Source organism: Acinetobacter sp. H1(2024) (assembly GCF_046557555.1).
Lineage (GTDB): Bacteria > Pseudomonadota > Gammaproteobacteria > Pseudomonadales > Moraxellaceae > Acinetobacter > Acinetobacter seifertii.
The window spans coordinates 173,015-218,491 of record NZ_JBKGFO010000006.1; the positions used below are offsets into that span (position 1 = coordinate 173,015).

Consider the following 45,477-nt stretch of genomic DNA (forward strand, 5'->3'; position numbering starts at 1 on the left):
GGTAAGTTACACCGTCCTAAACGTTTACCTTCAGGTTTATATCAGTTCCGTGCTGACACTCAAATTGACCGTGTTGTACTTGACTGTGTATCTAGCCTTCAAAATGGTGCTGACCTTCTTTGGATCGAAACTGCGACTCCAAACGTAGAAGAAATCGCACACATGGTTAACCGTGTTAAAGAAGTTGTTCCAAATGCTAAGCTTGTTTATAACAACAGCCCATCATTTAACTGGACTTTAAACTTCCGTCAACAAGCTTACGACCGTTGGGTTGCTGAAGGTAAAGATGTTTCTGCATATGACCGCGCTAAATTAATGAGCGCTGAATATGACAATACTGAATTAGCTGCTGATGCTGATGACAAGATCCGTACATTCCAAGCAGATGCTTCTCGTGAAGCAGGTGTGTTCCATCACTTGATCACACTTCCGACTTACCACACTGCTGCTCTTTCTACTCATGAGCTTGCACAAGGTTACTTCGGTTCTGAAGGTATGTTGGCTTATGTTGCTGGCGTACAACGTAAAGAAATCCGTGGTGGTATCGCTTGTGTGAAACACCAAGCAATGGCGGGTTCTGACATCGGTGATGATCACAAAGAAATCTTCTCTGGTGATAACGCTCTTAAAGCACATGACGATGCTAAAAACACAATGAACCAATTCGCAGCTAACTAAGAATTGATTCCATAAAAAACCCGCTCAAATGAGCGGGTTTTTTATATTAAAACTTTATTAATCTTCTTTTTTCAACACATAGTGCTCTGCCAAAGAACCTTCAATTTTTTTACCTTCCATATCTAAAGCAGTTGCAGTATTTTCGCCAATAAAGAATTTACGATTTTCAGCTTTATTATCTAAGGTAATGATAGAAGTGTTGTCTTTATCGAAAGCAAACTTACCATGAGTTTCAAATGGTTTTGTATCACCTTTGCCTAAGTAAGTTTCAGTCAATTCATAAGTTTTATCATCTTTTAATTTTAGTTCTGTTTTGATGCCTTCACAGTCTGCACATGGAAGGGTACCTGTATATTTACCATTCCAATCTAAAGAATTTTCTGCTGTGTGCTCAGTATCTACAGCAACAGCACTACTTGCTTCACTAGTTTGTACAGGGGTAGAAGCATCAGAAGTTGCTTCTGTTTTATTTTCATGTTTGTTACATGCGACAAGAAGAGTACTCATAAGTGCAATTGCTAATAATGATTTTTTCATGATGAAGAAAACCTCAAAAATAAAAATAAAAAGTCTTTAAAGCCTAGAAAAAGATCATAAAAAATAAAAGCGTTTGTATGTAGTCAAAATTTAACAAAAGGTAAAGTGTATATTTTTTTGTTCATTTAAACGATTTTTATTGAAATATATAACGAGTAAAAAAAGTATCCACTAACTGAGTTAATGGATACATCTAAAAAATTATGGATGAGCAGAAACTCCACCTAGAGAATCACACGCTGATTTATAGAGTTCATATTGTTTTTTTACTACCTCGTCTAAAGGCATTGCAAATAATTCCTCGCCATCTTTATAGCTTTCTACATAAGAGGTCGCTTTTTCTTTACTTACTGCTAAAGTTTGTTGGTAATAAGAATTAATAGAGCTATTTGAAATCTCCCTGGTTTCTACGTTTTTACATTGGAAATTATTTAGAAGTTTTTCTGCGCGTTTGACCTCACTAGATTGGCCAAAAATACACCCAGTTAAAAATACAAAAGGTACTAACACGAAAAAGATTTTCATGGAAAAAAATTTATAAGAGCGAGGATGGGCGCTATTGTATAAATAATTCCATACTTTACTGTGGTTTTATGTTAGACATTGATGATTTTTTAACTCATTAAAATAAAAAAATTGTTTCCAAGTTTGTAATGACCTCTTTTTGTATATGGTGCATATTTTGCTTATTAAATAAAGCCATTAATAAAAATGAGCCAAAATGAATCGGATTCAACAATTTTCTCATACTTCTTTAGCACCATTTTGGTATGCGCAATTAGAACTTGGTTTTTGTTTTAAAGAAAGTCGCACCATAATGAATCACAGAAAACATTATGGCCCTGTTCGGGTGCAAAAAATGCTCTGGCCTGAAAAAACTGGAGTTTGTCACGCTATTATTGTTCATCCACCAGCCGGCATTGCAGGAGGCGATCATCTTACTTTTCAAATTGAAACAGCTGAACAGGCGCATGCCGTTATTACCACGCCTGGGGCTGGAAAATGGTATAGAACAAATGGTAAACAGGCTTTTCAACATATTTATTTGACTGTAAAAAACGATTCTATTCTAGAGTGGATGCCTCAAGAAACGATGTTGTTTGATGGTGCTGTAGCGCACTCAGAAACACATATTCACCTTGAACAAACAGCAAGTTTCATTGGTTGGGATATGCTGGTATTGGGACGGCAAGCTCGAGCTGAAAATTTTGTTCAGGGCAGTTATCACAACCAGTTTAAGTTATGGCGTGAAAATAAATTATTAGTTGCCGATACATTACATTTTGAGGGAGGAGATCGCTGGTTAAGCTCATGTTTAGGAATGAATAATCAGGCTGTAATGGCAAGTTTCTGGGCTGTACCGCCTGAAAAATTTCGCTCTTCATTTTATTTAGAACAACATATTGAACTTGTCCGTGAGTTAATCATGCGTATGGATGCCCCGGTTACTTTGACTTCATTGGAAGATGTGCTTTGTGCACGTTTTTTAGGGAATGATGTACGGCATTGTCATGATGCATTTGCGGCCATACGCGCAAGATTAAGACGTTATTGGTTTGATTTAGATGAAGAATTTCCAAGAATTTGGAAAACCTAACTTACGTTAAATTGCGTATTTTAAAAACGATTAGAACAAGTATGCTGCTTTTGAGCACGCATTTTGCTTAAAGAAAACTAGATGCTATTAGGAAAGAGATATGGAACTCAATCCAACAGAGAAAGATAAGTTACTCATTTTTACCGCAGGCTTGGTGGCTGAGCGTCGTAAAGCACGAGGTTTAAAGCTGAATTATCCGGAAGCAGTTGCCTTTATTTCAGCCGCCTTACTTGAAGGTGCACGAGATGGAATGACAGTGAGTGAACTCATGCACTTTGGAACGACTTTGTTAAAGCGTGAAGATGTTATGGATGGTGTAGCGGAAATGATTGCTGAGGTTCAGGTCGAAGCAACTTTTCCAGATGGTTCGAAATTAGTCACTGTTCATCAGCCAATCGTATAAAAGGAGCAGTTATGATCCCCGGCGAAATCATTACTCCAGAGACTGACATTGAGCTAAATGTTGGGCGTGAAACTTTAAAAGTTATGGTGGCTAATGTTGGTGATCGACCTATTCAGGTAGGTTCGCATTTTCATTTTTATGAAGCCAATGATGCACTACAGTTCGACCGTGAAGCTGCAAAAGGTTTTCGCTTAAATATTGCGGCGGGTACAGCAATCCGTTTTGAACCGGGACAAAGCCGAGAAGTGGAACTTGTCGCTTTAGCTGGTAAGCGAGAAGTATATGGTTTTGCAGGCCGGGTCATGGGTAAGTTGGATTAAACATAACAACCATAATGAAAGATATGAGTAAAAAATTATGAAAATGTCACGTCGTGCATATGCTGAGATGTTTGGTCCAACGGTCGGAGATCGTATTCGTCTAGCTGATACAGAGCTCTTTATTGAAGTTGAGCAAGATTTAACGACTTATGGTGAAGAAGTTAAGTTCGGTGGTGGTAAAGTCATTCGTGATGGCATGGGACAATCTCAACTTTTAGCTGATGAAGTTGCTGACACGGTCATTACCAATGCTTTAATTGTAGATTGGTGGGGAATTGTAAAAGCTGATGTTGGCTTAAAAAATGGCCGAATCTGGAAAATAGGAAAAGCCGGCAACCCCGATATTCAACCTGACATTACCATTCCTCTAGGTGCAGCAACAGAAGTGATTGCGGGTGAGGGGCAAATTTTAACAGCAGGTGGTATTGATACCCACATTCACTGGATTTGTCCTCAGCAAGTTGAAACCGCGCTTATGTCGGGTACAACAACAATGGTCGGTGGCGGTACAGGACCAGCAGCAGGAACTTCGGCAACCACAGTGACTCCAGGTCCTTGGCATATTGCGACCATGTTGCAGGCGATTGATGATTTACCTATGAATATTGGTCTGTTAGGTAAAGGTAACCTGAGTTTACCAGACCCAATTCGTGAGCAAATTAAGGCTGGGGTAATTGGGCTAAAACTGCATGAAGACTGGGGTTCAACACCAGCAGCGATTGATAACTGTTTGAGTGTGGCAGATGAGTTTGATGTTCAGGTCGCTATTCATACGGATACATTAAATGAGGGTGGCTTTTTAGAAGAAACACTGGCCGCATTTAAAGACCGTACCATTCATACGTACCATACAGAAGGTGCGGGTGGTGGACATGCTCCAGACATTTTAAAAGCAATTGGACAAAGTAACGTGTTGCCATCTTCAACGAATCCAACGCGACCTTATACCATTAATACTATTGATGAGCATTTAGATATGCTCATGGTATGTCACCATTTAGACCCTGCAATTGCTGAAGATATTGCTTTTGCAGAAAGTCGTATTCGCCGTGAAACCATTGCTGCCGAAGATATTCTGCAAGACCTAGGTGCAATTGCCATGATGTCTTCTGACTCTCAGGCGATGGGGCGCGTGGGTGAGGTGATTTTACGAACTTGGCAAACTGCACACAAAATGAAAATTCAACGTGGCCCTCTAGAGGGTGACAACGAATTTCATGATAACAATCGCGTTAAACGTTACATTGCTAAATATACAATTAACCCAGCCATTACCCATGGTTTAAGTCATGAAATTGGTTCGATTGAGGTCGGAAAACTTGCTGATCTGGTGTTATGGAAGCCGGCCTTTTTTGGTGTGAAGCCTTCCATGATTATTAAAGGCGGCATGATCGCGGCGGCGCCGATGGGTGACATTAATGCCTCCATTCCGACACCTCAACCAGTTCATTATCGTCCAATGTTTGGCGCCTATCCGCGTGGTGTGCATAACACTTGTATTACCTTTTTATCTCAAGCAGCCATTGATGAAAAAGTTGCTGAAAAGTTAGATCTTAAAAAGCTAATTAGCCCCTGTAAAAATACGCGTGAAATTACTAAAGCGGATATGAAACATAATACATATTGTCCAGTTATGCATGTGCATCCAGAAACTTATGAAGTAAGAGCAGATGGTGAACTATTAACTTGTGAACCTGCTGACGTATTACCAATGGCTCAGCGTTATTTCTTGTTTTGATAAGTTTTATTGAGATGATTTTGTTTTATGAATTTATATATATGAACTGAATAAAGGAGAGAAAAATTAAATGAAAATCTATACCCAACGTCTTGAAGATATTTCTCCTGATCAGGCATTTGAAACAGTTGAACTAACTTTTGATACCCGTCAAAAATCACGTTTTCGAGCGGCCTTGGCAAGTGGCGTAGATATTGGAGCTGATTTGCCGCGTACTGGAATTTTGCGTAGTGGTTCGTATATTGCAACCCAAGAGGGTGATGTATTACGTGTTGACGCAAAACCTGAACGTTTAATGCAAGTTAGTGCTAAAACCGATTTTGATTTACTTAAAGCTGCCTATCACTTAGGTAATAGACATGTACCATTAATGCTCACACCTACAGCTTTGTATTTTGAGCCTGATCATGTGCTTGCAGAAATGGTAGAAGGATTGGGGCTTACAGTGACAGAAACAGATCATCCTTTTGAACCTGAAAGCGGTGCCTATGCTCAACATAGTCATGACCATCGCTTAAGCCCAATCAAAGCTTTACACCATGTCCATTCATAATGCTGCGCAATTACTGCAATTGCTGACACTGTCTTCAACGGCACTGCCAGTTGGAGCGTATTGTTATTCACAAGGTGTGGAAACAGCCATCGATATTGGCTTAATACACGATGAAAGCTCGGCAATTGCTTACTTTGAAGAAGTTCTTGAAATGCTGTTAGTGAGGTTTGAGCTACCAGTACTCAAACGTCTTATGCAACATTATGATGAACCAGACGAGTTCCTGATTTGGGCAAATTTATATAAGGCGAGTCGAGAAAGTAAAGAACTTTTGGCTGAATCGCAGCAGTTGGCATTTTCTTTAAATGCATGGATTAAAGATGTTTTAAAAAAAACGGTTGAGGTTAAAAAGCAGTTTGGTTTTGTGCCTGTCTATGCGCAGCTTTGTGGGCGTTTAGAGCTTAAAGAAGAGGATGTGCTTACCGCTTATACTTTTACTGTTTTAGAAAATCAGGTTTTGGCAGCAGTAAAAACGGTTCCATTGGGACAAATGGCTGGGCAAAGAATTTTATGGCACTTGCATGGTTTAGTACCAGAGGCAGTACAGAAAGCTTTGAAACTTAATGATGAACAATTAAGCAGCGCTTTACCTCGTTATGCCATGCTGAGCATGAAACACGAAACACAATATTCACGGTTATTCAGATCTTAAGTTTAGGAAAAAAGGATAAAAATCATGACAGAACGTAGTCCGTTAAGAGTCGGAATTGGTGGACCAGTAGGTTCGGGTAAAACAGCACTTACGCTTAACTTATGCCGTGCCTTGCGTGATAAATACAATATGGCTGTAGTGACAAACGATATTTATACCAAAGAAGACTCAAACTTTTTAACCCGTAATGAAGCGATGTCGCCAGATCGTATTGTGGGTGTGGAAACAGGTGGTTGCCCACACACAGCAATTCGTGAAGATGCCTCAATTAACTTGGCGGCGATTGATGATCTATGTGAAAAATTTGATGGCTTAGAGCTTATTATTATTGAAAGTGGTGGTGATAATTTAGCCGCGACATTTAGCCCAGAGCTCTCTGATTTAACTTTGTATGTTATTGATGTGGCAGGTGGAGAAAAAATCCCTCGTAAAGGCGGGCCGGGTATTACCAAGTCAGATTTACTGATTATTAATAAAACTGACCTTGCACCAATGGTCGGTGCAAACCTTGATGTCATGGACCAAGATGCGAAACGCATGCGCGGTGAAAAGCCATTTTTATTTTCAAACATGAAAACACAAGATGGTCTTGAACAAATTATTCAATTTATTGAGAAACAAGGGCTGTTTAAGGCTTAAGGAGTAACTATGAACTTCATTAAGAAATGGGGCACTGGGCTCCTTAGCATGTTACCAGCATTAGCCATGGCACATCCGGGACATGATCATGCACATTCAGGGTTTATGGCAGGTTTTATTCATCCTTTTACGGGGCTAGATCATTTAGTGATGGCTTTAGGTTTTGGTATCTTGTTATGGTCAGCCGCTAAACAATGGAAAATTGCTGGTGTCATTACACTAAGCATTACTTTGATTGTAGGCTTTTTAATAGGTGCTGAAGGTTCGGTGCCAGCCAGTATTGCTGAATACGGCATTATTGCTTCTTTGATTGTTACAGCGATTGCATTATGGACAAAATCAAATCGGATTTTGCCTATTGCTGCTGCATTACTCGCAAGCTTTCATGGTATAGCGCATGGTGTTGAACTCGCACATGCAGGGCATATTGTTGCATTAGTAATGGGTATGGTTACTGGTATGGCACTTATCTATTGCTGTGGCTTAGCACTAGGTGCATTGTTTACGCGATATGTACCTTATGGCAAAAAAATTATGGGTACTTGTGCAGCAATTGTTGCAGTCATTGGTTTAAGTTAATTAAAACCTTGCAATAAAAGGTAGCTTTAAGCTACCTTTTTGGATTTGCAAAATAAAATGTGTGTGCATAAAAATATTTATATTGTTTTTACAGCGCTGATTATCTTTTACAGTGGATATGTTCAGGCCTATGATTTTTTTCAACCAGAAAGTGATTCTACTTTACTAGATACAGAGCAGTTATTAGATCAATCAGATTTAAACTTGGAACAAAGGCGGTTAGCCATTGAGCATGACGATGAAGTTAATAACTATAATGTGCTCAAAAACGAGTTTTATTCAAATGAGCGTTGGGTAATTTATAATTATACGGCCTATGATACTGGGCAACTTCAGAACAAAAACAGCAATGGTTTAACGAATCATTTTAATATTCAAGATTTATCCATTTCAGTTGGGTATGGAGTTAATTATAGTGTTAATCCAAGACTGAAAATTGGTTATGAATATATTTCGAGTTTTCCTTATGATCGAGGTCAACTCATTCGATTTTTTACGATCTATTTATTCTGAAATAAAAAATTAAAATAATCTAATTCAAATAAATAGATCAGGTAAATTAATTCTTTATAAAATCCTACATTTTTAAATTTTCTGGTAAAGCCCTGCGTGGACAGTACCTGCTTTAGTGGTTTTCACTTGTTGCCATGATGCAGGAAGGTGAAGCTGAGATAAATCTCGGTCAGCTTCAACATAAATGTATCCATTATTTTTGATATGTGAATCTGCCAATTGAGCGAGCTCTTGCCATAGATCGAGACTATAAGGCGGATCTAAAAAAACGACATCAAATTGTTCTTTTAAGCGCGGTAATGCTTGCTGAGCAGTTGCATTGACTAAATGACAATTCTGCGCTTTTAAAAGCTGGATATTCTCTTTTAAAAATCGTGCTTGAGTCTTATCAGGTTCAATCATATAAACAGATGCGGCACCGCGTGAAAGTGCTTCAAAGCCTAATGCACCAGAACCTGTACAGATGTCGAGAACCTGAGCATTTTGAATGTCCCACATGAGCCAATTAAATAACGTTTCACGAACACGATCTGGGGTGGGTCTTAAACCTTCAATACTTGCGAATGGTAAAACTCGTCTTTTCCATTCGCCCCCAATAATGCGTAATTGATTTTTCATTATTCATCGATCTCATTTGTAGCAGGGCGAGCAGGAGTAGCTTGTGGAGCAGATGCTGCTGCGGTAGTTGTAGCAGGTGCAGGCGTAGAGCTAGCAGTTTCGCCGCCACTTGGAAGCTCACCCGGTTTAATTCCTGCTGTCATAAGGCCACCATTAACTTGATGGTTGGCTGGACGAATCGGATTTTTATTGCGGGTTAATAACCAGTAATCAAATATCGGCTTAGCAAGTTGAGCTGCGGAACCACCATGACGACCATTTTCCCAAATGACCGCAATAGCAATTTCAGGTTTGTCAGCAGGTGCAAACCCAACGAATAAACCATGGTCAAGTTGGCGTTCACTAAGCGCAGCTTCGTTATAACGTTTACCCTGTGCAATACTTTTAACCTGTGCTGTACCTGTTTTTCCGGCAATTTGATAAAGCGATGTACGGATACCACGTCCAGTACCTGATTGAATTACATCAATCATGGCTTCTCGCATTTTTACCCAGTCTTCGTCTGTACCGTTGAAATTAATTTTTCCATCAGGCGCATTACGGACTGTAAAAGGTTTTGCACCATGCGATGCACGTAAAACATGTGGAACTACATGAGAGCCGTGATTCGCTGTAATAGCAGTTGCCATTGCAAGTTGTAATGGAGTTGCAGTAAATGCACCTTGACCAATACTGACTGAAATCGTTTCACCTTTCATCCATTTGGTTTTGCGTGTACGCATTTTCCATTCAGGACTTGGGTATAAACCTTCACTTTCACTTGGTAAGTCGACACCTGTTTTTTGACCAAAGCCAAATTGGCGCATCCATTGGTTCATCTGGTCGATGCCCATTTGATTTGCCAAAATATAAAAATAGGTATCGCAAGACATGATAATGGCTTTGTGCATGTTCACGATGCCATGACCAGTTTTTTTCCAGTCACGGAATTTGTGAGAGTCACCAGGTAAATGGAAATAACCTGGGTCAGAAATAGCAGTAGACCAGTCGACAATACCATAATGTAAACCGCCCATTGCTTCCATTGGTTTAATAGTCGAACCAGGGGGGTATGCCCCTTGAACAGCACGGTTATAAAGAGGTTGATCGATATTGTCACGTAGCGAGCTATAATCTTTATGATTAATACCCGTCACAAATAGGTTTGGGTTAAAGCTTGGACTTGAAACCAACGCAAGAATTTCACCAGTACGTGGGTCTATCGCAACAATTGCACCACGACGACCAGCAAGTTGCTGTGATGCTACGACTTGTAAACCATAATCTAATGATAAATAGAGGTCATTACCACGAGTTGGATCTTTACGTCCTAAATGACGCAATACATTACTATGGGCATCGGCTTCTACAGACTCATAACCCGGTGTTCCATGAAGTAAATCTTCATAGCTTTTCTCTACGCCAATTTTACCAATCAGGTTTGTTCCAGCGTATAAGTCTTTATCAATACTTTTTAATTCTTTATCGTTAATACGGCCAACATATCCAATCACATGAGCAAACAATTCACCATGTGGATAATAGCGCGTCATTTGGGTTTCAATTCTCACCCCAGGGAATTTGTATTTAACTTCACTAAACTTGGCAATATTTGTCTCGGTTAAGTTGAGCTTAATTGCAACGCGTTCAGTTTTTCGTGCGGTTTTAATACGACTTTTAAAGCGGTCTACATCTTCTTGAGTCAGCTCTAAAATGGGTTGTAATTGTTCAATAACTGCGTCAGGATCTTCAACATCTGCCTTACTTAATGTTGCGGTAAAAACCGGGTAATTATCAGCAAGTAAAACCCCATTACGGTCATAAATATAACCACGAGCAGGGGGGAGCGGTTGTAAGCGAATACGGTTTTTATCCGATGCAGTCGAGAACTCATCGTAATGAAAAATTTGCAGATAAGCGTATCGGCTGACTAGTACCAATAGACAGATAATCACAAGACCTACGGCAAAAAATATACGACCTCGATAAATGCGCTTTTCTTGCTGGATATCTTTTAAAGGAAAGTGCTGTTTCATACGGATCGACTTAATGACATAGGGTGAGAAAAATAGCTGCTTATTCTAACGCAAGCGCAGTTAAAATATTGCATAATTTTCAAAGTTTCAGTGAAGAGGAAAATTGGCTTTTTTGACTTTGTAGACAACAAAATTGTAGAGTCTTGTATATAAGAAGCAAAATAATTCTGTTAAAGTCTTTCATTCAATAGAATAGGGTTGTTCTCACTATACGATTAGGGAAAATGGAGAAAATAATGAGAAAAATTTATCCCTTACTTGCAGTTTTGACAGTAAGCAGTTGGGCAAATGCTCAAGATTATTCATTTCTTCCAGAAGCAAAATTAGCAGATCACAAAGCGTCTACTTGGAATGTAGGTGCAGGTTTTACTCAAAAATTGTTACATCTTAATGGCGAGTGGGTAAACCCTTATGGTATTGCCTATGCCAAGGTTGGTGCATTTTTAAATGGTGATAAAACTGCTGGTGGACAGGTTGGATTTCGCTATCCTTACTATCTGACTGGAACAGATAAAAATGGCTACTATATTGGCTTTTATGCTGGACACCTTGATAGCAAGCCGGTAGATGGAGAATATAAATCTCGTTTAGGTGCTGGTGTCGATTTGGCATATGTATTGTTGAATTCAGAAAGAATTAGTACTTTTAGTGTCGGTATTGGCGCAGCTGAAAAACTAACTGACCAGAACGGAGCAGTTGCTGCGAAGACTAAACCACAAATTCAATTTTCTTATTCTTTAAGTTTTGGTTTATAAAACAAAGCAGTTTATCGTTAACTCGCCATAAGCAGAGCACAAATAAATACGAGAGTCTTACATGTTAGAGTACGTCAGCGGATTGTGGCAGACCTTTTTACACAGACCTGATTTTTGGGCCGTTTTAAGTATCATCCCAGTTACTGCCTTTGTCACATGGGCACATGTGTGGATGGCGTTAAAAATGGTATTTTACCCAATCAAATTTTGGGGTTTTCATTTAGGCCCTTTACCAGTCGGTTGGCAAGGAATTGTGCCGCGCAAAGCTGGACGTATTTCAGGAATTATCACCGATAATACTTTATCTAAATTAGGTTCTTTACGTGAATTTTTAGAGGCCATGGACCCTGAAGACATGGCACGTATTATTGGTGAGCAAGTCGGATTTGAACTTGAGCATTTGATTGATGAGGTGATGATCGATCGTAATGCCGTACTTTGGGAAAATTTACCTTATTCAATTAAACGCCGTATTTATGCACAGGCGCATAAACAATTACCCGGTGTATTAAGAGAATTGGTGACTGAGCTGACCATGAACGTCGAGTCACTGGTAAATATGCGTGAAATGGTCGTGAGCCAGATGGAAGGTGATCGCCGTTTAATGGTACGTATGTTTTTAAAAGTAGGCCAAAAAGAGATCAACTTTATTTGGCATATTAGTGCTTTAATCGGGATGTTCTTTGGTATTTTCCAAATGGTTGTCTGGTTCGTTGTACCTTGGCACTGGACTGTTCCGTTTTGGGCTTCAATTTGGGGTTTTTTAACCAACTGGATTGCAATCTGGATGGTATTTAATCCAATTGAACCAAATTATATTCGTTACCCACAGATTTTTAGATTAACAAAAGACCGTAAGTTCCCTTGGATTGTGCCAGTTCTTCGAATTGGGACGTATAATTTCCAAGGTGCTTTCATGAAGCGTCAAGAAGAAGTCTCTGATGTGTTCTCAAGTGTAGTTACAGAAGATCTGATCACGTTAAAATCGATTATGACTGAAATGATGTATGGGCCGCGTAAAGATAAGACGCGCCGTATTGTGAAGCGTCATATTAACGAAATTATGGAAACACCACTTGTTCGTACATCTTTACAGCTTTCTTTAGGGCCAAGAGAGTACGCAAGATTAAAGACGGACTTGATTGATCGTTCAATTGAAATTACGATGGGACCCGTATGTGACCCTGCACTAAATGCAAGCCGGGCACAGAAGATTTTTCAAATGTTTAAAGAGCGTATTCGTGAACTAACACCAAAAGAGTTTCAGAATTTATTACGTCCTGCATTTCAAGAGGACGAGTGGATTCTTATTGTATTAGGTGGGGTAACCGGATTTATTGCTGGTACAATACATTTGTTTGTAGCTTTCTTATAATTCGACGTCGGGCAGGATCTATTGAAGATTAATGAGACTTTTTCTGCCAGACTTCATTCATTGTTTTAAATGAGGATGTTTTTTATGCGCATTATCTTACTCGGACCACCTGGGGCAGGCAAAGGTACTCAGGCTCAGTTGATCTGTAAGCGCTACAATGTCCCACAAATTTCAACCGGTGATATGCTCCGTGCTGCGATTCGTGAAGGTACTGAACTTGGTCTAAAAGCTAAAAGCGTAATGGAATCTGGCGGTTTAGTTTCAGATGAACTTATTATCGGTTTAGTAAAAGAACGTATTGCTCAACCTGACTGTGCAAATGGCTGCATTTTCGATGGTTTCCCACGTACTATTCCTCAAGCAGAAGCATTGGAAAAAGAAGGCATCAGCATTGATCACGTGATCGAAATTGATGTGCCTGATGAAGAAATCGTAAAACGTCTTTCTGGTCGCCGTCAGCACCCAGCTTCTGGTCGTGTTTACCACACTGTATACAATCCACCTAAAGTGGAAGGTAAAGATGACGAAACTGGTGAAGATCTTGTTCAACGTCCAGATGACCAAGAAGAAACAATCCGTAAGCGTCTAGCGTCTTATCATACTGAAACAGAGCAATTAGTTGGTTTCTACCAAGGCCGTGCTGCTTCTGGTGAAAATGCGCCAACTTATGACAAGCTTGATGGCTTACGTACAATTGAAGATGTACAAAAAGATTTGTTCAACATCTTAGACAAATAATTTAATATTATTTGTGATAAAGAGCCCTCTTTGTGAGGGCTCTTTTCTTTCATTAAGTGCGGGAGAACGATATGAAAATCATTTTGATTTTAGTGGTATTGCTGAGTCTGGCACTATTGTTATTTTTGCTATATCAAAGTCAAAAAATGCTACGTCATGTGCAGAAACAACAGGCTTTGGAAAATAAAAAGAACGGACGAGAACGTCAACTACATCCCAAATTGCAGCAACTTAAAAAACCTCAGGATTAACTGAGGTCTTTGGTTGGAATTACTTTTATAGCACCAAATTCAAAGCGGTCTGGCCAGTTACATACATCGGCAACCACACATTCTGAGCATTTCGGTTTACGGGCAATACAGCAGTAACGGCCATGTAATATCAGCCAGTGGTGTGCATCTATAATAAATTCTTTCGGAATCACCTTAACTAAACGGTGTTCAACCTCAAGTACATTTTTGCCTACTGCTAAGCCGGTACGGTTTCCTACACGAAAAATGTGCGTGTCGACAGCCATAGTTGGTTGTCCGAAAGCAGTATTTAAAACCACATTGGCTGTTTTACGTCCTACACCTGGTAAAGCTTCCAAATCTTTTCTATTGCTTGGAACCTCACCGTTAAATTGCTCCATTAAAATCTTACAGGTTTTAATGACATTTTCAGCTTTGGCGTTATAAAGGCCAATGGTCTTTATATATTCTTTTAAACCGTCTACACCTAAGTTATAGATTTTTTCAGCAGTATTGGCGACAGGATAAAGCTTATCTGTTGCTTTGTTTACGCTAACGTCAGTTGCTTGTGCTGATAACATGACGGCAATTAATAATTCAAAAGGTGATGAATATTTTAATTCGGTTTCTGGAGAAGGTCTTTGTTCACGAAGGCGTTCAAAGAAAATTTGAATCTGCTTTTTCGTCATATTTTTGACGGCCATTCAGACCTCCTGTAATTGAGTGAGTTGCTGTTGTAGTTCATCAAGTTGAAGACGCTTTTTTGCATCTTCTCGAACACTGAGCTGCTTTTCCAACTTTTTAATTTGTGTGCGAATTTTAGCTAATTCAATAGTCGTTTTTGCGTCATTTACAATTACTTCTTTCGGCTTCTCAATAATTTGAATTGAAGGCAGATCATCAAGTGCTTGTGAGAACTGTGCAAAAAATTGTGTGTCAATTTCAGCGCGTACGACAGGCCCTTTGCGATGTATACGACGTTTCTCTTCACGCTGAATATGCGCGTAGTAACGTTGTCTTAAATCATTTTGTTCCGCAATTCTTTGCTGTTCATTTGGTAAAGCTTGAGTGTCTTCGACCAGATCAATACAGTCAACTGGGCAGGGTGGAATACATAACTCACAACCTGTGCATAGATCAGTCAAAATCGTATGCATGAGCTTACCACTACCAATAATGGCATCTACAGGGCAGGCATTAATGCATTTTGTACATCCGATACATTCGTCTTCACGAATAATCGCTTTCATACGTTGTGGGCGTCCATCTGCTTGTACGGCCCAGACACTTGTTTCAGCAGGCAATGACGAGCGATTTAATAGTTTTGCGAGCGCATCGGCCACTGGCTGTCCACCAGGAACACATTTATTTGCATCTTCACCTTCAGCAATGGACTTTGCGTAAGGTAGACAACCGTCACGGTGTCCACATAAACCACATTGTGTTTGTGGTAATAACGCATCGATCTCGCGTATGAGAGAAATAGATGGATTCATAGAGGAAAATAGCTTGTTTAAAACGATGCGATAATGAAGAAAAACCTAAGTAAGGTCAATGGATTTTAACGAATTTATAGGCTTTTTGATTGACCTAAAATGTAGCTAATATTGCACAATAATAGATCAAAAAAATTGAAATGATAAATGACTATTATTGATTTTTAGATAGTTTTTCTAAAATTAACTTTATGATAATTAAGAAAAATAAAATAATTTAAAATAACTATTGTTAAAATTAATGGAAAGGGATTTAATATTTTGCTGCTAAATGATGCATTTTAAAATGTATTGCACCAATTTAATTCATTACTATGCTGAGGACCGTGCATTGAAATATAACAACCTGAATGAATTCCTGAATTACGTGCAAGCGCGTGATCCGCATCAACCTGAGTTTTTACAAGCTGTCGAAGAAGTCATGACAAGCTTGTGGCCATTTATTGAAAAAAATCCGGAATATGCAGAGCATGGATTGTTAGAGCGTTTGGTTGAACCAGAGCGTGTGATTCAATTTCGTGTTTCATGGATGGATGATCAAGGCCAGACTCAAGTGAACCGTGCTTTTCGTGTTCAATATAATTCAGCAATTGGTCCATTCAAGGGTGGGATGCGTTTCCATCCGTCGGTCAACCTATCTATTTTGAAATTTTTAGGTTTTGAGCAAACTTTTAAAAACTCACTGACCACTTTACCAATGGGTGGTGGGAAAGGTGGTTCAGATTTTAACCCTAAAGGTAAATCTGATGCTGAAATTATGCGATTCTGTCAGGCACTCATGATTGAGCTTTACCGTCATTTAGGTCCAAATACCGATATCCCTGCTGGAGATATTGGTGTGGGTGCGCGTGAAGTGGGCTACATGGCTGGCATGATGAAAAAACTCAGTAATGACACTGCATGTGTATTTACTGGTAAAGGAATTTCATTTGGCGGTAGCTTAATGCGTCCGGAGGCTACAGGCTATGGTACGGTTTATTTTGCAGAAGAAATGCTAAAAACACGTGGGCTATCTTTTGCTGGTAAAACTGTTTCGGTCTCTGGTTCTGGTAACGTTGCTCAATATGCTGCGGAAAAGGCAATGTTCTTGGGCGCAAAAGTGGTCAGCTTATCGGACTCTAATGGTACTGTTTATCTAAAAAATGGTTTTACAGATGAGTTGCTGGCTGAAGTCATGGAGCTGAAAAACGTTAAACGTGGACGTATTTCAGAGTTTGCTTCTAAGCATGGCTTTGAATATTTTGAAGGTAAAACACCTTGGCATATTCCTGTAGATATTGCTTTACCATGTGCAACACAAAATGAATTAACCGATGAAGATGCTAAAACACTGATCGCTAATGGTGTCATTTGTGTAGCTGAAGGCGCTAACATGCCATCTACACTTGAAGCTGTTGAACATTTTATTGAAGCTAAGATTTTATATGCTCCGGGTAAAGCATCTAATGCGGGTGGGGTAGCAACTTCAGGTTTAGAAATGTCTCAAAATGCAATTCGTTTGGGCTGGACACATGCTGAGGTTGATGAACGCTTACATGCAATCATGAAAGACATTCATGCCAATTGTGTTAGATACGGTACTAAAGAAGACGGTAGTGTGAACTATGTAGATGGTGCCAATATTGCAGGCTTTGTAAAAGTTGCTGATGCGATGCTTGCACAAGGTATTTATTAAAATATAGAAATAAAAAATCCGATGCAAAAGCATCGGATTTTTTTTAGTCTAAAAATTATTTTTTAGGCTTTTTAACCATTTCTTGCTCTACAACCATATCTAACACATCTGCTTGGCTAGATTGATCTGCTGCTGGGTTTTTCACTTCAAAGCGTTTTACACGTAAAATTACGCGTTGGTTTGGATTGTGTTCAAAACCTTCGATTTGACCATAATATAATGACCAGTTTTTGTCGGCATAAGTTTTAACGCCTTTGTCATCATATTTAACTTCACGAACTTGCAAGCAAGTTTGTGGCGCAACACCCGTACAAGATTTAGTTTCTGGCGCTACTTCAAGAAAAACAGTTTTACCTTCAGACTGGTATTTTGCTTCAGGTGTCATTTTACCTGTGAACGTATATTTCTGACCTTGAGCATCAATGATTGTCAATGTTGGTTGATCGGCATTTGATGTATTAAGTTCAAATGGAATCGCACGTTTTTGGAACAGGCTGCTAGAGAATTGTTCCTGTTTCATTAATGCAGGTTCACACGCCATCATAGTCGACATTACATCAGCAGTTACGATGGTATTGTTTTCAACTTTCCAAGTAGTGCCTTGGCGGTTACAACCTGTTGCGATAGATAAACGGTCGTTTGTGAAGTTAAGAACAATCGGCTTTTTAGTATTTTCAGGTTGGTATGACCATGAATAATCAGTTAAAGCTTGAGTATTAGTTACTTTTACGCCTTGGAAAATATGCTTTTGACCTGCTTTATCTGTCACGCTTAAGATTACCTGACCATTGCTGTTACTAATTTCAATTGGCAATTTTGCTTCACTAAAGATGCTATTAGACAATTGTTCTTGTTTCATTAAATCGTCTTGGCAAGCCATCATTGTTGATGCAAGTGGAGAGGTTACAAGCTGGTTACCTTCAACTTTCCAAGTACCACCTTGACCATTACAGCCTGTGTTAATTGCTAATTTGCCGTCTGCATTAAAGTTAAGAACAAGTGGCTTAGATGCTTTTACATTTTGATAAGTCCAAGTATATTCACTTAGAGTTGCTGCAAGATTTTGTTGTTGCTCAGATACAATTGGAGCTTGAGTATGTGAAACTGTTTGACACGCCATCAAAGAAAAAGGTAATAACGCAAGAATTAAATATTTAATTTTCATTTAAAAACTTCAAGTAAAAAAACAACAGCACTAAGCTTAAAACATTCTTAAAAAAAGAAAATGTAAACATATGATTGTTTCGGTTTTTAAAATGTATAAGTTTGTAAATTATTCGAATTTTTAATAAAAATAATGCTATACCCCGCGAAAACGGGGTATTTCCTAAAAATTAATCAAAACGATATATATCCATACCTAATGAACCCATTGTGAAGCTGCTATGAACAATCGTAAAACGATGACCAGTTCCCATAGCGAAAAATAACGGTGCAAAATGTTCAAGCGTTGGATGATTACGTTTTATATAAGGCAGTGATTGCCATTCCAACACGCCATCGTAATCTTGATGTGAAAGCTTATTAACGACAGTATTTCTAAAAGTTGAAGCCCATTCAGGGACATTTGAATTGTCACCTTGCCAAGACAACTCAGCAAGATTATGGGTAATACTTCCAGAACCAATCAATAAGATTTGCTTTTCACGTAAAGGCGCAAGCGTTTGTCCAATTCGATAAATTTCCTGAGCACTTAAGGTCATCGGCAAAGAAATTTCAACAACGGGAATGTCTGCATCTGGATACATGTGTAAAAGAGGCATCCATACACCGTGGTCGCGAGGACGAGTACTATTGGCATGTGCAACAAAATGAGCGTCTGCCAATAACTTCAATATTTCTTCGGCAAGTTCGGGTTGACCAGGTGCACTATAGCGAATCTCGTATAACTCGGGCGGGAAACCACGGAAGTCATGCCATGTTTCTGGTCGTGTTGAACTACTTACTTCAAGTGCTTTACTTTCCCAATGAGCAGACATCACGATGATTGCTTTTGGAATTGGTAGATTTATACCAAGACGGTGTAAAGCAGGACCCACTTGTTCTGGATCAAGTGCAAGCATGGGTGAACCATGTGAAATAAACAGTCCGGGAAGGGTTTGTAGTTCCATTTCATTACACCTGAGTTGAAAAGCAGAATAGTATTCATTATGCCAAAATCAAGACATGTTAAAAGTATCTAGATTTCAACGGATTGTTCTTAAAATGAAACGGTTGTTCCATTTATGCGCGGTGATACGGATGGTTGTGATTAATACTCATTGCTCGGTATAACTGCTCAATTAATAAAACACGCACCAAAGGGTGAGGCATAGTTAGTTTTGAGAGTGACCAATGCCAAGCAGCAGCTTTACGTACCTGATCTGATAAGCCATCTGGACCGCCAATAGCCAGTGCGACATCATTTCCTTCAAGCATCCATTGTTTCATGGTGTCAGCTAGCTTTTCTGTGCTGAGTTCACGGCCACCCACCTCTAAAGCGATGAGTGTCTCGTTTGGTTTTAACGCATTTAAAATACTTTCACCTTCAATTTGACAGTATTTTAAAATATCCGCTTCCGAGTCATTTTTACCGCGTTTTGCCATTGGAAGTTCAATCACTTGAGTCTGGACAAAAGGCTGGATGCGTTTGAAATAATCTTCAAAACCAGTAAGTACCCAAGCAGGCATTTTTTGACCAATGGTCAGAATACGAATTTTCATGTGGTCTATTCAGTCAAAACGGCTGACACATTATACCTGAGGAGATGATAACCGCGGGGTGCAACTGGGCATAAAAAACGCAGTCCAAAAAATGGTGTTGGACTGCGATCAAATGATCATCTGTCTGGAGTTCAGATGACCATAGAGAATAAAAACAAGGCTATCTGTAACATAAGATAGATAAGAGTAAATAATAAAATTAATCACTCTTACTTCTTATTATGAGGATGGTTGGATATTTTTCAATCAAATTATGTAACAAAAAAAGAGAGCCGAAGCTCTCTTTTTTTATTTTTCAATTAGTGACGCGCTGCTTTTGAACCTTCTACCGGTTTTACAATCGGTGTTTTGGGTAAAGGCTTTGGCATTGCAGTTAATGCTAAAGGTAAGATTTCATCAATGCTTTTCACAGGTTTGATTTCTAATCCTTCTTTAACATTGTCAGGAATCTCTGCCAAATCACGAACGTTATCTTGAGGAATAAAGACAAGCTTAATTCCACCACGATGTGCAGCAAGAAGTTTCTCTTTCAAGCCACCGATACGCATCGCACGACCACCAAGACTTGTTTCACCTGTCATTGCGATGTCTGGACGAATCGCAATACCAGTAAATGCTGATACAAGTGCAGTTGTTAATGCCAAACCAGCAGATGGACCATCTTTTGGAGTTGCACCTTCAGGTAAGTGAACGTGTACATCAGTTTCTTCAAAACGAGACGCTTCAATACCAAGTTCATCAGCACGTGTACGTACTACAGTCATTGCTGCGGTAATCGATTCTTTCATTACGTCACCGAGTGAACCAGTTGTAATAAATTTACCTTTACCTTTAACAGCTGCAACTTCAATAGTAAGTAACTCGCCACCTACAGAAGTCCATGCCAAGCCATTTACACGGCCTACTTGTGCTTCATCTTCAGCAATACCAAAGTCAAATTTGTGCGGACCTAGATATTCAGGAAGATTGGCAGAGGTAATGTCAAGCTGTAAGTTTTTAGACTTTTTACTTACCGCTTCTTTTACCACTTTACGCGCAATTTTAGAGACTTCACGTTCTAAACTACGAACACCAGCTTCACGTGTATAGCGTTGAACAATGTCACGAATCGCTTCTTCATGAATTGTTAACTCTTTTGCACGTAAACCGTTGTTCTTAATTGCTTTAGGAACAAGGTAACGTTCAGCAATGTTTACTTTTTCATCTTCGGTATAACCCGGTAGACGAATGACTTCCATACGGTCCAGTAACGCTTCTGGAATATTCATACTGTTTGCAGTACAGATGAACATGACTTCAGAAAGGTCAAGATCAAGATCTAAATAGTGATCGTTGAACTTACTGTTTTGTGATGGATCAAGTACTTCAAGCAATGCAGAAGCTGGGTCACCACGGTAGTCTTGTGCCATCTTGTCAATTTCGTCGAGTAAGAACAATGGGTTCTTCACGCCAACTTTTGTTAAAGACTGCACAATTTTACCCGGCATCGCACCTATATAAGTACGACGGTGTCCACGAATTTCTGCTTCATCACGTACGCCACCAAGCGCCATGCGAACAAATTCACGACCTGTTGCTTTAGCTACTGATTCACCGAGTGAAGTTTTACCAACCCCTGGAGGACCTACTAAACACAGGATAGGGCCTTTGAGTTTTTTCACACGTGATTGAACAGCTAAGTATTCAACAATACGGTCTTTAACATCATCAAGACCATAGTGGTCAGCATCAAGAATCTCTTGTGCTTTTGCTAGGTTAATACTGACTTTGCTCGCTTTGTTCCACGGCGTATCTAAAATTACTTCTAGATAGTTACGTACAACGGCAGCTTCACTAGATGCTGGCTGCATTGCTTTAAGTTTACGGAACTCAGCTTCAGCTTTTTTGCGTACGTGTTCAGGTAAATCAGCTTCAGCAAGACGTTTCTCTATTTCAGCAACGTCATCTTCAGCACCGCCATTCATATCGGAAAGTTCACGTTGAATAACTTTCATTTTTTCATTCAGAAAGTATTCACGTTGGTTCTTTTCCATTTGGCGTTTTACGCTGTCATGTAAAGTTTGCTCAATTTGCTGTTCAGCAGATTGATTCATCAAGTAGTTCATTAACTCTTGCAAATGTGCTTCAAACTCATCGTGCTCTAAAAACTTCTGTTTAATTTCAATATTTAGAGGTACACGAGTTGCTACGAAGAACATAAGTTGCAATAAGTCTTCGATTTTATTGGCAGCAGCAACTAGTTCACGTGCATTACGTAATTTTGCTTCTGCATATTGAGCAAATAAGTTACGTAACTCTTGTAAACGAGTTTCTTGAGTTGCCTTATCTACATTAATAGTCATTGGACTTAGATCATGTTCAGCAGTCAAATAACTATCTTCATCGATAATTTTTGTGAGCTTAGAACGATGTAAGCCTTCAATAAGTACTTTAATGCAGTTTTCATCATTTTCATGATTAACTACTTGTACAATCTTAGCGACTGTACCGTACTGGTATAAATTGTCGTGATCAATTTCTTCTGTAAGCGAATCTTTTTGCGCAACTACAAATACTAAATTGTCACTGTTACGAGCCACATCAACTGCATTGATCGATTTTTCACGACCCACGAATAGCGCAATTTGCATGTGTGGATAAACCACGACATCACGTAAGGCTAATAGTGGTAATACACTTGGAACCTGAGGCTCTAAGTCAGTTTTTTCATTCATAATAAGTTCAGACATGGGCACTCCTAATGAGTGACAACGAGGTTGCCATGTTTTTTATAGTGATGTGTATTTCAAAAATTACAAGGGCATGACAATAGAAAATGTTGAAAAAATGACTAATTTAGTCAACTTTTTTTTAAAAAAGTTATGAATCAATAGATTAATTCTTAAGAAGAATAAAATTTTATAGTTAAGCTAAGCATTTTTACTTAATAATTAGTCTTTGCCGTACAAGTAAGGAAATCAGTTTTCGAAACAAATGTTTTGTTTAGTTTTATTTTATAATAAGTTTTTTTATTAAGTATATTTAAAAATTTATTTATTTTATAATTTATTATGAGTAGAATAAACACACTATTATTTATAATATACAGCTGTATTTTAAATGGGTGATTATTGCTGAATAATTATATTAATAATGATATTTATTTTAGAGTTAATATTATATTTTTATAATATACAGATGTATTTTAAAATGTATCTGTTTTTATTAATTTTATAAAAATTAATCATATATTTAGAGTTATTATTCTATTTTAAAATAAGTTTACTTATTTTTAACAAAAACAAAACACTTTGTCATTAATTAAATTTTTATTTATTAAATTCAATAAATTAAAATTAATTATAAAAATATAATTTGTGATTAAAATCACAATTTTTCTTATCGTTATTTTATTTTTATATTTACCCTTTAGATTTATTCAATTAGGATGCCGCCTCTTTTTTTGGGCCGAAAATTTTAAAAATGTATTTGTACATTTTTATTGGTCTTTGAGTTTGGTATTTGTCTGAGAAGTTTTATGAATAAAGTTTATAAGGTCATTTGGAATGCTTCAATTGGAGCATGGGTTGCAACATCTGAAATTGCAAAAGGTAAAACAAAGACTAAATCAAAAACTTTAAATGCATCAGCGATTATTTTAACTAGTTTAATTAGTTTTACGCCAAATGCTTTTGCAGGGACAAATACCGAGGGTGGAGTAGGCCAAGGAACATCTATTTCAGGAACAACTTCTTGTCGTGAAGGAAATGCGAGTACTGCCAATGAAAAAGATGTTGCTATTGGTTGTGGAGCCCAAACTCAAGACCGAACAGGCTCTAACATCGCAAACCGTAACAATCCTTATAATAATTCTACTGGTGCTTATGCTGGTGCAATGAAACAAGGTGGAGCAATCAGTGTTGGTACTGGCGCTGTAGTTGAGAAAGGTTTAGGTACTGCAATTGGTTCTTATGCGACAACTCAAGGTATTTCAGGTGTAGCAATTGGTACAGGTGCTTTATCTTCTGGAAACACTGCTCTTGCGGTTGGGCGCCAATCTGCGGCGACTGCCGATTTTTCTCAAGCCATTGGTAATGTTGCAGCAGCTACAGGTAAAGGCTCTTTGGCAATTGGTCACTCCGCAACGGCAGAAGGTTACCGTTCAATTGCAATTGGTTCACCAGATATTGAAAACGCTGACCCAGTTGCGGGGCAAGCTGGTGCTGCTTATCAACCTAAAATGGCAACAAAAGCAACGGGTAAAGACTCGATTGCGTTTGGTGGTGGCGCAGTTGCCACTGAAGAAAATGCTTTAGCGATTGGTGCATTTTCAGAATCTAAAGGTAAAAAGTCTGTTGCGATTGGTACAGGCGCAAAAGCACAAAAAGATAATGCTGTTGTGATTGGAGACCAAGCTGAGGCTACTTTTGATGGTGGTGTAGCAATTGGCAAAGGTGCACGTTCAGAAGCTGAAAATAGTATTGCTGTAGGTAAAGATTCAAAAGCAGTCCAAGCTACAGGTGAAAGTTTCTTAACTAAACAATCAGCTCCAACTGGTGTTTTATCAATTGGTGATGTGGGAAGTGAGCGTCGTATTCAAAACGTGGCAGATGGTTCAGCAGATTCGGATGCTGCCACCATACGTCAGTTAAAAGCGGCTCGTACTCACTATGTGAGTATCAATGATAATGGTCAGCAAGGTGGCAACTTTGAAAATGATGGGGCGACTGGACGTAATGCAATTGCTGTGGGGGTGAATACTTCTGCTACTGCTCGTGATGCAATGGCGATTGGTGGATATGCACGAGCAACGGGAATTGGTGCAATTTCAATGGGTAGTAGCAGCCAAACGGTTGGCAGTGGTGATGTTGCGATTGGCCGTAATGCTTCGACAAAAGGTGCAGAAGGGACACCGTCTGGTTATAGCAATCAATCAATTGCGATTGGAGATCAGACTAAAGCAATTGGAGATCAATCGATTGCGATTGGTGCCGATGTCATTGCAAGAGGAAACTCTTCTGTTGCCATTGGTGGTGATGATGTAGATAAAATTGCCCAAGATGCCGAGTTGAGTAAAACCTATACAGAAATTACGGGTGGTGTACTTAAAGCAGGTAAGTATCCGACAACTGAAGCGAATCACGGCTCAACTGCTGTAGGTACTCAAGCTGTAGGTACTGGTGCATTTTCATCGGCTTTCGGTATGACATCTAAAGCAACTGGTGATGCTTCATCTGCTTTTGGTGTGATGTCTAATGCTTCGGGTAAAGGTGCTGCTGCATTTGGTGCTGTTGCTCAAGCAACAGGTGATGGTGCATCGGCAATGGGTATTAACTCATTGGCATCGGGTACAAACTCAACAGCAATTGGCTCTGGTAACAAACCGGGTGAAGGGGCAAAAGCGACTGGAAACAGTGCAGCTGCAATTGGTAGTGGTGCTCAAGCAACAGGTGATAACTCGGCTGCAATTGGTAAAGGGGCTGAGGCTACAAATGAAAATGCTGCTGCTGTCGGCGGCGGTGCAAAAGCAGCTGGTAAAAATGCTGCAGCTATTGGTGGTGGTGCAATTGCCGACCAAGAAAATGCAGTTGCAGTTGGTCAAGGTGCCCAGTCTTTGGTTGAAGGTGGTGTCGCTTTAGGTGCACGTAGTAAAGTAGAAGCTAAAAATAGTGTTGCTTTAGGCCAAGATGCTGTAGCAACCGAAGCGACAGGAAGCTCTTTCCTGACCAATCGTGATGCTTCTAAATCTAATGGTGTTATTTCTGTTGGGGCGGCTGGAAAAGAACGCCGTATTACCAATGTTGAAGATGGCTCAGCTGACTCAGATGCGGTAACAGTACGCCAGCTTAAAAATGTTGATGGACGTGTAAATCAAAACGCGAGCAATATTAGTAAAAATGCTCAGAATATTACCAATGTAAATCAAAAGTTAGATGATACAAAAACTGACTTGGGTAACCAGATTACTGATACCAATATTAAGTTAAACAATACCAAAGATCAGTTAACAACTCAGATTAATGACACTAAAACTGAGTTAAACAACACGATTGGTAACACCAAAACTGAGCTGAATAGCAAAATTGATAACACCAAGACCGAGCTTGAAAACAAAGGCTTGAACTTTGCTGGTAATAGCGGTGCAGATGTACACCGTAAGCTTGGCGAGAAGCTCAATATTGTAGGTGGTGCAGTTGCTTCTACACCAGCTTCAAAAACAAGCGGTGAAAATGTTATTACCCGTACCACTCAAGATGGTATCCAGATTGAACTGTTAAAAGACTCGAAGTTTGACAGTGTGACTACTGGCAATACCACTTTGAACAACAATGGCTTGACGATTAAAGACGGTTCAAGCATTACTAAAGACGGTATTAATGCTGGTGGCAAACAAATTACCAATGTGGCTGAGGGTGTAAATGCTAAAGATGCAGTGAATGTTGATCAGCTCACCAAAGTAAAAGAGAGCTTAAATGGCAAAATCACTGATACGAATAATCAGTTAAATGATGCGAAAAAAGATTTGGGTAATCAGATTACCGATACCAACACCAAGTTAAACAATACCAAAGATCAGTTAACGACCCAAATTAACGATACTAAGACTGAGTTAAACAATACGATTGGTAACACCAAAACTGAATTAAATACCAAAATTGACAGTACCAAGGTTGAGCTTGAAAACAAAGGCTTGAACTTTGCTGGTAACAGTGGAGCAGATGTCCACCGTAAACTTGGTGATAAGCTCAATATCGTAGGCGGTGCGGATGCTTCAACTCCAGCTTCAAAAACAAGCGGTGAAAATGTCATTACCCGTACTACCAAAGATGGTATTCAGATTGAACTGTTAAAAGACTCGAAGTTTGACAGTGTCACTACTGGCAACACGACTATAAACACAAATGGTTTGACGATTAAAGAAGGTCCAAGCATTACTAAAGAAGGTATTAATGCGGGTGATAAGAAAATTACCAATGTTGCCGATGGCATAAATGCTAAAGATGCAGTGAATAAAGGTCAGTTAGATGATCTTGCTGCCAAGCAAAATGCAACTGATGATGCTGCAGTGAAATACGATGATGCAAAAACCAAAGATAAAGTCACCTTAAAAGGTAAAGACGGCACGGTTTTAGATAACGTGAAAGCAGGCAACATTTCATCGACTTCAAAAGAAGCGGTAAACGGTAGTCAGATTCACAATATTTCAAACAGTATTAAAAACAGTATTGGTGGAAATACAGTTGTAAACCCAGATGGTAGCCTGACGACCAATAATATTGGTGGAACAGGTAAAAACAACATCAATGACGCAATCAAGTCTGTAGATGACAAAGTCACAAACGGTATTAAAGATGTTGAAAACAAAGGCCTGAACTTTGCTGCCAACAGTGGAGCAGATGTCCACCGTAAACTTGGTGACAAGCTTAATATCGTAGGCGGTGCGGATGCTTCAACTCCAGCTTCAAAAACAAGCGGTGAAAATGTCATTACCCGTACCACACAAGATGGTATTCAGATTGAACTGTTAAAAGACTCGAAGTTTGATAGTGTGACTACTGGCAATACCACTTTGAACAACAATGGTTTAACTATTAAAGACGGTCCAAGCATTACTAAAGAAGGTATTAATGCGGGTGGTAAACAAATTACCAATGTTGCCGATGGCGTAAATGCTAAAGATGCAGTGAATAAAGGCCAGTTAGATGATCTTGCTGCCAAGCAAAATGCAACTGATGATGCTGCAGTGAAATACGATGATGCCAAAACCAAAGATAAAGTTACCTTAAAAGGTAAGGACGGTACGGTTTTAGATAACGTGAAAGCAGGCAACATTTCATCGACTTCAAAGGAAGCGGTAAATGGTAGCCAGATTCATAATATTTCAAACAGTATTAAAAACAGCATTGGTGGAAATACAGTTGTAAACCCAGACGGCAGCCTGACGACCAATAACATTGGTGGAACGGGTAAAAACAATATTAATGATGCAATTAGTGAAGTAAAAAATACTGCGACTAAAGCAAAAACGACTGTAACTGAAGGCGACAACATTGTTGTAAAACAATCTGTTAATAAAGATGGTAGTGCTAACTACGAGGTAGCGACCAAGAAAGATCTAACTTTAGATAGCGTTACTACAGGCGATAGCATACTTACTAATGATGGCTTAACCATTAAAGATGGTCCAAGCATGACTAAAGACGGTATAAATGCTGGTGGTAAGAAAATTACCAATGTCGCGAACGGTGTAATTGCACAAAATTCTAAAGATGCTGTAAATGGTGGTCAGGTACATAACATCTCAACAAGTATTAAAAATAGTATTGGTGGAAATACTATTGTTAATCCAGACGGTAGTCTGACCACTAACAACATTGGTGGAACAGGTAAAAACAACATCAATGACGCAATCAAGTCTGTAGATGACAAAGTCACAAATGGTGTAAATGACTTGACCCAAAAAGGGCTAAATTTTGGTGCAAATGACCAGAAAGCAACTCAGGGTAAAGCTGTCCACCGTAAGCTTGGTGACACCATTAATATTGTAGGTGGGGCTAATTCAGAAACTGCTGAAGATAAAACCAGTGGCGAAAACATTATTACTCGTACTACACAAGATGGCATCAAAATCGAGATGCTAAAAGATGTGAAGTTCGACAGTGTAAATGTTGGTGGTCATGTTTTGAATCAGCAAGGTCTTATCATTAAAGGCGGTCCAAGTATCACAGTAAACGGCATTAATGCAGGTGGTAAGCAAATTACCAATGTTGCAGATGGTGTTAATGCAAAAGATGCAGTGAACAAAGGCCAGTTAGATAAGCAAATTAATGAAGTTAAAGATCAAATTGGTAAAGATATTGGCAAACTTTCTGATCATGCGGTGCAGTATGACAAAGATAAAAATGGCAATGTTGACAAAAACTCAGTCACTTTAGGTGGTGGAGATAAAGGTACCAATCTGAAAAATGTAGCTGATGGTAAAGTTGCTGAAGGTTCTAAAGACGCCGTAAATGGCGGACAATTATGGAATGTTCAAAATCAAGTCGATAAGAACTCGAATGATATTAAGAACATTCAAAACAACATCGACAACATTTCTAATGGTAAAGCCGGTTTAGTTCAACAGCAAAAACCAAATGGTGAAATCACGGTCGGTAAAGACACAGGCGGTACTAGCGTAAATATGGCTGGTAAAGATGGTGATCGAGTTGTCCAAGGTGTGAAAGATGGCGAGATTAAAGCTGGTTCGAACCAAGCCGTAAATGGTGGTCAGATTCACAATATTTCAGACAGTATTAAAAACAGTATTGGTGGAAATACAACTGTTAATAGTGATGGTTCAATTACGACTAAAAACATTGGTGGAACGGGCAAAGACAATATTAACGATGCCATTGGTACCTTAAATCAGTCGAACCAAGAATTGGGTAATAAAATTACCAATCTGGGTGATCAGTTACAACAAGTGTTCTATGACACCAATAAACGTATTGATGATGTTGAGAAAAAAGCCAATGCGGGTATTGCCGCTGCGATGGCCTTGGAAAATGCGCCGTTTGTAGCAGGTAAATATACCTATGCTGTAGGTGCTGCATATCATGGTGGTGAGAACGCAGTCGGTGTGACCTTACGTAAAACATCTGACAATGGTCGTTGGTCAATCACCGGTGGTGTGGCAGCAGCATCCCAAGGTGAGCCAAGCGTTCGTATTGGTATTAGTGGTGTTATTAACTAAGAAACTGGTTAGGAGAGTAGCAATGCTCTCCTTGCTCGACAGATTAAAGAGATTATAGAAATGAATAAAACAATCCAAAGCTTGGTCGTAGCAGCTTTTGCTGGTTTCGCGGTAACAACTTATGCAAATGAACCAACTCAGCCACAGGAAATTCATTTTCCAGCGATTGAAAAAAGTTATTTGAAACAAGTAAAACGCTATGAATACCAAGATGTTGCTCGTTTAGACCAAGGACTAAATAAAGACCAAATTCGAGCTTTATTGGGAAATCCGCAATTTAGTGAAGGGCTTTTTGCAGTAAAAGTTTGGAACTATGTGCTAGATATCCGTGTTCCTAACACAAATCAGTACCAACGTTGCCAGTTACGTGTTGATTTTAATAAGCAATACTTAGCAGACCGCTTATCTTGGAAAGGTGAAGCATGTGAAGGTTTAGTTGCTTGGGGTGAAAATAATCAGGCATCAGCATATAGCACTGTAATTGCAGATCGTACATCAAGCGTATTATTCGCTTTTGATCGATTTGATGTTAATGCTATTGAAGAGGGTGATGATAGCATTATCAAAATTGCTGAGCAGATTAAGAAAAGCCAAACAACAAATCCTATTATTGTTTCAGGCTTTACAGATCGGTTAGGCAAATTTAGTTACAATCAGCAATTGTCATCACAACGTGCTAATACGGTTGCTAAATTATTGGTACAACAAGGTATTGAAGCAAGCCGAATACAAATACAGGCAAATAGCCAGACCGATTTATACAAGCAATGTAGCGGTAACAATAGTTCACAACTTATTCAATGTTTAGCACCAAATAGACGTGTTAATATAAGTTGGTAAAACGGTCTGTCACGGCAAAGTAATCATCCATAGGGTGGTTACTTTTTCGTTTTTAAGAGGCTAAAAAACCAAAAAAGGATATACTTAAATTTTTATATAAAAATCATCTTTCAAAATTATAAAAGTGTGGTGAGGTTAGTAAGTCATTTAATTTTTGAATCTACCTTTCATGTTTCAAAGAATATCTTTACCAATGAGTTATTAAAAAAATTATTTATCGAAATCATTAAAATTTTTTTAATGAAGTAAAACGATAGTTTTTAAATATAAATTTAAACTCAATATTTTATTTTTATTATCTTTCTAGCCTAAAAAACACAGAACTTAATTACAAAGTTAAATTTGTAGTAAAAAATCATAATATATTTTTTATATTTATTTGATTATATATTGTTCTTTTTTCTTGTTTTTCATCGCGTTACAGTAAATTTCTGTGATTTACCTCTCATTTTTTCTTTGATATATTTCGCGAAATTTTTCATACCTTTAGTTTTTTGAAACTTTGTGTAGCTTTAGGTAAGTATTGTCTGTTTTTTGTAAAATGCGAGTAAGTATATGAATAAGATATACAAAGTAATTTGGAATGCTTCATTAGGAATTTGGGTTGCTGTTTCAGAAATTGCAAAGGGTCATTCAAAAACTCGTAGTCAAAGAACAAATAATGCTTTGATGCCTTTTACTGAAGCCACCGATTTTCTACAGTCCTCAACTTCAATTAATTTTAAAATTAAACCACTTACTTGGGGCATATTAACTGTACTCGTTCCGTCTATTACTTTTGGTGAAGTTGGAGTGTCAGGAGGTTTTGCTACTGGAAATAATGCCACGGCAATTTCTGCATGTACTGGAACAGGAGTGGGGGGAACTGGAGACCGAGCTACTGCAGGAGGAGAACGTGCATTAGCAATAGGTTGTGGTGCAGTAACAGATTCAGATAGAGATATTGCAATAGGTAGTCAAGCTTCTACTGCAAATCCAGCAAATGCTACAGGAACTTATAATGAGTCGATAGCTATTGGTGCTGAATCTAGAGCAAGTGGATCTCAGGCTCTTGCAATAGGTGGTCAGGCGACAGCAACAGGTAATTCATCTGTAGCGATCGGTGCTGACGATATGGATAAAGTTGCTAGTACAAACCCGCCAGCTTATAACTACACACCAACTGCCGGAGATAACGCTCTATATAATAATACTGCTACAGCGGCTGCATATAAAAATTTGACAGGCGATTACTTGGTTGACTTTGAAAAAACAAATGGCGGTGCATCTGGGATAGGAAATCGTTATACCAGAGTACAAACAGGTGAAGCTGCAGTTGCAGTAGGCCCTAAGGCTACAGCTACTGATTTGGGTACAGCTTTAGGGGCAGTAGCGACGGCTGGGGCACCAATTTCAGTTGCTTTAGGTGTAAAAGCAGAAGCACAAGGGCAAGGCAGTTTATCGATTGGTTCACTGGCTTATACCAAAAATACAGGTGATGTTGCTGTAGGTGTTAACTCCGCTGCTACAGGAGGTGATTCCATTGCAATTGGTGCTGGAAGTGACTTAAAAGGCACAGCCTATGTTCAATCAGGTGCGTCAGCGAGTAAAAAGGGTGCTAGTGCATCTGGAGCAAACTCGATATCAATAGGTACTAACACTGCTGCGACTGGCACAAATGCAGTAGTTGTAGGTACGCAATCAACCGCTTCAAATTTGGCTGTAGCGGTTGGTTCTGTTGCCACAGCTGGAGACCAAAGCGTTTCTATTGGTTCAAATAGTGTGGCTTCCTCTCAAACATCTGTAGCAATTGGTGCAAGAGCACAAGCCTTACAAGCTAACTCTGTTGCTCTAGGTAGTGATTCAGTGTCTGATCGAGCTTCAGGTTCATTCGGATATGACCCTTTAACTGAAACGAGCACTACAAGTACGAATAGTACCTGGAAGGCGACAGATGCTGCTGTTTCAGTTGGAAATGGAACGACACGAACTCGTCAGATTACTAGTGTTGCGGCTGGAACAAATGATACAGATGCAGCCAACGTCGCACAGTTAAAAAAAGCAACTTCTAAAGTTTTAGCCGGAACAGGTACAACTGTTGCTCAGGGAACTGATAGTAACGGTATAACGACTTATACTGTAAATGCGAATACATTTACAGTACGTCAAGGAACAACAAATAAAGCAACTATTGGCGATAGTACCACTGATAAAGTTAGCTTTATCAATGGTAAAAATACTGTTGCTAAAGTAGCGGACGAATTAAATAGCAATACTGATGTTACTTTTGATTTAGCCGATGATATTTCATTAAATAGTGTAACAACTGGTAATACGACCCTGAATAGTTCAGGAGTTACAGTTAATGGTGGAGCGAATGGTCCAGTAAAATTAACAAATACTGGGCTAGATAATGGTGGAAATAAAATCACCAATGTCGCAGCAGGAACAGTTTCTTCTACCTCTACAGATGCAGTGAATGGTAGCCAGTTAAATATCACGAACCAGAATGTAACGACTGCTCAGAACACCGCAAATACAGCGGTGACGAATGCAGCAGCAGCCCAAAATACGGCAAACACGGCAGTCACTAATGCAGCTGCTGCCCAAGCAACAGCAGACAAAGGCTTGAACTTTAGTGTGAATGGCGGTACGGCTGACAATGTGAAGCTGGGTGAAACGGTTAACTTTGCCAATGGCACCAACACCACAGCAGTTTATGACCCTGCCACCAATACCTATAAATACAATGTGAATGACAACATTGCATTAACCAATGCAGGTAGCTTAACAGTAGGAAATACTAAAGTTGATAACAGTGGGCTAAACATTACGGGTGGCCCAAGTGTAACCACAGCAGGGATTAATGCGGGTAATCAGAAAATTACCAATGTTAAAGCAGGCACTAATGCGACTGATGCAGTCAATTTTAGCCAGTTAAATGCAACTAACCAGAATGTAACCACTGCACAAAACACAGCAAATACCGCATTGACCAATGCAGCAGCAGCGCAAGCGACGGCAGATAAAGGCCTGAACTTTAGTGTGAATGGTGGTACAACTGACAACGTGAAGTTAGGTGAAACGGTTAACTTTGCAGATGGGACGAACACAACAGCAGAGTATGACCCAGCAACCAATACCTATAAATACAGTGTCAATGACAACATTGCATTAACCAATACGGGCAGTTTAACGGTCGGTAACACTAAGGTTGATGACAGTGGCTTAACCATTACTGGCGGTCCAAGTGTAACGACTGCAGGTATCAAGGCTGCTAACCAGAAGATTACTAATGTCGCAGCAGGAACCATTTCATCTACATCTACAGATGCAGTAAACGGTAGCCAGTTAAATGCAACCAACCAGAATGTAACGACTGCTCAGAACACCGCAAACACAGCGGTGACGAATGCAGCTGCAGCACAAAATACGGCAAACACGGCAGTCACCAATGCCGCAACAGCCCAAGCGACAGCAGACAAAGGCCTGAACTTTAGTGTGAATGGCGGTACGGCTGACAATGTGAAGCTGGGTGAAACGGTTAACTTTGCAGATGGTACCAACACCACAGCAGTTTATGACCCTGCCACCAATACCTATAAATACAATGTGAATGACAACATTGCATTAACCAATGCAGGTAGCTTAACAGTAGGAAATACTAAAGTTGATAACAGTGGGGTAAACATTACGGGTGGCCCAAGTGTAACCACAGCAGGGATTAATGCGGGTAATCAGAAAATTACCAATGTTAAAGCAGGCACTAATGCGACTGATGCAGTCAATTTTAGCCAGTTAAATGCAACTAACCAGAATGTAACCACTGCACAAAATACAGCAAATACCGCATTGACCAATGCAGCAGCAGCGCAAGCGACGGCAGATAAAGGCCTGAACTTTAGTGTGAATGGTGGTACAACTGACAACGTGAAGTTAGGTGAAACCGTTAACTTTGCAGATGGTATCAACACCACAGCAGAGTATGACCCAGCAACCAATACCTATAAATATAATGTAAATGACAACATTGCATTAACCAATGCGGGTAGCTTAACGGTCGGGAATACCAAGGTTGATAACAGTGGCCTAATCATTACAGGCGGTCCAAGTGTAACAACTGCAGGTATTAATGCAGGCAACCAGAAGATTACTAACGTTGCGGCAGGAACGAATGCAACTGATGCTGTTAATGTAAGCCAGTTGGATGCTATTACTACAGCAGCGAATACTAGAACAGATGCTTTAGGTACCAGTACCGCGAGTAATTTAGGTGGTGGCGCAGTTTATAATCCAGTTACAGGTGCAGTCAGTTCCCCAATTTATACTGTAAATGGCAACAACGTAAATAACGTAGGTGCTGCAATCACTGCATTGGACAAAGGCTGGACATTACAAAGCAATGGTGCCAATGCAGGTGCAGTGAAAGCTGGTGATACCGTGGATGTTGGTACGGTTGCAGGTGAAAGCAATCTGAAAGTAACCAAGACTGGAAACAAGATCCAGTATGGTTTAAACCGTGATCTGAATATTGACAGCGTAACGGCAGGCGACAGCAAGTTAGACACCAATGGTCTTACCATTGCAGGCGGTCCAAGTGTAACAACTGCAGGTATCGATGCTGCTAACCAGAAGATTACTAACGTTGCAGCAGGAACCATTTCATCTACATCAACAGATGCAGTGAATGGTAGTCAGTTAAATGAGACCAACCAGAATGTAACCACTGCCCAGAACACCGCAAACACAGCGGTGACGAATGCTGCTGCAGCTCAAGCGACGGCAGACAAAGGTCTGAACTTTAGTGTGAATGGTGGTACGACTGACAACGTAAAGTTAGGTGAAATTGTTAACTTTGCAGATGGTACCAACACCACAGCAACCTATGATCCGACAACCAATACCTATAAATACAGTGTGAATGACAACATTGCATTAACCAATGCGGGTAGTTTAACAGTTGGGAATAGCAAGGTTGATAACAATGGCCTAACCATTACAGGCGGTCCAAGTGTAACAACTGCTGGCATTAATGCAGGCAACCAGAAGATTACTAACGTTGCAGCAGGGACTATTTCATCTACATCAACAGATGCAGTGAATGGTAGTCAGTTAGATGCGACCAACCAGAATGTAACGACTGCCCAAAATACTGCAAACACAGCGGTGACCAATGCAGCAGCAGCGCAAGCTACGGCAGACAAAGGCCTGAACTTTAGTGTGAATGGTGCTACAGCTAAGAACGTGAAGTTGGGTGAAACGGTTAACTTTGCAGATGGCACCAATACGACAGCAGTGTATGATCCTGCAACCAATACTTATAAATACAGCGTGAATGACAACATTGGTTTAACCAATGCGGGTAGCTTAACCGTTGGCAATACCAAGGTTGATAACAGCGGATTAACCATTACTGGTGGTCCAAGTGTAACAACTGCGGGTATCAATGCTGCTAACCAAAAGATTACTAATGTCGCGGCGGGAACGAATGCAACTGATGCTGTTAATGTAAGCCAATTGGGTGCAGCAACTACAGCAGCGAATACCAAGACAGATGCTTTAGGTATCAGTACTGCGAGTAACTTGGGTGGTGGTGCAGTTTATAATCCGGTGACAGGTGCAGTCAGTTCACCAATTTATACTGTAAATGGCAACAACGTAAATAACGTAGGTGCTGCAATCAGTGCATTGGACAAAGGCTGGACACTACAAAGCAATGGTAGCAATGCAGGTGCAGTGAAAGCTGGTGATACCGTGGACATTGGTACGGTTGCAGGTGAAACCAACCTGAAAGTCACCAAGACTGGAAACAATATCCAGTATGGTTTAAACCGTGATCTTAAGATTGACAGTGTAACGGCAGGTGACAGCAAGTTAGACACCAACGGTTTAACCATTACTGGTGGCCCAAGTGTGACCAAGTCTGGTATTGATGCAGCTAACCAGAAGATTACTAACGTTGCAGCAGGGACTATTTCTGCGAGTTCTACAGATGCAGTAAATGGTAGCCAGTTAAATGCAACCAACCAGAATGTAACCACTGCCCAGAACACTGCAAACACAGCAGTGACGAATGCAGCTGCGGCACAAGCGACGGCAGATAAAGGCCTGAACTTTAGTGTCAATGGTGGTGCGGCTAAGAACGTAAAGTTGGGTCAAACGGTTAACTTTGCAGATGGTACCAACACCACTGCAACGTATGACCCAGCAACCAATACTTATAAATACAGTGTCAATGACAACATTGGTTTAACCAATGCAGGTAGCTTAACCGTTGGCAATACCAAGGTTGATAACAGCGGATTAACGATTACTGGTGGCCCAAGTGTAACGACTGCAGGTATTGATGCGGGCAACCAGAAGATTACCAATGTTGCAGCAGGAACCAATCCGACTGATGCTGTTAATGTAAGCCAATTGGGTGCAGTAACTATAGCAGCAAACACCAAGACAGCTGCTTTAGGTACCAGTACTGCGAGTAACTTGGGTGGTGGCGCAGTTTATAATCCAGTTACAGGCGCAGTCAGTTCACCAATTTATACTGTAAATGGCAACAACGTAAATAACGTGGCTGCTGCAATCAGCGAACTGGATAAAGGCTGGACACTACAAAGCAATGGTAGCAATGCGGGTGCAGTGAAAGCTGGTGATACCGTGGACATTGGTACGGCTACAGGTGAAACCAACCTGAAAGTAACCAAAACTGGAAACAATATCCAGTATGGTTTAAACCGTGATCTGAATATTGACAGTGTAACGGCAGGCGACAGCAAGCTAGACACCAACGGTTTAACCATTACTGGTGGCCCAAGTGTGACCAAGTCTGGCATTAATGCGGCTAACCAGAAAGTGACTAACGTTGCAGCAGGTACTATTTCTGCTACATCAACAGATGCAGTGAATGGTAGCCAGTTAAATGCAACCAACCAGAATGTAACGACTGCCCAGAACACTGCAAACACAGCAGTGACCAATGCAGCAGCAGCACAAGCAACAGCAGATAAAGGCCTGAACTTTAGTGTCAATGGTGGTGCGGTTAAGAATGTGAAGTTGGGTCAAACGGTTAACTTTGCAGATGGTGCCAACACCACTGCAACGTATGATCCGACAACCAATACTTATAAATACAGTGTCAATGACAATATTGCGTTAACCAATGTGGGTAGCTTAACGGTTGGTAATACTAAAGTTGATAACAGTGGTTTAACGGCTGGCAATACTAAGGTTGATAACAGTGGATTAACCATTACTGGTGGCCCAAGTGTAACGTCTGCTGGTATTAATGCAGGCAACCAAAAGATTACCAATGTTGCAGCAGGTATCAATGCAACTGATGCTGTTAATGTAAGCCAATTGGGTGCAGTAACTACAGCAGCGAATACCAAGACAGATGCTTTAGGTACTAGTACCGCGAACAACTTAGGTGGAGGCGCAGTTTATAATCCTGTTACAGGCGCAGTCAGTTCACCAATTTATACTGTAAATGGCAACAACGTAAATAACGTGGGTGCTGCAATCAGTGCATTGGATAAAGGCTGGACACTACAAAGCAATGGTGCCAATGCGGGTGCAGTGAAAGCGGGTGATACCGTGGACATTGGTACGGTTGCAGGTGAAACCAACCTGAAAGTCACCAAAACTGGAAACAAGATTCAGTATGGTTTAAACCGTGACCTGAATGTGGATAGCGTAACGGCAGGCGACAGCAAGCTAGACACTAATGGTTTAACCATTGCTGGCGGTCCAAGTGTAACCCAATCTGGTATTGATGCAGCTAACCAGAAGATTACTAACGTAGCAGCAGGGACTATTTCTGCGACCTCTACAGATGCAGTAAATGGTAGTCAGTTACATACTCTCGATAGTCGTGTAACTAAGAATGGTGATTCTACAGCCAATATTTTTGGTGGTGGTGCCAAAGCTAATCCAGATGGTTCGATTTCTAACCCGACTTATACTGTTGCAGGTACAAGCGCAAACAATGTTGGTGATGCTTTAACAGCACTTGATAAAGCAGTCACTGATGCAGGTACAGCAGCAAATGCGGGCTGGACAGTTTCAGCTAATGGTGATGCAGCGACTGCTAAAAAGATTAAACCAAATGGCAAAGTTAACTTTACAGGTGATGATAACTTAACTGTTGCTCAAAGCAGTGAAACTGATAATGAAGGTAATATCAAAGTTGCGTTGAACAAAAATTTGAAAGTTGATAGCGTCACGACTGGTAATACAGTTATCGATACGACTGGAGTAAAAGTTGGTGATAACGTTCAGTTGGGATCAACAGGTCTAATCATTGCTGGTGGTCCTAGTATCACTGCTTCTGGAATCAATGCAGGCAATAAGGTTATTACCAATGTAGCTGCTGGCGTTAACACGACAGATGCAGTGAACAAAGGCCAACTTGATAGTGCAATCACTAACATTAATAACAATGTTGGTGCTTTGGCTAATAGTGCAGTTCAGTATGACAAAAATGCAGATGGTACAGTCAATAAAGACTCTGTCACTTTAGCAGGTGGTGCTAATGGTACAGCACTTAAGAATGTCGCAAATGGTACTGTAGCAGAAAGTTCTAAAGATGCTGTAAATGGAGGCCAGTTGTGGAGTGTTCAACAACAGGTTGACAAAAATACGGGTGATATCTCGAACCTTCAAAATAACATTAACAATGGTAAAACTGGTCTAGTTCAACAAGCGGATAAAGATGCTGCGATTACTGTTGGTAAAGACACGGGTGGTACACAAGTTAATGTTGCTGGAACAGCAGGTGACCGCACGGTGACTGGCGTTAAAGCGGGTGCAGTGACTGCATCTTCAAAAGATGCAGTAAATGGTTCTCAGCTTAATACCACAAACCAAGCACTTGTAAACTACTTAGGTGGTGGAGCTGGTTATAACAATATTACCGAAAGCTTCTCAAACCCGACCTATAACGTGGCTGATAAGTCCTACAACAATGTCGGTGATGCATTAGGTGCATTAAATCAAGCTGATCAAACATTAAATACCAAAATTGACAATGTGAACAACAAGCTTGAGCAAGCGTTCTATGCAACAAATCAGCGTATCGACAACTTGGAAGAAAAAATGTCTGCGGGTATTGCTGCAAATGCTGCACTTGAAAATGCGCCATTTATTGCAGGGAAAGTTACCATGGCTGTTGGTGCTGCTTACTATAATCAGCAAAATGCTGTAGGTGTGACTTTACGTAAAACAGCTGACAACGGCCGCTGGTCACTTACAACAGGTGCAGCGCTTGGTAGTCAGGGTAGTCCATTAGTTCGTGTTGGCGTAAGTACAGTAATTGACTGAGTGCCTAACTAAGGAGAGTTTATCTCTCCTTTAAAGTAATATTGTGAGTATGAAAATGAAACAAAATATTCAAATTTTGGTAATGGGCATCTTGGTAAGTTTAAGTATTACTGGATTTACGGATACTGACGTAGCAATTCAACGGAATGAGGTAAAATTTCCAGCAATTGAAAAGAGTTATCTTAAACAAATAAAACGTTATGAGTATGACGACGTTGCTCGTTTGGATAAAGGATTGGATAAAAATCAAATTCGAGCTTTACTAGGAAATCCACAATTTAGTGAAGGGGTTTTTGCAGTAAAAGTATGGAATTATGTATTAGATATCCGTGTTCCTAACACAAACCAATATCAACGCTGTCAATTACGCATTGATTTTAATGAAAAATATTTAGCTGAACATTTATCTTGGAAGGGTGAGGTGTGCGAAGGTTTGGTCGCTTGGGGTGAGAATAATCAGTCGCCAGAGCATAGCACTGTAATTGCAGATCGTACAGCGAGTGTCTTATTTGCGTTTGATCGATTTGATGCGAGTGCCATTGAAGATAGTAATGGGAGCATTACCAAAATTGCTGAGCAGATTAAAAAAAGTCAAATAACGAATCCTATTGTTGTTTCAGGCTTTACAGATCGGTTAGGTAAATTTAGCTATAACCAACAATTGTCTTCACAACGTGCTAATACGGTAGCCAAATTATTGGTACAACAAGGCATTGAATCAAGCCGGATACAGATACAGGCGAATAGCCAGACTGATCTATACAAGCAGTGTTCAGGGAAAAATAGCTCGCAACTTATCGAATGTTTAGCGCCAAATAGACGCGTTAATATTATTTGGTAAAACGGTCTGTCACGAAAAAAGTAATCATCCCTAAGATGGTTACTTTTTCGTTTTTAAGGATCAAAAAAATAATTTAAGATATAAGTAAAATTTTGATTAATAATAATTTATTTTATGTTGTTTAGCTCTTTACGTATAAATCTTTCAATCGCTGATTTCTAAAAGCTTATTTTAGTATATTAATACATAAAATTGATTAAATAATAATCAAAAAAATTGCAAATTACTGTGTGTTTAAGCTGATTTTTTTAAGTAGCACGATATTTTTATTTTAAATTTATTCTAATGAAAATTAATTTTATATATTAAATATTAATAACTTAAGTTTAATTAGAACTAATTTCTTAATTTTTGTGAAATATATCTAATAAATCGAAATGACGAAAAATCTTTATTCGTAAAAAAATGTAACAAAGCTAGATTGAAAATAGACCGTTAAGAAAAATTAAAAAATTGATAAATCTGTTATTTTTTAATTAATTTTTGAAATTATTGTCTTTATTGAATTCTAATGTGAATTGTTTTGATTTTAATATTTATAAATGTGATTTACTTCTCAAAATAAAAAAGATATTTTTACAAAAAATAAGCAATTTAAATATTTGATTGCAAATCTTTACAAATGTAAGCGGGAAGTTTACGGGTGGAAATATGAATAAGATATACAAAGTGGTTTGGAATGCTTCTATTGGTACATGGACTGTTGTATCAGAATTAGCTAAAAGCAAAACGAGAACAGGTTCTGTTTCATCCTCCACTGAATCGAGTGGTCAACAAAACGAGATAGTTTCTAGAGAAAAAAGATTTAGACCTAAGGCTCTTGTATTATCTATCATTTCCTGTTTAGCCGTATCACATGTGTGGGCTGACTACACAAACTTGTATGGATCAATTATTGATACAAGTCCAACCATTAGTAATGGTATTGCAATAGGGGCAAATACGGGTACCCCAGCGACTGCAAATGATTCTAACGGATTAGCAGTTGGATCAAGAGCAAATGCTAGCGCAGGAGATTCAACCGCATTAGGAAATTATGTAAATGCGACTGGTGTAAATTCAACAGTAGTTGGTGGACAAGCTAGTGCTGCTGGTGCGCAATCAATTGTAATTCAAAATAACAGTGATGCTGATCTTGTTGCAGAAGGCCTGCCAACGGGGTCTTCTTTTAATGCTATTGATAGTGCTTCTAGTTACAGTGTTGCACTGGGTGCGATGAGCCAAGTCGTTGGTTCAACAGCTGCAATGGCAATAGGAAAAAATGCTCAAGTTAACAGTGGTGCAAATAATGCTACTGCCATTGGTAATACAGCGACTGTAGACACAAATGCAGTTGATGGTGTTGCTATAGGTACTAACAGCTTAACCTCTGCAGCAAATAGTGTAGCTCTCGGGCCAAGATCAACTGCGAATGTAACAAATTCAGTTGCTTTAGGTGCAGGATCAACAACTACGGTACAAAGTGGTAACTCATATATAACGAATGTTGCAGCATCTACGACAAATGGTGTTGTTTCAGTGGGTTCAGCCACAAATACTCGACGTATTCAAAACGTAGCCGATGGTGCTGCCGATTCAGATGCGGTTACGGTTGCTCAGTTAAAGGATGTAAATAATCGTGCTGTAGGTAATACAACAGCATTAGGTGGTGGCGCAGCATATAACACTACAACCCATGTTTATACACCACCAAGTTATACAATAACAAAAACAGATGGAACAACTTATACTCCTGTTAATACCGTGTCTGGTGCACTGACTAATTTAAATAATGAAGTTGTAAAACCTATTACTTTTGCTGGTAATACAGGGAGTTCAGCAAATAATTTAGGTACAACACTTAATATTACTGGAGGAGGTTCAACTGCTGGAACCTATTCTGGAAATAACTTAAAAACGGCTGTGACTGGTAATACAGTTAATATTCAGATGGCTGATGCACCTGTATTTTCTGGTACTGTCACAGCAGGTAACTTAACGACTGGTGGCTCATTAAATGTTACTGGTGCAAGTAACCTAAATGGCGGCGCCAACCTTAATAATCAGAAAATTACCAATTTAGCAGCTGGAACTATTTCTGCGAGTTCTACAGATGCAGTGAATGGTAGCCAATTAAATACCACGAACCAGAATGTAACCACTGCTCAGAACACCGCAAACACAGCGGTAACGAATGCAGCAGCAGCTCAAAATACGGCAAACACGGCAGTGACGAATGCAGCTGCTGCCCAGGCGACAGCAGACAAAGGCCTGAACTTTAGTGCGAATGGCGGTACAGCAGACAACGTGAAGTTAGGTGAAACAGTTAACTTTGCCAATGGCACCAACACCACAGCAGTTTATGACCCTGCAACAAATACCTATAAATACAATGTAAATGACAATATTAGCTTAACGAATGCAGGCAGTTTAACGGTTGGGAATAGCAAAGTTGATAACAGTGGATTGACGATTACAGGTGGTCCAAGTGTCACAACTGCAGGTATTAACGCGGGCAACCAGAAGATTACCAATGTGGCTGCTGGAACTATTTCTGCGAGTTCTACAGACGCAGTGAATGGTAGCCAGTTAAATACCACGAACCAGAATGTAACCACTGCTCAGAACACAGCAAACACAGCGGTAACGAATGCGGCAGCAGCGCAAACTACTGCAAACACAGCAGTCACCAATGCAGCTGCTGCTCAGGCGACAGCGGACAAAGGCCTGAACTTTAGTGTGAATGGCGGTACGGCTGACAATGTGAAGTTAGGTGAAACAGTTAACTTTGCCAATGGCACCAACACCACAGCAGTTTATGACCCTGCCACCAACACCTATAAATACAATGTGAATGACAACATTGCATTGACCAATGCGGGTAGCTTAACAGTTGGGAATAGCAAAGTTGATAACAGTGGTTTGACGATTACAGGTGGTCCAAGTGTCACAACTGCAGGTATTAACGCGGGCAACCAGAAGATTACCAATGTGGCGGCTGGAACTATTTCTGCAAGTTCTACAGACGCAGTGAATGGTAGCCAGTTAAATACCACGAACCAGAATGTAACCACTGCTCAAAATACTGCTAATACAGCGGTAACGAATGCGGCAACAGCACAAACTACTGCAAACACAGCAGTCACCAACGCAGCTACTGCCCAGGCGACGGCAGACAAAGGCTTGAACTTTAGTGTGAATGGCGGTACAGCTGACAATGTGAAGTTAGGTGAAACAGTTAACTTTGCCAATGGTACTAACACCACAGCAGTTTATGACCCAGCAACAAATACCTATAAATACAATGTAAATGACAATATTAGCTTAACGAATGCAGGCAGTTTAACGGTTGGGAATAGCAAGGTTGATAACAGTGGATTAACCATTACTGGTGGTCCAAGTGTAACGACTGCTGGTATTAACGCGGCTAACCAGAAGATTACCAATGTTGCAGCAGGAACCATTTCAGCAAGTTCTACAGATGCAGTAAATGGTAGCCAGTTAAATACCACGAACCAGAATGTAACCACTGCTCAGAACACAGCAAACACAGCGGTAACGAATGCGGCGGCAGCACAAAATACTGCTAATACAGCGGTAACGAATGCAGCTGCAGCACAAACTACTGCAAACACAGCAGTCACCAATGCAGCTGCTGCCCAGGCGACAGCAGACAAAGGCCTGAACTTTAGTGTGAATGGCAGTACGGCTGACAATGTGAAGCTGGGTGAAACGGTTAACTTTGCCAATGGCACCAACACCACAGCAGTATATGACCCAGCAACAAATACCTATAAATACAATGTAAATGACAATATTAGCTTAACGAATGCAGGCAGTTTAACGGTTGGGAATAGCAAAGTTGATAACAGTGGATTGACGATTACAGGTGGTCCAAGTGTCACAACTGCTGGTATTAACGCGGGCAACCAGAAGATTACCAATGTGGCGGCTGGAACTATTTCTGCAAGTTCTACAGACGCAGTGAATGGTAGCCAGTTAAATACCACGAACCAGAATGTAACCACTGCTCAAAATACTGCAAATACAGCGGTAACGAATGCGGCAGCAGCTCAAAATACTGCAAACACGGCAGTTACCAATGCAGCAGCTGCACAAGCAACGGCAGACAAAGGTCTGAACTTTAGTGTCAATGGTGGCACGGCTGACAATGTGAAGTTAGGTGAAACAGTTAACTTTGCCAATGGCACCAACACCACAGCAGTATATGACCCGACAACCAATACCTACAAATACAATGTGAATGACAACATTGCATTAACCAATGCGGGTAGCTTAACGGTAGGCAATAGCAAGGTTGATAACAGTGGTTTAACCATTACTGGCGGCCCAAGTGTAACGACAGCAGGTATTGATGCGGGTAACCAGAAGATTACTAACGTTGCAGCTGGAACTATTTCAGCAAGTTCTACAGATGCAGTGAATGGTAGCCAGTTAAATACTACAAATCAGAATGTAACCACTGCTCAGAACACCGCAAATACAGCAGTAACGAATGCGGCAGCAGCTCAAAATACTGCAAACACGGCAGTTACGAATGCCGCAGCTGCACAAGCAACGGCAGACAAAGGCCTGAACTTTAGTGTCAATGGTGGCACGGCTGACAATGTGAAGTTGGGTGAAACGGTTAACTTTGCAGATGGCACTAACACTACAGCAGTGTATGACCCTGCCACCAATACCTATAAATACAATGTGAATGACAACATTGCATTAACCAATGCGGGTAGCTTAACGGTTGGCAATAGTAAGGTAGATAACAATGGATTAACCATTACTGGTGGTCCAAGTGTAACCACAGCCGGTATTAATGCGGCTAACCAGAAGATTACCAATCTTGCCGCAGGAACTAATTCGACTGATGCTGTCAATGTTAGTCAGCTTGATGCATTAAGCACGTCAAGCAACAACAAGACTGATGCCCTGGGCAACAGCACAGCCAACAATCTGGGTGGTGGATCAAGCTATGACAG

Annotated in this window: 30 protein-coding genes (1 of these 30 running past the window's edge); 20 read left to right on the forward strand and 10 right to left on the reverse strand. The window is 39.9% G+C overall.

Going from position 1 to position 45,477, the window contains the following annotated elements:
- Positions 1 to 678 carry the final stretch of an isocitrate lyase gene (locus ACLCEG_RS15835; RefSeq protein ID WP_004703081.1) on the forward strand. 927 nt of this gene lie to the left of the window's left edge, so the window shows 678 of its 1,605 coding nt (coding positions 928-1,605); its start codon lies beyond the left edge, outside the window; the stop codon is at positions 676 to 678.
- Between the two features lie 57 nt (positions 679 to 735).
- Here the strand turns inward: ACLCEG_RS15835 and ACLCEG_RS15840 are convergent, their stop codons facing one another.
- Together ACLCEG_RS15840 and ACLCEG_RS15845 are read right to left on the reverse strand one after the other, a co-directional pair.
- A complete protein-coding gene (locus ACLCEG_RS15840; RefSeq protein WP_191012784.1) occupies positions 736 to 1,215 on the reverse strand; it encodes a copper resistance protein NlpE in 480 nt (159 codons plus the stop codon).
- A gap of 201 nt (positions 1,216 to 1,416) precedes the next feature.
- Positions 1,417 to 1,740, reverse strand: a complete 324-nt coding sequence (locus ACLCEG_RS15845) for a hypothetical protein (RefSeq protein WP_004703079.1) — start codon at positions 1,738 to 1,740, stop codon at positions 1,417 to 1,419.
- A 196-nt stretch (positions 1,741 to 1,936) separates the two neighbouring features.
- On the opposite strand from ACLCEG_RS15845, the gene ACLCEG_RS15850 reads away from it, so the two are divergent.
- The 9 genes from ACLCEG_RS15850 to ACLCEG_RS15890 all read left to right on the forward strand — a co-directional run bounded on the left by ACLCEG_RS15850 (position 1,937) and on the right by ACLCEG_RS15890 (position 8,209).
- Positions 1,937 to 2,812, forward strand: a complete 876-nt coding sequence (locus tag ACLCEG_RS15850; protein ID WP_410568264.1) for an urease accessory protein UreD — start codon at positions 1,937 to 1,939, stop codon at positions 2,810 to 2,812.
- A gap of 100 nt (positions 2,813 to 2,912) precedes the next feature.
- Positions 2,913 to 3,215: an urease subunit gamma gene (gene ureA / locus ACLCEG_RS15855; protein WP_002054385.1), complete on the forward strand. Its 303-nt coding sequence runs from the start codon at positions 2,913 to 2,915 to the stop codon at positions 3,213 to 3,215.
- An 11-nt stretch (positions 3,216 to 3,226) separates the two neighbouring features.
- Positions 3,227 to 3,535 carry an urease subunit beta gene (locus tag ACLCEG_RS15860; protein ID WP_019456858.1) on the forward strand — a complete coding sequence of 103 codons (309 nt, stop codon included), beginning with the start codon at positions 3,227 to 3,229 and terminating at the stop codon, positions 3,533 to 3,535.
- 37 nt (positions 3,536 to 3,572) lie between these two features.
- Complete coding sequence (ureC, locus tag ACLCEG_RS15865) at positions 3,573 to 5,273, forward strand: urease subunit alpha (RefSeq protein ID WP_049066263.1); 1,701 nt, start codon at positions 3,573 to 3,575, stop codon at positions 5,271 to 5,273.
- Positions 5,274 to 5,343: 70 nt separating this feature from the next.
- On the forward strand, positions 5,344 to 5,826 hold the full coding sequence (ureE, locus tag ACLCEG_RS15870; RefSeq protein WP_004703074.1) for an urease accessory protein UreE: 483 nt from the start codon (positions 5,344 to 5,346) through the stop codon (positions 5,824 to 5,826).
- On the forward strand, positions 5,813 to 6,478 hold the full coding sequence (locus ACLCEG_RS15875; RefSeq protein WP_077163548.1) for an urease accessory protein UreF: 666 nt from the start codon (positions 5,813 to 5,815) through the stop codon (positions 6,476 to 6,478). Before ureE ends, ACLCEG_RS15875 begins: the two co-directional genes overlap by 14 nt.
- Before the next feature lie 24 nt (positions 6,479 to 6,502).
- The gene (gene ureG / locus ACLCEG_RS15880; RefSeq protein WP_039248672.1) at positions 6,503 to 7,117 is read left to right on the forward strand and encodes an urease accessory protein UreG; all 615 of its coding nucleotides are present in this window, start codon (positions 6,503 to 6,505) and stop codon (positions 7,115 to 7,117) included.
- Positions 7,118 to 7,126: 9 nt separating this feature from the next.
- Positions 7,127 to 7,696 carry a HupE/UreJ family protein gene (locus ACLCEG_RS15885; RefSeq protein ID WP_410568266.1) on the forward strand — a complete coding sequence of 190 codons (570 nt, stop codon included), beginning with the start codon at positions 7,127 to 7,129 and terminating at the stop codon, positions 7,694 to 7,696.
- A gap of 57 nt (positions 7,697 to 7,753) precedes the next feature.
- Positions 7,754 to 8,209, forward strand: a complete 456-nt coding sequence (locus ACLCEG_RS15890) for a hypothetical protein (protein ID WP_410568291.1) — start codon at positions 7,754 to 7,756, stop codon at positions 8,207 to 8,209.
- 72 nt (positions 8,210 to 8,281) lie between these two features.
- Here the strand turns inward: ACLCEG_RS15890 and rsmD are convergent, their stop codons facing one another.
- Positions 8,282 to 8,827 (reverse strand): 16S rRNA (guanine(966)-N(2))-methyltransferase RsmD, encoded by a 546-nt coding sequence (gene rsmD / locus ACLCEG_RS15895; RefSeq protein WP_174723059.1) that lies wholly within the window; start codon positions 8,825 to 8,827, stop codon positions 8,282 to 8,284.
- Entirely contained in the window at positions 8,827 to 10,842 is a 2,016-nt protein-coding gene (gene mrdA / locus ACLCEG_RS15900) for a penicillin-binding protein 2 (RefSeq protein ID WP_410568269.1), read from the reverse strand. Before mrdA ends, rsmD begins: the two co-directional genes overlap by 1 nt.
- Before the next feature lie 236 nt (positions 10,843 to 11,078).
- Between mrdA and ACLCEG_RS15905 the strand changes: the two genes are divergently transcribed.
- From ACLCEG_RS15905 to ACLCEG_RS15920, 4 genes are all read left to right on the forward strand, one after another.
- Positions 11,079 to 11,597 (forward strand): hypothetical protein, encoded by a 519-nt coding sequence (locus tag ACLCEG_RS15905; protein ID WP_004703061.1) that lies wholly within the window; start codon positions 11,079 to 11,081, stop codon positions 11,595 to 11,597.
- Between the two features lie 61 nt (positions 11,598 to 11,658).
- Positions 11,659 to 12,972, forward strand: a complete 1,314-nt coding sequence (locus ACLCEG_RS15910; protein ID WP_004703059.1) for a hypothetical protein — start codon at positions 11,659 to 11,661, stop codon at positions 12,970 to 12,972.
- 84 nt (positions 12,973 to 13,056) lie between these two features.
- The gene (adk, locus tag ACLCEG_RS15915; protein ID WP_002117671.1) at positions 13,057 to 13,710 is read left to right on the forward strand and encodes an adenylate kinase; all 654 of its coding nucleotides are present in this window, start codon (positions 13,057 to 13,059) and stop codon (positions 13,708 to 13,710) included.
- Between the two features lie 71 nt (positions 13,711 to 13,781).
- On the forward strand, positions 13,782 to 13,961 hold the full coding sequence (locus ACLCEG_RS15920) for a hypothetical protein (protein WP_002054380.1): 180 nt from the start codon (positions 13,782 to 13,784) through the stop codon (positions 13,959 to 13,961).
- On the opposite strand, the gene nth is transcribed toward ACLCEG_RS15920, so the two are convergent.
- Together nth and ACLCEG_RS15930 are read right to left on the reverse strand one after the other, a co-directional pair.
- Positions 13,958 to 14,644 carry an endonuclease III gene (gene nth, locus ACLCEG_RS15925; RefSeq protein WP_191028561.1) on the reverse strand — a complete coding sequence of 229 codons (687 nt, stop codon included), beginning with the start codon at positions 14,642 to 14,644 and terminating at the stop codon, positions 13,958 to 13,960. The genes ACLCEG_RS15920 and nth overlap by 4 nt on opposite strands.
- A complete protein-coding gene (locus ACLCEG_RS15930; RefSeq protein WP_410568271.1) occupies positions 14,645 to 15,436 on the reverse strand; it encodes an RnfABCDGE type electron transport complex subunit B in 792 nt (263 codons plus the stop codon).
- A gap of 271 nt (positions 15,437 to 15,707) precedes the next feature.
- Here ACLCEG_RS15930 and gdhA point away from each other — a divergent pair, with 271 nt between their 5' ends.
- Positions 15,708 to 17,111, forward strand: a complete 1,404-nt coding sequence (gene gdhA / locus ACLCEG_RS15935; protein WP_077170220.1) for an NADP-specific glutamate dehydrogenase — start codon at positions 15,708 to 15,710, stop codon at positions 17,109 to 17,111.
- A 55-nt stretch (positions 17,112 to 17,166) separates the two neighbouring features.
- Here gdhA and ACLCEG_RS15940 read toward each other — a convergent pair whose 3' ends face one another.
- From ACLCEG_RS15940 to lon, 4 genes are all read right to left on the reverse strand, one after another.
- Positions 17,167 to 18,276 (reverse strand): META domain-containing protein, encoded by a 1,110-nt coding sequence (locus ACLCEG_RS15940; RefSeq protein ID WP_410568273.1) that lies wholly within the window; start codon positions 18,274 to 18,276, stop codon positions 17,167 to 17,169.
- A gap of 169 nt (positions 18,277 to 18,445) precedes the next feature.
- Positions 18,446 to 19,222: a dioxygenase gene (locus ACLCEG_RS15945; RefSeq protein WP_410568275.1), complete on the reverse strand. Its 777-nt coding sequence runs from the start codon at positions 19,220 to 19,222 to the stop codon at positions 18,446 to 18,448.
- Positions 19,223 to 19,334: 112 nt separating this feature from the next.
- Positions 19,335 to 19,814, reverse strand: a complete 480-nt coding sequence (rlmH, locus tag ACLCEG_RS15950; RefSeq protein ID WP_002054393.1) for a 23S rRNA (pseudouridine(1915)-N(3))-methyltransferase RlmH — start codon at positions 19,812 to 19,814, stop codon at positions 19,335 to 19,337.
- A gap of 299 nt (positions 19,815 to 20,113) precedes the next feature.
- Positions 20,114 to 22,543 (reverse strand): endopeptidase La, encoded by a 2,430-nt coding sequence (gene lon / locus ACLCEG_RS15955; protein ID WP_004703041.1) that lies wholly within the window; start codon positions 22,541 to 22,543, stop codon positions 20,114 to 20,116.
- 788 nt (positions 22,544 to 23,331) lie between these two features.
- On the opposite strand from lon, the gene ata reads away from it, so the two are divergent.
- The 5 genes from ata to ACLCEG_RS15980 all read left to right on the forward strand — a co-directional run.
- Positions 23,332 to 29,529, forward strand: coding sequence for a trimeric autotransporter adhesin Ata (gene ata, locus ACLCEG_RS15960; protein ID WP_410568277.1), 6,198 nt, complete (start codon positions 23,332 to 23,334; stop codon positions 29,527 to 29,529).
- A gap of 60 nt (positions 29,530 to 29,589) precedes the next feature.
- On the forward strand, positions 29,590 to 30,369 hold the full coding sequence (gene tpgA / locus ACLCEG_RS15965) for a trimeric autotransporter adhesin/peptidogylcan-associated protein TpgA (RefSeq protein WP_410568279.1): 780 nt from the start codon (positions 29,590 to 29,592) through the stop codon (positions 30,367 to 30,369).
- Between the two features lie 555 nt (positions 30,370 to 30,924).
- Positions 30,925 to 39,663: an ESPR-type extended signal peptide-containing protein gene (locus ACLCEG_RS15970; RefSeq protein WP_410568281.1), complete on the forward strand. Its 8,739-nt coding sequence runs from the start codon at positions 30,925 to 30,927 to the stop codon at positions 39,661 to 39,663.
- Between the two features lie 55 nt (positions 39,664 to 39,718).
- Entirely contained in the window at positions 39,719 to 40,504 is a 786-nt protein-coding gene (gene tpgA, locus ACLCEG_RS15975) for a trimeric autotransporter adhesin/peptidogylcan-associated protein TpgA (RefSeq protein WP_410568283.1), read from the forward strand.
- A 651-nt stretch (positions 40,505 to 41,155) separates the two neighbouring features.
- A partial coding sequence (locus ACLCEG_RS15980) for an ESPR-type extended signal peptide-containing protein (protein WP_410568285.1) occupies positions 41,156 to 45,477 on the forward strand: 4,322 nt, incomplete at its 3' end.

Coding starts and splice junctions, on each gene's coding strand:
- mrdA (WP_410568269.1), bottom strand. CDS start 10,842: ATGAAACAGCACTTTCCTTTAAAAGATATCCAGCAAGAAAAGCGCATT.
- ureG (WP_039248672.1), top strand. CDS start 6,503: ATGACAGAACGTAGTCCGTTAAGAGTCGGAATTGGTGGACCAGTAGGT.
- lon (WP_004703041.1), bottom strand. CDS start 22,543: ATGTCTGAACTTATTATGAATGAAAAAACTGACTTAGAGCCTCAGGTT.
- tpgA (WP_410568279.1), top strand. CDS start 29,590: ATGAATAAAACAATCCAAAGCTTGGTCGTAGCAGCTTTTGCTGGTTTC.
- ureC (WP_049066263.1), top strand. CDS start 3,573: ATGAAAATGTCACGTCGTGCATATGCTGAGATGTTTGGTCCAACGGTC.
- ACLCEG_RS15930 (WP_410568271.1), bottom strand. CDS start 15,436: ATGAATCCATCTATTTCTCTCATACGCGAGATCGATGCGTTATTACCA.
- ACLCEG_RS15850 (WP_410568264.1), top strand. CDS start 1,937: ATGAATCGGATTCAACAATTTTCTCATACTTCTTTAGCACCATTTTGG.
- ACLCEG_RS15905 (WP_004703061.1), top strand. CDS start 11,079: ATGAGAAAAATTTATCCCTTACTTGCAGTTTTGACAGTAAGCAGTTGG.
- ACLCEG_RS15920 (WP_002054380.1), top strand. CDS start 13,782: ATGAAAATCATTTTGATTTTAGTGGTATTGCTGAGTCTGGCACTATTG.
- tpgA (WP_410568283.1), top strand. CDS start 39,719: ATGAAACAAAATATTCAAATTTTGGTAATGGGCATCTTGGTAAGTTTA.
- ACLCEG_RS15840 (WP_191012784.1), bottom strand. CDS start 1,215: ATGAAAAAATCATTATTAGCAATTGCACTTATGAGTACTCTTCTTGTC.
- ureA (WP_002054385.1), top strand. CDS start 2,913: ATGGAACTCAATCCAACAGAGAAAGATAAGTTACTCATTTTTACCGCA.
- ACLCEG_RS15845 (WP_004703079.1), bottom strand. CDS start 1,740: ATGAAAATCTTTTTCGTGTTAGTACCTTTTGTATTTTTAACTGGGTGT.
- ACLCEG_RS15890 (WP_410568291.1), top strand. CDS start 7,754: ATGTGTGTGCATAAAAATATTTATATTGTTTTTACAGCGCTGATTATC.
- rlmH (WP_002054393.1), bottom strand. CDS start 19,814: ATGAAAATTCGTATTCTGACCATTGGTCAAAAAATGCCTGCTTGGGTA.
- ACLCEG_RS15885 (WP_410568266.1), top strand. CDS start 7,127: ATGAACTTCATTAAGAAATGGGGCACTGGGCTCCTTAGCATGTTACCA.
- ACLCEG_RS15910 (WP_004703059.1), top strand. CDS start 11,659: ATGTTAGAGTACGTCAGCGGATTGTGGCAGACCTTTTTACACAGACCT.
- ureE (WP_004703074.1), top strand. CDS start 5,344: ATGAAAATCTATACCCAACGTCTTGAAGATATTTCTCCTGATCAGGCA.
- adk (WP_002117671.1), top strand. CDS start 13,057: ATGCGCATTATCTTACTCGGACCACCTGGGGCAGGCAAAGGTACTCAG.
- ACLCEG_RS15875 (WP_077163548.1), top strand. CDS start 5,813: ATGTCCATTCATAATGCTGCGCAATTACTGCAATTGCTGACACTGTCT.
- ACLCEG_RS15945 (WP_410568275.1), bottom strand. CDS start 19,222: ATGGAACTACAAACCCTTCCCGGACTGTTTATTTCACATGGTTCACCC.
- gdhA (WP_077170220.1), top strand. CDS start 15,708: ATGATGCATTTTAAAATGTATTGCACCAATTTAATTCATTACTATGCT.
- ACLCEG_RS15940 (WP_410568273.1), bottom strand. CDS start 18,276: ATGAAAATTAAATATTTAATTCTTGCGTTATTACCTTTTTCTTTGATG.
- nth (WP_191028561.1), bottom strand. CDS start 14,644: ATGGCCGTCAAAAATATGACGAAAAAGCAGATTCAAATTTTCTTTGAA.
- rsmD (WP_174723059.1), bottom strand. CDS start 8,827: ATGAAAAATCAATTACGCATTATTGGGGGCGAATGGAAAAGACGAGTT.
- ata (WP_410568277.1), top strand. CDS start 23,332: ATGAATAAAGTTTATAAGGTCATTTGGAATGCTTCAATTGGAGCATGG.
- ACLCEG_RS15860 (WP_019456858.1), top strand. CDS start 3,227: ATGATCCCCGGCGAAATCATTACTCCAGAGACTGACATTGAGCTAAAT.
- ACLCEG_RS15970 (WP_410568281.1), top strand. CDS start 30,925: ATGAATAAGATATACAAAGTAATTTGGAATGCTTCATTAGGAATTTGG.